Annotated in this window: 48 protein-coding genes and 1 pseudogene (1 of these 49 running past the window's edge); 13 read left to right on the plus strand and 36 right to left on the minus strand. The window is 48.2% G+C overall.

Going from position 1 to position 57671, the window contains the following annotated elements:
* Positions 1-58: 58 nt before the first annotated feature.
* Together GUA98_RS01090 and GUA98_RS01095 are read right to left on the minus strand one after the other, a co-directional pair.
* Complete coding sequence (locus GUA98_RS01090) at positions 59-1996, minus strand: LTA synthase family protein (RefSeq protein WP_193721818.1); 1938 nt, start codon at positions 1994-1996, stop codon at positions 59-61.
* 218 nt (positions 1997-2214) lie between these two features.
* On the minus strand, positions 2215-4329 hold the full coding sequence (locus tag GUA98_RS01095) for a putative PEP-binding protein (RefSeq protein WP_193721819.1): 2115 nt from the start codon (positions 4327-4329) through the stop codon (positions 2215-2217).
* A gap of 251 nt (positions 4330-4580) precedes the next feature.
* Here GUA98_RS01095 and GUA98_RS01100 point away from each other — a divergent pair, with 251 nt between their 5' ends.
* Positions 4581-4958 (plus strand): VOC family protein, encoded by a 378-nt coding sequence (locus GUA98_RS01100; RefSeq protein ID WP_095358466.1) that lies wholly within the window; start codon positions 4581-4583, stop codon positions 4956-4958.
* Between the two features lie 109 nt (positions 4959-5067).
* Here GUA98_RS01100 and GUA98_RS01105 read toward each other — a convergent pair whose 3' ends face one another.
* From GUA98_RS01105 to GUA98_RS01145, 9 genes are all read right to left on the minus strand, one after another.
* The gene (locus GUA98_RS01105; protein WP_193721820.1) at positions 5068-5979 is read right to left on the minus strand and encodes a GNAT family N-acetyltransferase; all 912 of its coding nucleotides are present in this window, start codon (positions 5977-5979) and stop codon (positions 5068-5070) included.
* A gap of 27 nt (positions 5980-6006) precedes the next feature.
* Positions 6007-7662 carry a helix-turn-helix domain-containing protein gene (locus GUA98_RS01110; RefSeq protein WP_227779343.1) on the minus strand — a complete coding sequence of 552 codons (1656 nt, stop codon included), beginning with the start codon at positions 7660-7662 and terminating at the stop codon, positions 6007-6009.
* 118 nt (positions 7663-7780) lie between these two features.
* Positions 7781-8788: an ABC transporter substrate-binding protein gene (locus tag GUA98_RS01115; protein ID WP_193721821.1), complete on the minus strand. Its 1008-nt coding sequence runs from the start codon at positions 8786-8788 to the stop codon at positions 7781-7783.
* Positions 8789-8962: 174 nt separating this feature from the next.
* Positions 8963-9340 carry a hypothetical protein gene (locus tag GUA98_RS01120; RefSeq protein WP_193721822.1) on the minus strand — a complete coding sequence of 126 codons (378 nt, stop codon included), beginning with the start codon at positions 9338-9340 and terminating at the stop codon, positions 8963-8965.
* Between the two features lie 99 nt (positions 9341-9439).
* A complete protein-coding gene (locus tag GUA98_RS01125; RefSeq protein WP_193721823.1) occupies positions 9440-10033 on the minus strand; it encodes a histidine phosphatase family protein in 594 nt (197 codons plus the stop codon).
* Positions 10030-12210 carry a class I SAM-dependent methyltransferase gene (locus tag GUA98_RS01130; RefSeq protein WP_193721824.1) on the minus strand — a complete coding sequence of 727 codons (2181 nt, stop codon included), beginning with the start codon at positions 12208-12210 and terminating at the stop codon, positions 10030-10032. The genes GUA98_RS01125 and GUA98_RS01130 overlap by 4 nt, the downstream gene beginning before the upstream one ends.
* Positions 12211-12241: 31 nt before the next feature.
* Positions 12242-13057: an aminoglycoside phosphotransferase family protein gene (locus GUA98_RS01135; RefSeq protein WP_193721825.1), complete on the minus strand. Its 816-nt coding sequence runs from the start codon at positions 13055-13057 to the stop codon at positions 12242-12244.
* Between the two features lie 17 nt (positions 13058-13074).
* Positions 13075-13665: a GNAT family N-acetyltransferase gene (locus tag GUA98_RS01140; protein ID WP_193721826.1), complete on the minus strand. Its 591-nt coding sequence runs from the start codon at positions 13663-13665 to the stop codon at positions 13075-13077.
* Positions 13666-13671: 6 nt separating this feature from the next.
* Entirely contained in the window at positions 13672-14118 is a 447-nt protein-coding gene (locus GUA98_RS01145; RefSeq protein WP_193721827.1) for a RidA family protein, read from the minus strand.
* 374 nt (positions 14119-14492) lie between these two features.
* On the opposite strand from GUA98_RS01145, the gene GUA98_RS01150 reads away from it, so the two are divergent.
* Entirely contained in the window at positions 14493-15437 is a 945-nt protein-coding gene (locus GUA98_RS01150; RefSeq protein ID WP_193721828.1) for a glycosyl hydrolase, read from the plus strand.
* On the opposite strand, the gene GUA98_RS29295 is transcribed toward GUA98_RS01150, so the two are convergent.
* Together GUA98_RS29295 and GUA98_RS01155 are read right to left on the minus strand one after the other, a co-directional pair.
* A complete protein-coding gene (locus GUA98_RS29295; protein ID WP_227779344.1) occupies positions 15424-15567 on the minus strand; it encodes a hypothetical protein in 144 nt (47 codons plus the stop codon). The genes GUA98_RS01150 and GUA98_RS29295 overlap by 14 nt on opposite strands.
* 3 nt (positions 15568-15570) lie before the next feature.
* Positions 15571-16443, minus strand: a complete 873-nt coding sequence (locus GUA98_RS01155; RefSeq protein ID WP_193721829.1) for an AraC family transcriptional regulator — start codon at positions 16441-16443, stop codon at positions 15571-15573.
* A gap of 125 nt (positions 16444-16568) precedes the next feature.
* Between GUA98_RS01155 and GUA98_RS01160 the strand changes: the two genes are divergently transcribed.
* The 7 genes and pseudogenes from GUA98_RS01160 to GUA98_RS01190 all read left to right on the plus strand — a co-directional run bounded on the left by GUA98_RS01160 (position 16569) and on the right by GUA98_RS01190 (position 26310).
* Positions 16569-17858: a Gfo/Idh/MocA family oxidoreductase gene (locus tag GUA98_RS01160; RefSeq protein ID WP_193721830.1), complete on the plus strand. Its 1290-nt coding sequence runs from the start codon at positions 16569-16571 to the stop codon at positions 17856-17858.
* A 133-nt stretch (positions 17859-17991) separates the two neighbouring features.
* Positions 17992-19809: a sensor histidine kinase gene (locus GUA98_RS01165; protein ID WP_193721831.1), complete on the plus strand. Its 1818-nt coding sequence runs from the start codon at positions 17992-17994 to the stop codon at positions 19807-19809.
* Positions 19787-21388, plus strand: a complete 1602-nt coding sequence (locus tag GUA98_RS01170) for a response regulator transcription factor (RefSeq protein ID WP_193721832.1) — start codon at positions 19787-19789, stop codon at positions 21386-21388. The genes GUA98_RS01165 and GUA98_RS01170 overlap by 23 nt, the downstream gene beginning before the upstream one ends.
* A gap of 125 nt (positions 21389-21513) precedes the next feature.
* Positions 21514-22428 (plus strand): carbohydrate ABC transporter permease, encoded by a 915-nt coding sequence (locus GUA98_RS01175; protein ID WP_193721833.1) that lies wholly within the window; start codon positions 21514-21516, stop codon positions 22426-22428.
* 5 nt (positions 22429-22433) lie between these two features.
* On the plus strand, positions 22434-23273 hold the full coding sequence (locus GUA98_RS01180; RefSeq protein ID WP_193722227.1) for a carbohydrate ABC transporter permease: 840 nt from the start codon (positions 22434-22436) through the stop codon (positions 23271-23273).
* Between the two features lie 41 nt (positions 23274-23314).
* Positions 23315-24631 (plus strand): annotated as a pseudogene (locus tag GUA98_RS30110) (ABC transporter substrate-binding protein).
* Positions 24632-24663: 32 nt separating this feature from the next.
* Entirely contained in the window at positions 24664-26310 is a 1647-nt protein-coding gene (locus tag GUA98_RS01190) for an MGH1-like glycoside hydrolase domain-containing protein (protein ID WP_193721834.1), read from the plus strand.
* A 115-nt stretch (positions 26311-26425) separates the two neighbouring features.
* Here GUA98_RS01190 and GUA98_RS01195 read toward each other — a convergent pair whose 3' ends face one another.
* Positions 26426-26770, minus strand: a complete 345-nt coding sequence (locus GUA98_RS01195; RefSeq protein WP_193721835.1) for a hypothetical protein — start codon at positions 26768-26770, stop codon at positions 26426-26428.
* 121 nt (positions 26771-26891) lie between these two features.
* On the opposite strand from GUA98_RS01195, the gene GUA98_RS01200 reads away from it, so the two are divergent.
* Entirely contained in the window at positions 26892-27299 is a 408-nt protein-coding gene (locus GUA98_RS01200) for a hypothetical protein (RefSeq protein WP_153978128.1), read from the plus strand.
* 186 nt (positions 27300-27485) lie between these two features.
* Here the strand turns inward: GUA98_RS01200 and GUA98_RS01205 are convergent, their stop codons facing one another.
* From GUA98_RS01205 to GUA98_RS01265, 13 genes are all read right to left on the minus strand, one after another.
* Positions 27486-30659: a bifunctional cytochrome P450/NADPH--P450 reductase gene (locus GUA98_RS01205; protein WP_193721836.1), complete on the minus strand. Its 3174-nt coding sequence runs from the start codon at positions 30657-30659 to the stop codon at positions 27486-27488.
* Between the two features lie 363 nt (positions 30660-31022).
* On the minus strand, positions 31023-31580 hold the full coding sequence (locus tag GUA98_RS01210; protein WP_193721837.1) for a glutathione peroxidase: 558 nt from the start codon (positions 31578-31580) through the stop codon (positions 31023-31025).
* A gap of 238 nt (positions 31581-31818) precedes the next feature.
* The gene (locus GUA98_RS01215; RefSeq protein ID WP_193721838.1) at positions 31819-32544 is read right to left on the minus strand and encodes a LutC/YkgG family protein; all 726 of its coding nucleotides are present in this window, start codon (positions 32542-32544) and stop codon (positions 31819-31821) included.
* The gene (locus GUA98_RS01220; protein ID WP_193721839.1) at positions 32534-34051 is read right to left on the minus strand and encodes a LutB/LldF family L-lactate oxidation iron-sulfur protein; all 1518 of its coding nucleotides are present in this window, start codon (positions 34049-34051) and stop codon (positions 32534-32536) included. The genes GUA98_RS01215 and GUA98_RS01220 overlap by 11 nt, the downstream gene beginning before the upstream one ends.
* A complete protein-coding gene (locus tag GUA98_RS01225) occupies positions 34048-34776 on the minus strand; it encodes a (Fe-S)-binding protein (protein ID WP_193721840.1) in 729 nt (242 codons plus the stop codon). Before GUA98_RS01225 ends, GUA98_RS01220 begins: the two co-directional genes overlap by 4 nt.
* A 91-nt stretch (positions 34777-34867) precedes the next feature.
* Positions 34868-35629, minus strand: a complete 762-nt coding sequence (locus GUA98_RS01230; protein ID WP_193721841.1) for a DeoR/GlpR family DNA-binding transcription regulator — start codon at positions 35627-35629, stop codon at positions 34868-34870.
* 2 nt (positions 35630-35631) lie between these two features.
* The gene (locus tag GUA98_RS01235; RefSeq protein ID WP_193721842.1) at positions 35632-37125 is read right to left on the minus strand and encodes a rhamnulokinase; all 1494 of its coding nucleotides are present in this window, start codon (positions 37123-37125) and stop codon (positions 35632-35634) included.
* A 205-nt stretch (positions 37126-37330) separates the two neighbouring features.
* Positions 37331-37840: a DUF2500 domain-containing protein gene (locus tag GUA98_RS01240; protein ID WP_227779347.1), complete on the minus strand. Its 510-nt coding sequence runs from the start codon at positions 37838-37840 to the stop codon at positions 37331-37333.
* A 115-nt stretch (positions 37841-37955) separates the two neighbouring features.
* Positions 37956-39758, minus strand: a complete 1803-nt coding sequence (gene pepF / locus GUA98_RS01245; protein WP_193721843.1) for an oligoendopeptidase F — start codon at positions 39756-39758, stop codon at positions 37956-37958.
* A gap of 180 nt (positions 39759-39938) precedes the next feature.
* A complete protein-coding gene (locus GUA98_RS01250) occupies positions 39939-40298 on the minus strand; it encodes a winged helix-turn-helix transcriptional regulator (RefSeq protein WP_095287596.1) in 360 nt (119 codons plus the stop codon).
* Positions 40299-40502: 204 nt separating this feature from the next.
* A complete protein-coding gene (gene hxlB, locus GUA98_RS01255) occupies positions 40503-41066 on the minus strand; it encodes a 6-phospho-3-hexuloisomerase (RefSeq protein ID WP_193721844.1) in 564 nt (187 codons plus the stop codon).
* Positions 41067-41070: 4 nt separating this feature from the next.
* Entirely contained in the window at positions 41071-41703 is a 633-nt protein-coding gene (hxlA, locus tag GUA98_RS01260; RefSeq protein ID WP_153978119.1) for a 3-hexulose-6-phosphate synthase, read from the minus strand.
* 355 nt (positions 41704-42058) lie between these two features.
* Positions 42059-43141 carry a lactonase family protein gene (locus GUA98_RS01265; RefSeq protein WP_154893499.1) on the minus strand — a complete coding sequence of 361 codons (1083 nt, stop codon included), beginning with the start codon at positions 43139-43141 and terminating at the stop codon, positions 42059-42061.
* Between the two features lie 214 nt (positions 43142-43355).
* On the opposite strand from GUA98_RS01265, the gene GUA98_RS01270 reads away from it, so the two are divergent.
* On the plus strand, positions 43356-44288 hold the full coding sequence (locus tag GUA98_RS01270) for an AEC family transporter (RefSeq protein WP_193721845.1): 933 nt from the start codon (positions 43356-43358) through the stop codon (positions 44286-44288).
* On the opposite strand, the gene GUA98_RS01275 is transcribed toward GUA98_RS01270, so the two are convergent.
* The 5 genes from GUA98_RS01275 to GUA98_RS01295 form a co-directional block, all read right to left on the minus strand.
* Positions 44263-44853, minus strand: a complete 591-nt coding sequence (locus GUA98_RS01275) for a DUF2062 domain-containing protein (protein WP_153978117.1) — start codon at positions 44851-44853, stop codon at positions 44263-44265. The two genes, GUA98_RS01270 and GUA98_RS01275, sit on opposite strands and share 26 nt — an antisense overlap.
* Before the next feature lie 56 nt (positions 44854-44909).
* A complete protein-coding gene (locus GUA98_RS01280) occupies positions 44910-45368 on the minus strand; it encodes an OsmC family protein (protein WP_193721846.1) in 459 nt (152 codons plus the stop codon).
* A 203-nt stretch (positions 45369-45571) separates the two neighbouring features.
* Positions 45572-46339 carry a DeoR/GlpR family DNA-binding transcription regulator gene (locus tag GUA98_RS01285; RefSeq protein WP_095358499.1) on the minus strand — a complete coding sequence of 256 codons (768 nt, stop codon included), beginning with the start codon at positions 46337-46339 and terminating at the stop codon, positions 45572-45574.
* Positions 46340-46484: 145 nt separating this feature from the next.
* Positions 46485-47615 carry an NADH-dependent flavin oxidoreductase gene (locus GUA98_RS01290; protein WP_193721847.1) on the minus strand — a complete coding sequence of 377 codons (1131 nt, stop codon included), beginning with the start codon at positions 47613-47615 and terminating at the stop codon, positions 46485-46487.
* Between the two features lie 240 nt (positions 47616-47855).
* The gene (locus GUA98_RS01295; RefSeq protein ID WP_193721848.1) at positions 47856-48533 is read right to left on the minus strand and encodes an SOS response-associated peptidase; all 678 of its coding nucleotides are present in this window, start codon (positions 48531-48533) and stop codon (positions 47856-47858) included.
* Between the two features lie 307 nt (positions 48534-48840).
* Here GUA98_RS01295 and GUA98_RS01300 point away from each other — a divergent pair, with 307 nt between their 5' ends.
* On the plus strand, positions 48841-50838 hold the full coding sequence (locus GUA98_RS01300) for a beta-galactosidase (RefSeq protein WP_193721849.1): 1998 nt from the start codon (positions 48841-48843) through the stop codon (positions 50836-50838).
* Between the two features lie 332 nt (positions 50839-51170).
* On the opposite strand, the gene GUA98_RS01305 is transcribed toward GUA98_RS01300, so the two are convergent.
* The 4 genes from GUA98_RS01305 to GUA98_RS01320 all read right to left on the minus strand — a co-directional run bounded on the left by GUA98_RS01305 (position 51171) and on the right by GUA98_RS01320 (position 57098).
* Positions 51171-51719, minus strand: a complete 549-nt coding sequence (locus tag GUA98_RS01305; RefSeq protein WP_193721850.1) for a hypothetical protein — start codon at positions 51717-51719, stop codon at positions 51171-51173.
* 461 nt (positions 51720-52180) lie between these two features.
* A complete protein-coding gene (locus tag GUA98_RS01310) occupies positions 52181-54727 on the minus strand; it encodes a beta-mannosidase (protein ID WP_193721851.1) in 2547 nt (848 codons plus the stop codon).
* A 201-nt stretch (positions 54728-54928) separates the two neighbouring features.
* Positions 54929-55969 carry a LacI family DNA-binding transcriptional regulator gene (locus GUA98_RS01315; protein WP_193722228.1) on the minus strand — a complete coding sequence of 347 codons (1041 nt, stop codon included), beginning with the start codon at positions 55967-55969 and terminating at the stop codon, positions 54929-54931.
* 181 nt (positions 55970-56150) lie between these two features.
* The gene (locus GUA98_RS01320) at positions 56151-57098 is read right to left on the minus strand and encodes a DMT family transporter (RefSeq protein WP_321573820.1); all 948 of its coding nucleotides are present in this window, start codon (positions 57096-57098) and stop codon (positions 56151-56153) included.
* Positions 57099-57260: 162 nt separating this feature from the next.
* Between GUA98_RS01320 and GUA98_RS01325 the strand changes: the two genes are divergently transcribed.
* Positions 57261-57671: the 5' end (the start) of a LysR family transcriptional regulator gene (locus tag GUA98_RS01325; RefSeq protein ID WP_193721852.1), read on the plus strand. The gene runs 465 nt beyond the window's last position; only the first 411 of its 876 coding nucleotides appear in the window; it begins with the start codon at positions 57261-57263; its stop codon lies beyond the right edge, outside the window.

Genomic DNA, 57671 nt, shown 5'->3' on the forward strand with positions numbered 1-57671 from the left:
CAGCAGCCGCTGGTGCCACTTCCTATTTGAATCAAAGCTTTATAGCTTTATGGTCTGATTATGGTGCTCGTTTGGGCAGCAGCTTCACATACTCGTCAGATAGCCTCATGAGGCTGAGCACATGCTCGTAATCGGAACGATACGGCTCCAGATCGGTAACCGGTTCATAGGTTTTAAGCGAATATGCTGTTCCGTCATCAAACCCTGCACCTGGTATAAACATAATGTCATTGTTGACAAACGAGCCAGTCGGCAAGTAATACCGTATACCGAATGCATTGTGGTCCATATTCAGCAGGTCATGCCCAAATGCAGTGAACTGTTTTTCTTTTAACGAAACACCCATCAGGTTCATGACTGTAGGCAGAATATCGAGCTGACCACCAGGCTGTTCAATCAATTGACCCTTAACCTGGTTAGGTGTGTGAATCAAGAGTGGGATATTAAAACGGCTCACCTTACCATCATACGGAACATTCAGGTTCGCTTGAATCTGTTCGGCAATCTCGTCATTTGCGGGCAAGCCGAAGTGATCCCCATAGATAACGAGTGTTGTATTCTCCCATAACCCGTTCGATTTCAACTCTTCAATGAGCTGACCAACGGCATAATCGGTGTAATTAATAGCCTGCAAATAATCGTGAAGCAATGTGTTCGTGATCGTTGCAGGAATGGTAATGCGCGCCCGATCCGCTGGAACCGTGAACGGTGAGTGGCTCGATGCAGTAATGAACTGGGCATAGAACGGCTGATTTGCCGCTTGATGCGCAGCCATTTTTTCGACACCTACACGATATAACTCCTCATCTGAAGGACCAAAATCGTTAAAGCGGTCATTCTTAAAGCTCGGCTTATCGAAATATCGATCAAACCCTAGAGCTGGATACATCTTGTTCCGATTCCAGAACGTTACGTCATTGACGTGGAACGTCTCCGACTGGTAGCCTTCGTTGCGAAGCAGCTTCGGAAGACTTGGCAGCTCGCGGTCGCTATATCCGGCTGACATCGGAACAACCCCGGTTGGATAGATGGATGTATTGGACATAAACTCGGCATCCGAAGTATTTCCCTGACCGATCTGTTGGAAAAAATGAGAGAAATAATAGCTTTCTTTGGCTAAATCGTTCAGTACCGGTGTCAATACCTGACCATCCAGAGAAGCGTTAATCGGGAAATTCTGAAACGATTCCAATTGCAGTACGATCAAATTGCTGCCTTTGGCCTCACCAAAATATTTGGCTTTGATTGCTGATCCCTGGTTAGTTTTGTCCTGATATGGATATTGGCTTACCAGTTGATTAATCTTGTCGATGGTTTCATTAATATTGCCATTCGCAATAGCTTCGTTTTCTTTGCTGGTCAATATGGCCGAGGACACCTGATAATTCAGAAATCCGAGATTCTCAGCCCGCACCAATTCGTTATCAATGGTTTCGCCTTTAACAATAAAACTGCCAGACAGCACGATACAGAATGCAGCCGTAAGAGCTACCCCCAGCTTGCCCCAGTATCTTCTGCGCATTTTTCCGAAATGCAGCCCGCTGTCCCGGTAACTTCCGTTTCTGACACCCGACCGTCGACGACGCAACACGAGCCAAACCGGCAGTGCAAGCACGATGTCAACAAAGAACAAAAAATGGGAAGGCCGTATCAGTGGACCAATACTCCCCCGCACCTGTGCAACCTGCCCGATCTCGCTGAGCGCCGTATATGTGGGTACGGAGCTGAAATGTACGTTATACAGCGTTGCCGCAAACAGGACGAGAGAAAAGAGCAGGTTAAACCCGCCGTACATAACCCGCTTCCAGCGTTTCGGCACAATGAGATCCAGGATACAGACGACAGTCAGAGCTCCTAATGCATCCGTCACCAGACCGATCCCGGACAGCCCTTGGAAAAAGAAATACCGCAAAAGCGACAGCTTCAGCAGCATAAGGATAAACAAGACGGCAAATAAAATCCGTGAGGAGGTCCGTTCGTTTTTGGAATTTAACATGGTCGCTTTCAACCCTTATCTGAAATTTTACGTTCGTTTTACAAAACGCATATTTCAGTATAACAGTTTTGCTATTTGTATTCCATGAACGGACCCAATTTCCTGTAACCAGCATGTTGCGGCATCCAGTCCCCGTTGTGATTAGGACAAGAACGCTTCATATAATTTATAATTTACCTATAGGAAGACGTTCATTGACTCGTGTCAATCTCCTTAGGTTAAGCTGTCGTCGATATATCATCATCCTGTACGTTACTGTTCTGCATCCGTGCAATGACTATGGCCTGGGCCGCAGCAATTCTGGCGAAAGCCACCTGTTCAGGTGGACAGCTTACGTAATCCAATCCCATGCGCTGGCTGTAGGTAAAGGTACTCAGGTCAACGTGTTCTTCCGCGCAGAGACCTACTCTCAAATGAGGTTTACGGAGCCGAGCCTGAACGACAGCGCGTTCCAGTAGTTGCTCTCCCCCATCGAGATGTAGAATCTCTGCTCCAAATGACAGGAAATCAGCCTGCCTGGCTGTATGTGCCACGGTCAGTGCCATTTGAGCCCCTTCAATCAGTGAGCCTACCCTGTAATGGCAGTGACGTCTCTCTTCGCCCAGAATCTGTTCAGCCACTTGATCAATCAGTTCTCTGATTACTTGCAGCTCGCTACCAGGTCCTCTTGACGTTACGAGAATCTCGGGGCGAACCCACAATCCCTGGCGGATACATTTGAGTGCTGCACGAAAGACGGCTTCTGCCTGCATTTCATAAATTTCCGGGAAAACGGTTCCAAGATGACATCCATACTGCCTGCTGATTGGATGCTGTTCATGCAGCCGCTCAACAAGCTGGACTATGCGACTCAGATCCTCCTGATTCACATCATGTCCTCCTGCATTCCCTGCCTGTACTCCTTCTTGACGTTCCACCAACTGTTCCACATCCGGGAAAAGTTTATATAATGGAGGATCGAATAGTCTAATCGTTACCGGAAATCCGTTCATCTCCTCAAAAATCTGCTCCACATCAGACTGCAGCATGGGCAGCAGCCGTTCCAGGCCGCGTTTGCGTTCGACGTCCGTTTCTGCCAGCACCATCTTTTGTACATAAGGCATCCGCGTCGAAGACAGTAACATCTGATCGGTTCGGCAGATGCCAATTCCGTCGGCTCCAAGCGTACGGGCCGTGGCAGCATCACGAGGATGACTTGCATTGGCGAGTACCGTTATATTGTTCACATCATCGGCCCATTCAAGCAATTGCTGAAGTTCAGATGTGGGAATTACGTTAGAAGACTCGACACGCAGCAGTGCCTCTTCCCTGGTTATCAGACCTTCATTTGCAAAATCCACTATGGTCCTGATTACAGCTTCAGGAGTTAAACGTGCATCCCGTGCTTGTAAAAGGTAAAGCTTCCCCGACTCAATGACAAATTTAATTTCCTGTACAGCGGTGTTCACTCTCTCCAGCTCACGGCTCGCTTGCAGCAGCTGGCCAATCAGCTCTGGTTCCGCATGCCTGATCTGTTCCAGTTCCTCCAGGTCATACCCTGAGCCTGCAAACGACATGTATTCGCCATAGATCCCTTGGGCCCCAGTCAGTGGATGACGTGAGTAGATTGTACCGCTTCCGCAGCGGTCTCCACACTCTCCATTCACCATCACCTGAATCAAAACAGGCATACCATAGGCGATCGAATTGGAGCTCAAGGTTTGGTTATGCAATCCTGAATCAGAAAGGGAGAATGCCTGGATGATTCTGTGCAGTTGAAGCTGCACATCCTGAGGGAAAGCAGGATGTCCCTGTTCTTCAATGACGCCTTTATATTGCGCTATAGCGTACTCCAATCTCGTTTCATCCAAACTCGTAATATCGCCCAATCGTTCATCGAAAACCTCAAGCGGGATGCCATGAACCAACCAGCCATAATTCTGCAGCAGCACCCGGTAGCAGTTGAGTGCATACGGGCGGTTGTTGATTCGCCGGGCAAGTCCCTCTACTGTAATGTCATTAAGTCCTACGCTTAGCAGCACCAAGGAGTTTGCATCCCGTGGAAGCACGTCACTGGATTGCACAGCTAGCAAAAGCGGGGCCTCCGGATCACCAAAGGCTGTGCCTGTATGCTGTTCCAGCTGACGGACTGCCTTGGCCAGATCTTCGGAACCTTCGGCATTAGTTGTTTCTGAGCAGCTAAGGAACTCGTGAGAGTATTCCGTTGTAATGGTGAATCCTGCCGGAACAGGCCACCCCGCCTGGCATAACTCCGCAAGCGCGGCTCCTTTACTGCCCAATAGTCCTTTCATCTCTGCCGTGCCTTCTTCCAACAGAACTACCCGTGTCGTCATTACAGCGCTCCCATCCGCCATTCCATGGCTATGCTTAGAGGTATTCAGTTGTTGTGAATCACCCTCTAATTAATGGTATGATGCAAACGCGCAGTCAAGGACATCTGTATACGCATTTTGTACTCGGAATGTAAACGTTGATCAAAAGGGTTTTATGGTATTATAAAAATGACTTATACAAATGAACTTAAGAATGGTGAATCCTATCATTTCAAGGTTGGAACAATACAATAACTGGGGAGTGAGTATCATTGTTTAGCAAAGTTGGTCAAATCATGTTGTATGTCAACGATCAGGACAAGGCCCTTCAATTTTGGACAGAAAAAGCAGGCTTTCACGTGGTATCCGAAGTCAACGGCGAGGGTATGCGCTGGATTGAAATTGCTCCTGAAGAAGGTGCTGAGACAACCATTATCCTTCACGACAAGGAATTCGTAGCCAAAATGTCCCCCGAGTTGAATCTGGGCACACCTTCGCTCATGTTTTTCACCAAAGATCTCGACGGGCTCTATGCGGACTTGGCCAGCAAGCAGGTTACGTTAGGTGAACTGGTTACGATTCCGGGCGGAAGAGTATTCAACTTTGCAGATGATGAAAACAACTACTTCGCTGTCATGGAAAGAGCTTAGATTCCTTGGAATCTGGCTCTGTGCTCCACTCTTAGGCGAGCGCTCTGATTTCCCTTCGTATTTACACAAAAAAAGGCGTCTGACAATGAGTCAGCCGCCTTTATATCTGTTATTCATATATATGTTCTAATGGATATAGCTCCAGCACATGCTCCGTTTCGAAGCCGGCTTTACGGTATAACGATAGTGCACCAGAATTCGTTTCATCTACACATAAGCGGATTGCACTCACTTGGCTCTCCTGATTCAGCTCATACAGTGCCTTGTTTAGTAAAAGCGAACCCAGTCCCTGCCTGGAGTAATCCGGATTCACCGCAATATATTCAATACTGCCCTCACCAAATTCAGGATCAGCCTCGGCATAGACATATCCGCGAATCTCCTTTTCGGAGCCAGGAAGAACGTATAAATGATGATGCTCCTTGCCTGAGCGCTGAATGAGTGTTTCACCATCGTAATACGTTCCGGTAAAGGTGGAATCATGTAACTGGATAAAAGATGAATACTGTTCTGGAGTAATAGTCTGAATCCTGTTATGTCCACCCTGGTCCAGGCTTACTTCATTCAATGAGCGATTATGCAAAATAACCTGCCTGCTGCCAAGCTTAGCTCCCTTGTCCTTCATGAACGCGATGCCATTCGCATGATATTCATTATAAAACCCGTACACTTTTCGGATATGTATCCGGTTTTCAGTTAACTTGTTTATTCCCTGCTGCCACAAACGGATTGCAAGTTCTTGCCACTGCTCAGGAGCGCACTGAATAAATGGACCCCACAACTCTACAGTCCCTGTATCCGTATCTGTATCCATCCCAAGCACTCCTGTCAGCTGCCCATCCTCACTCAGGGTACTAATCCACAGGTCCGGTTGATCCCCGAAAGCATCCATCATTGCCTGCTCAATTTCAAGCGCATCCTTACCGCAATACCCAATATGATGCTCCTGGTGCTGATTCAACTCCGCAATAAACTTAGCGACCACTGACTTATCCATATTCTGAGTAATATTACGTTCCATGACTTCTCTCCTTCCACAGGTGGTCGTTTAGGCCAACACACGCAGGATATCATCGATTTTCTTCCCATGGGAGATAACCCCGTAATTCATCCATGTTAGAAAGTCCACTTCGTAAACACATCCGTTTCTCACCGCGGAAAGCTGTTGCCATTCCTTGCTGTCCAGCAGCTTCCGTTCCTCTCCGATTGTTGACGAATCCAGACAGTCAAATGTAATAAATAAATGATCCGCATGCAATAGCTTCAATTGTTCAGCGCTTATGCTGACTCTACGTTCTTTCAATGCCCATTGCTGCACCAGAGGATGTGGCGTTAACCCCAAATCCTGATACATCACAGGTCCCACATAACCCTGCTGTGCACCATACAACACAATTTCTGAGGCAGTGATCCGCAAGAAGGCTACTGTCTTTCCTTGCGCAGATCGTGTTAGTTGAGCGTTGGCCTCACGAGCTTTTTCTTCATATGAACCTACGACATCCCTAACCCGATCTCCTTTTCCCAATACATCCGCTGTTGATCTTAATATGGAGCGCCAGTCCTCACCCTTATGATTCACATAAAACGTAGGCGCCACCTGTTCGAAACGGGCCAAATTCCACCGCTCATAGCCGTCACTCAGCATAATAAAGTCCGGCTTATGGTTCTCTTGAAACATGGCATCCTGATGAGTCACATCGAATTCAGGAACATCATCCATCCCCAAGTAGTGCTGTTTGCCCCACAAATGGTGAGCATATTGAAGCACAGGCTCCACGCCTAGCGCTAATACAAAATCTTCGAGGTACGGTGCAAATACTCGCACATCCTGACGATAATGACGTCTGTATACTCCTGGTGAGATGCCAGCATATTGCTTAAACCGACGACTGAAATAATACTCGTTGCTGAATCCGACACTTTGGGCAATATCGTGCAGGCGATCATCTGTCTGCTGTAATAGTTGTTTGGAACGTTCCAAGCGGATCGAATTTACATAATCCAGAGGAAGCTTGCCGGTCATCTCCTTGAATTGTCGCGTATAGCTGGACCTGGTAAGCTGGGTACCCGCTGCCAGATCATCCACCGTCATGGGCTCGTTATAATGATCACGGATATAGCGAATGGATTGTTGTAAGCGAGTTCGATGATCCATGGAAGCATGGCTCGAATCATTCTGCAAAAGCAGCATCCGGAACCATTCCTGGAAACGAAGCTGCCAGTCCCATTGTTTCAGCCAATCCTCGGTCGCCTGCTGCTGTAACAGTTGATTCAATATATCCAGACAGGAGCTCCAAGGGGTGTAGGACAACTCAATAGGCGATGAGGATTCGGAGATGGCTTGCGACTCCGGAAAAGCAGGACCTGTCTCTTCGAGTGGAGTGTTGGATCCAATCCTGCTTGTCTCACCAGCGATCAGATCTAGCTTATAATAATGCAGCTTGGATTCTGACCCATCTCCAGTTTGCAGGGGTAAGACGGGTATATCAGAAGGGAAAAACAGAATCGTCCCTTTGTTTAACTTGAAGATGACATCTTGCGCCAGCAGTTCTCCCTGTCCTTGGGTGACTACAACGATCGAATGGCCCTTCGACGATGTGCATTCTAAACCATTGTAAGCCGAGACAGAGTTTTGAACGTATTGAATATGCTGAAGTGAACACAGCCAGGGCATGGGGAGTATCTGTTCTATGGTATGAGACATTTGTCATCCGCCTTAATTGAGAATTGTTATCATTAGGAATAGTCTAAACCAAAAAAGAAAGCTCTTCAACCCTGGTTGAGGAGCTTTCTTTTTTCACTTTACTTTCTATGGCTGTTCTTCACGGCGTCATTTGTTCCAGAAGATCATCCATTTTCATCGAGTTTGCTGTAATTGCACCTGATTGCCAGTGAGATCTCTCCATCTTGTATACCTTATTGCTTTTCACGGCCGGCAAAGAATTCCACAGCTTGCTATCCAATACCTTGATAGCTTCCTGATTCTCCGGAGAGGACCAATCTCCATCCGACGGGAATATGATGATCCGATCTGCATCGATTTGCGGGATCGCTTCCTCGGACAGAACCTCCTGGAAAGCTTCCATGCTCCCAGCCAGGGCATGGGGTGTCAGCCCAAGCTCTGAATATATGAACCCGGTATAGCGGTTTTTTACTCCAAACAGCACCAAGCTGTTATCATCCACATTCAAGCGGACAACCGCCACGGTCTCGTCTCCTACGCTTTCTGCCAGCTTGGCTTTGGTATCCTTGATTTTCTCTTCGTAAGCCGCAGCCACTTCCACACCTTTTTCCTGTTCCCCTACAATATCGGCTATCTTAGCCAGAATCTGCTCGGAATCCTGCAGGATGCTTTCAGGTAAACGATATGTCGGTGCCACTTTGGAATACATCTCATATTTTTCCCTGTCTACTCCACCATCCACAATGATGAGATCCGGATCATATTCCAATAGTGCTTCAATGCTGCCCGTAGTGTCGAATTGAGGCACATCCAGACTCAGATAGTCCTGTACGCCCCACATCGGATTATACCACTGCACGACAGGTGTGATATCCAGAGCCTTCAAATAATCCTCCACGTAAATCCCGGCAATACGCTGCGGATGAACCGGAATCGTTACATCTCCGAATTCATCCTGTACCACACGTGTTTCTGCTTCTTGGCTCGACTCGGATGAATTGCCGCTGCCAGCAGTTGCGTTCTCCATTACTGGCGACTGAGCCTGTTCCTCCGTTGCTCCTGAATTCGAACTGCATCCCGCGATGAATACGGCCATGACCAGAACTGTAATTCCCCAACCTTTAATCCCTTTACTCAAATTTGCCATGCTGCTCTCCACCCCTATGTAATTAGCTGTATTAAAGAGAATGTTCATCTACAATGATTATCATTCTCAATTAATGTCTAAGGTGAATTGTAACTTATGCCTTACCGCACTTACAATACACATTTGAATCCATTTTTTTATACAAACGAAAGATACAGGCCACCCTTGCCCCTGCTATTGCAGAGGCAGTTTTCCGTTAAGGTAACTCTCAAGCAATTGACTTACGAAGGTATGCTCACTCTCACCCTGCAGCATTGCAGCCCCAATAAGGCCAATATCATCACTCACATAACCGGCCAATTCGGGATCACCTGTATAGTGCAGCGTCTGTTTGAATGCCTGTTCCCTCGAAGCACGAAGCAGTTCGTCTTCCGCGATAGAATCAGCATCTTGTACCCACCTCTGGTATGCCGACATCCATTCATCTGCAAAAGCCGAATCATCGCGCTTGTCCAGGTAGCTGTCGATATCCAGCCCTTGAAACATCTCATTAGTAATGAATCTGCCTTCATTAAGTTCCTTAAGGAGCTTCTCTGCCTCTCTTCTATTCATTAGGTACTCCCTCCAGATCAAATATGCAGTACAGATGCTCATGCAGCTTAGGGATATGCAGATTGTCGATTACATAATGATCAGGGTTAAATGTGATTTTCATATGTTCTCTCCCCCTTGCCACAGACGAGTGACCTGTACCAATTCATGCTCCATGTTAAACTCCAGCTTATAGATATCCGGCATCGTCGTACTTTTCCAGAACTCATATCCATAGGACGCGTCGTAATGTTGGAAGATCAGGGTCATCACATCTCCATGTGTCCCGATCGCTACTTTTTGTCCTGCGTGGATGTTCAGGATCCGATGAATTACGGCTACGGCCCGAGAAGCTGCCTGTTCACCTGATTCCCCGCCAGCGTATGCAAAGGAAGGGTCAAGGTACAATCTTGATTTGGATTCAAGAAAATCGGCATGCTTAACACGTTCATCGGATAATTGGCGTTCGCGCAAATCTTCCTCCATCAACACAGGGGCGCTCGACCTGTCCGCCAGTTCCTGAATGGTATCAACCGCCCGCCGGTATGGGCTGGAATAATACCATTGAATCTGCTCCTGACTGAGAACTTCTGCAACAATCGCTGCATCTCGGCACCCACGCTCTGTGAGTCCTCGCTCTCGTTCCTGTCCTTCCACATAGACTGATTCTGCATGCCGCACAAAATATAAGATGGTTCTGGACTCTTTACTCATCCGTCAGCCATTCCTTTCTTCTTCTCAATCACAAGCAGGCAAGTACTGTCTGGTAAGGGTGCAGGCAGTCCGTCTTCCTTCATGAACATAATGCGTCCCTCAAGCGCCTCGGTATATCCTTCCTGAAGAAAATGCTCCAGCTTAATCATCTCTGCCTGCACACCAAGCGCTTCACGAATACAGTTCTCGTAAGCCGATGGCGTAAAGATGCCGAACTGTTCCTGAATCTCGTGAACGTATGCCTCTTCACCCCAAGTATATGTATACAGGAATTCCATGGCATCATTAATGTTAAGAACCACCTCATTCTCAGCAACATGTTCAAACGTAATCTTCCGGCCCTGGAAGTCCTGAGCATATCGTTCCAGCCACTGCATACCATCCGGCTCCAAAAACCGAATCCGTCTTTTCTGCTCTTGAGGTTCTGTCATAATGCCATCTCGGATTAATATTCTTCCACCCGGCGACAGAACATGAAAGGAACTTTGAAGTGCTGCGACAACCGTATCCGTGTTAAATCTCCGTCCATCCCGCTCTATATAGGAGTACAATTCATGCAAAATAGACGAGAAGATTACCGTATCCACCGTGCCTGGCTGCACGTATTGATCCAGCCTCAGGGCATCCCCCTTCATGACCTGCCAGCGATGACCTTCTCGCTGTTTCTTGCGCTCCAGCGCTTCGATCACATTGGCAGAAATATCAATGCCTATTGGCTCCACTTCCGGCTTCTCCTGCTCAATAAGATCCAGCAGAACGCCGCCACCTGGACCGATATCGAGTACACGCTTGCCAACGATGTAGTCAAGCAGCACTTTTTTATAATCCCCCGAGCTGTTCATGTCCGCCAAATACGTTTCTTCATTATGGAACCGGTCATACGCATCACGCCGCAGTCCGAACAAATCAAAGAGCAGCAATACGGCCTTCTCATATAGCGGTGATTTCTCGGCTTCAATACAGAATGCAATCAGCTTCTCCGCCGCCGGCGAGAACTCAAAGGTCACAAAAACCGTATCCGGCAGATCCGGTTGACGTACTACGCGATGGGTCAGATGCGGATAAACGACCGACTGTTCCTCTTCAATCTGCTCCCATGACCACTGTTCTAAATACTTTTCAATCATTCGTTTTTTGTAGATGTTCAGCTTTTTGACACCTTTATAGTCGTAATACATCGTATTCATTAACGGTTCAAAACTGATATGACGTACATCGTCCCTGTTGTCTGTCGTTTGAGACATATCTCCATGATGCAGTGAGAGAAGGAACACTTTTACCATTTCCTGCAAGGAAAAATCCTTCAGGGCAGATTCCACATACCACAAGGTACGATGAGACAGAGGAGCCAGCATGTTGTCTACATCAAGCTCTGTTTGCAGCTTAGCGTACGCCTCATCCAGCGCCTCCCCATTGCGAATGGAAGAGCTTCGGAGCCGGGATAAACGTTCCTTCAGAGGCCAGTCTGCATGATCTGGTTCGCTGATAATCCACCCAACCATTCGCTCCACTTCCGCTTCAACCTGCCGCCATAGCTTCGGATCAACGCCAGCAATGATGCATTGGTTGAGCGCCATCAACACCGTGTGCAATTCTTCAGCTGTCAGCCAGCCATGAGTGATAAAAGCATGCAGCGGAGCATTCTCGGCAAAAGGTATCTCCCCGCGTATGTATTGTCCAATCAGTCCATGCGTTCCAATGAGAGCATAGATCATTTCCTGTCTTGGCGTAGCTTCTTTCCTCTGAACTGGATTCTCCTCATTAACCTGAAACACAGCTTTATCGTCACTGCCGATGTTTCCTGTACTGCGATGAATAACATACTCCCTGTATAACTGTGCAGAACCCCTATTGTGTACAAACAGATTCACCCCTGCGCGCTGCCACGCCTTCCTTTGCTGTACTGAGCCGGCCTTGGCTGTCTCCGACCAGACCAGAACTTCCTCCACGACCTCTCGCACCCAAAAGGATACGTTCAGTTGATCCAGGACGTGCAATGTCCGTTCGACGTAATCCAAAACGGGATTGGTTCCCTCAAGGTCAGCCATGGAATGAATGCGTTCTAGATTAATATGGGGCTGCTCGGCCGCAGCCAGCAGCTGCAGCCATAATTGCTGCTTATCCTCTGGGATGTTGCCTTTTCTATAAGAATGTATGGCTTCTAATGAGTGCAGCATGTTGACATTCACCTCGTTATTTTAGTTCAATTCATCTGTCTAGATGGTTCAATCGATCCTTCACAAGTTTCAGCACCTTTTCTGCTTCATTCCCAGGCAAACTCTCTTCCAGGCGAGCAGCTGCAACGGGCAGAATCCATCGTTCGATCTCCTGCCAGGTTACGCCAGATAGATGCATGTAATGGTTGATGTACCCGTCCACTATGGTATCACGAGACCTTTCAAACCCCAATTGTAAAGCAGGATTGGCATCCTCCGGCAGCGATGCGCTCGTTAAGATGACCCAACTGCGTGCCACATCACCTGCAGGATCGCCTGACATGCCTGTCATCCAATCGATAACTTCGTAGGCGTTCTTCATCTCGTTCATCATCACATTATCGGGATGGTAATCACCGTGACAGATCTGGATTTGCTCAGGGAGACGGGTGAGATAATCAAATATTCGGGCTTTGTCTTCTGCAGACAATAGGTGTGTTCTCTGAATGGCCCCTGACAAAACCTGCTTCTGTGAAGGCAGAACTCTCTCATTATCACTTTGGGCATGAAGCACCTGATGACAGGCAGACATCTGATGTACTAATTCTTGAAAGCTTGAAGGCTGATGGAACATCATGGAGAATATCGTCTGACCTTCGATCCGTTCAAATACAATACCTGTACGATCTCCTTCAACCATAATTTTTCGTGCCTGAGGCACGGGTAATTTCTTTTCATTTAACAGCTGTGTAATTCTGAATTCATTCTGGATGGCTTCAAGTGAAAAGTTATGATGATACAGCTTCAAAATTTGATCGGAAGTGTACGCGTAGATGTCCGCAGTTCGACCTTGACCGATAAGCTTCATACTTTAGCCTCCAGCGTTTATTCGAATTCCTTGCCTCTGATTTTGCTAAACACCATGACATCGACCAGGGTACCTGTACTGTCCCGGCGCACACTTCGCAGTATGCCTTCCAGGGTGTAGCCTGCACGCTCAGCGACCTTGGCACTGCGTACATTCCGAGAATCGCAGCGAATCTCCAGACGGTTAGCGTTCAGATATGTTATTGCAAATTGCTCAATCCCCTGTACAGCTTCCGTCATTAATCCTTCACCTGCACGCGACGATCTGATCCAGTAGCCGATCTCGAAGCAGCGTGCATTCCAATCGATACGATGCAGGCCGCTGCTGCCTACAAAACCATCAGTCTGCTTATCTCGCAAATGAAGAACGAGATCTGTCCGCTCCAAAAACTGTAATTTGGCCTTGCGGACATGTGCTTCGGATTCTTCAAGTGATGGTACCTTTTCGGCAAATGGCAGCCATGGCCGCAGCTGCTCAACACTCTCGCGAATAGCCTCGTTGACTTCTGCACCATCTCCCCACTCTGGAGCTCGGATCGTGAGACGGGCTGTGTCGAAGTGCTCAGGAAAGGATAGCATAATTGGATTTATTAATTCCGTGTTAGACATAGCGTCCTACTCCTCTACCTGGAATATCGAATCCACAATAAGGGGGAGGTTATCCCGTACAGAAACAGCTCCAAAAACCGAACGTGCATGCACGCCCTTTTCCTCAAATACATCCATCATTAGATCTGAAAATCCGTTCAACACCTTGTGATGTTCCTGATAAGAAGCCGAGGCGTTAACAAAACCCTGGACTTTGACCACACGTTTCACCAGGTCCAGTGAACCCAGCACATCCTGGACTACAGCGAGCACCTGAATCCCGGCATTTCGGGCAAATTCATATCCCTGTTCGGTCGTGAAGTCCCCTCCCAATTTGCCACGCTCCACCGTATCCGGACCTTTCCCTGATACATACATTAATCCATTTACAATAACTGCATTAGCATACTTCGCAGCTGGAGCGCTTGCCTCAGGCAAAATAATTCCCAGTTCATTCAATCTCGCTGCTATCATCGCTTTCCCTCCCAAGAGACAATGTCTAAGCGCAAACCTATCAATATATTACTATTTTGGATAAACATTAATATACGCTCGATCTTAGGCTTAAGCAATGATCGCTTCAATCATGATGGACGATTACCTTTCGATTTCTATGAATGTCACTTTGATGAAGTAACGTTATGCTCTAATCCCACTACTTATAGTTTATCAGATCATTGGATCATCCAAAAACGCTTCTAAACTGCAATCCTCATTTAAAGATTAACATTTATATTAATTCTATCCTTTTGAAAACGTTATATTGTAATTCCTGTCATTCTCTATTACGATAGTTACAAACAAGTACAGTACAGCAATCATCTGTTTACTTAAAGGAGGACATTATCTTGAATGCACCCTTATTTCGTGACCCCATCTTCGATGGAGCCGCTGATCCGGTCGTGGTATGGAACCGCGCTGAACAGACCTGGTGGATAATCTATACCAACCGCAGAGCTACCGCAGGAGGACCGAAGTTTGCCTGGGTTCATGGCACGGATCTCGGCGTTGCCTCATCCTCCGATGGAGGGCAGACGTGGACCTATCGTGGTACGTTAACTGGTTTGGAGCATGAATGGGGACATAATACGTTCTGGGCGCCGGAAATTTTCTGGCATGATGACACATATCACATGTATGTCAGTTATATTCAAGGCGTGCCCCATGACTGGCCGAATCATGACCGCCACATTTTGCATTACACAAGCCCGGATCTACTGACCTGGACTTATCATGGCAAACTGGAGCTCAGCTCGGACCATGTCATAGATGCCTGTATATATCCACTGCCGGATGGTCGCTTTCGGATGTGGTACAAAGATGAGGCAAATGGATCGCATACCTATGCCGCAGACAGCACGGATCTTTACCAATGGGACGTTATCGGTCCCGTCATTACAGGTCGCGCCCACGAAGGACCCAACGTTTTCCGCTTTCATAACACCTACTGGATGATTGTGGATGAATGGAGAGGACAGGCTGTATACCAATCGGATGATCTGGAGAATTGGGTATGGAACAGCATGATTCTCGATCAGCCGGGGACACGTGAAGACGATGGCGTTATCGGTTTGCATGCAGATGTAGTGGTTCAGGATGATACAGCTTATATTTTCTACTTCACCCATCCTGATCGCATTGAAGGAGTAGATCATGCCAGCGAGCCTGCTCGTCGTTCCTCCATTCAAGCTGCACGCCTGGATGTGGTGAATGGGGTGATGGTCTGTAATCGGAATGAAGAGCTGCAATTGAAGCTCCGTCCGGAGACAGATGCGAGTCCTATTTCGGTTTGAACCCCATGGGATAGATGATTAGCACCTTTATATTGTGAAAAATACGGAAAAGACCTGAACAAGTTCCTGCTGCTGCAGGCTTAATCAGGTCTTTTTGGATAATCTGCGCATGATCCTGTAATCGCTGCATTGATTATGAAGGACGCGACTTCCCATCCCCCTGCCTGTATGTTCGTGGAGACATCTGTACGGTTCGCTTGAACACTTTGCCAAAATGAGAAAAGTTGCTGAAGCCTGCCCGCCAGGCGATCTCCGTAATGGAGTCCTCGCTCTCGCGCAGCAGCCGCTGCGCTTCCTTCACGCGTAGCAAATTCAAATAATCAATGAAAGTAAAACCCGTGGTTTGTTTAAATAACCGACTGAGGTAATGCGGACTAATTCGAAACTCTGCCGCAACTTCTGGCAGCGTTAGAGGGTTCCGATAATTATCATTCAGGTAGCGAACAACGGCTTGCGTCTTCGGATGAAGGACCGGCTCGCTCTCGACAGAATATACCCTCCCCTGCTCCTGATTGCGATATGCGAGAAGCAGCAATTCAATGGAGCGGTGGCGCAGCAGCAGGTTGCTCCCAGCCTTAGGCTGAATCATCTCATCAATCATTTCTTGAATGATCCGTTCTGCCGTTTCGCTAATAGGTGATGGAAGCCTTAACATCGGAACTTCCCATTCAAAGGGCTCCTTTAACCCCTCCATCAACGCAGGGGCAATACTCATCTCTTCAAAAAGCTCCTGCTTCAGATACAGTACAATTCGTTCATGATCAGGCCTTCCGCTTTCCAGGGTTTTATGTACAGCATTCCGGTCAACAAATACAAAATCCCCGGCTTTGACATGGTAGGAACGGTCTTTAATAAAATAGATGCGTTCCCCCTTCAGGAGATAATAGAGCTCATAATGATCGTGGAGATGATCCGCGGTCATGGAATAATAGCCCACCCTGCGATCATATTCAATATCCAGATGTCCGGTGGAATCGTGGTAAACCGCTCGAAACGGCTGTGACATGAAGCAGCCCCCTTTTCAAGGATTATAGCAAAATAAGCGGGGTTTGAAAGCGATTACGCAAAAAATGCGGCGAAAGAAGTATTCCCTTGTTATAGGCTAGAGCTATATTCAAGGAGGCGATAGATATGGGTAGCAAAAAACGCTATGTACTGGTCGGCACCGGTGGCCGTGCAGAATTTTTTTATGGAGCATTAGCAAAAAACTTCCGTGACCAATCTGAGCTTGCAGCTTTTTGTGATATTAATCAAACGCGGATGAATTATGCGAATCAACTGCTGCGAGAACGATATCAATACAGTGAGGTTCCTACCTATACAGCAGACCAGTTTGACCAGATGATTGAGAACGAGAAACCCGATGCCGTCATCGTGACCAGCGTTGACCGTACGCATCACAAGTATATTATTCGGGCGATGGAGCTTGGATGTGACGTCGTGACCGAGAAACCCATGACCATCGATGAGCACAAATGCCAGGATATCCTCGATGCTGCCAAACGGACCGGGCGAAATATCCGCGTTACCTTCAACTACCGATATGCTCCCCATCATACCAAGATCCGTGAGCTGATCATGAACGATACCATCGGTAAAGTAACCTCCGTTCATTTCGAATGGCTGCTCAATACCCGGCACGGTGCAGACTACTTCCGTCGCTGGCACCGCGACAAACGTAACAGCGGAGGTTTACTCGTCCATAAATCCACCCATCATTTTGATCTCGTCAATTTCTGGATCGGCTCCCAGCCCGAAACGGTCTTTGCCTTCGGTGATCTCATGTATTATGGGCGGGAAAATGCCGAAGAACGCGGCGTTACCCAATTTTACAATCGCGCCACCGGCAACCCGCTCGCTAAGGAAGATCCTTTTGCCCTCCACCTGGATTCGGATGCGCACCTCAAAGCGATGTATCTGGATGCAGAGCCCGAGGACGGTTACCAGCGTGATCAGAGCGTATTCGGAGATGGCATTAACATTGAGGATACGATGGGCGTGCTTGTCCAGTATCAGAACAAAGCCATTTTGACGTATTCCCTTGTTGCCTACCAGCCGTGGGAAGGATACCGTATAGCCATTAACGGCACCAAAGGACGAATCGAGATGTCCATCGTTGAACAGTCCTATGTCAATTCACTCGGGGATAAAAGTCTCGAAGGCGCCCTGATCGGCAAAACGCTTCGTGTGCTACCCATGTTCGATGCTCCATATGAGGTGCATGTCGAAGAGCAAAATGGCGGCCATGGCGGAGGCGATCCGGTTCTGCTCAATGATCTGTTTGGCGAGCCTGCGGAAGATCCGTATGCTCGTGCTGCCAACCATATTGATGGAGCAAGATCGATCCTGACCGGTATTGCAGCCAACCGTGCGATTTCAACCGGGTTGCCGGTCCACATCAAGAGCCTGGTTCAGTTTTAATTTGATGGCAAGTTGATCCTCGAACGGTCATGATTCAAGGCTGCGTATTTACGCGGTCTTTTTTCCATTTGCAATCTCTTCTTAAGAGCCAGAAGCGAACATGGAATGATCACCAAGTTGAAGGAGGAAATGGATGTTCTTTTCATTAAAAAGCCGATTAATTGCCTTGATTCTTGTCCTGTTCGTCCTCTCGTTCGGCACGCTCTCCTTCCTGCTGTTTGCGGAATCCAGGGCTGTAATTCGTTCCTATATCGAGTCCTCTGCTCTCGAGAAAATGGAGGAATACGGCTCTTACATCGATATGGTACAAATGCAAATTTATGATGTAGCCTCTCTCGTCTTCAATAGCGATATGGCGAAAAGCTGGGATAACGCCATGAGTGATCCACAACTGTCCGAGGGGGAGAAAATGCTGGCTAATCTCGCCATGAGCCGTTTTCTGACGCAGGCCACGAACAGCTATACCAGCATTTCCGATGTGTCCATCTATCGACTAAACGGGCTCCGGATTGGCGGCGAAAATCAGGTCGTTAACAATCCTTCGTTTTTGCAAGAACCATGGTATACGAACTTCTTCACATCTGGAGACCGGTGGCTGGCTGCACATACCGACGTTCATGAAAGGGTCAGGGACCATGGCAACCCGGTGGTGAGCCTGCTGATGCCGCTGGGTACCTTCCATCATGCTACAGCGCGGAATGTCATGAAGGTCAATGTAAGCGAGTCCTATTTCCTCGAACCTCTCAGCCGGATTCATCTGGCCAAGAACAGCACCATTTTTCTGCTCAATGAACAAGGTCGCCCCCTCCTCTCCCAACAAGCACACGAGCTTGGGGCCGGAACGCTATCCGACATCGAGCATATTCGAAACCGCACACCAAAATCAGGCGTTGAATACCTGACCAATGATGTGGGCGGACGAGACATGATGGTATACAAAAAACTCGGGCGAACAGGCTGGATGCTGGTCGGTCTGGCACCGGAAAAAGAGATGTATTCCTCTCTGCACAAACTCCAAACGACAACATTTGTAGTGACCATTGTCATCATCCTGGTGTCCCTGTGTGCTGCGGCCTGGCTGTCCTACGGCGTAACCAAGCCCTTAACTCGCCTGGTTCTGGCGATGAGACAGGTACAGCGGGGTGCATTTGACCAGGCCGAATCCCTGCTTCCCCCAGACCAGAATGTTAAGAGCGAGATTAGTTATGTGATATCTACGTTTCGTTACATGATCATCCGGCTTAGACAGCATATCCAGAATGAATTTGAGCTGAAGCTGCTTCGACAGCAGGCGGAATATAAGGCCCTCCTCATGCAGATTAATCCGCATTTTATGTTCAACACGCTGGAACTGGTCAGCAGTCTCGCGATGCAGCGCCGAACGGACGACACGGTGCAGGTCATTGAGGATCTCGGGAAAATGATGAGGTACTCCATGCATACGAATGATGATCGTGTGTTACTGGCCGAGGAACTTACTTACGTGCGCCACTACATCTCCATTCTTCAAACCCGCTTCGGACCCAAGCTCGATATTTCCACCCAAGAATCGGGCAGGCTGGAACACCTCGTTATAGTCAAGTTTATTCTGCAGCCGCTGATCGAAAATGCAGTCAAATACAGTTTTCAACATCAAACGACTGCTGAGGTGCATATTCGAATCTGCAGGAACAAGGAACATCTGCACCTCCAGATTAAGGACAATGGTCCGGGGGTGCCTCAGGATATCATCTCCAGGCTGCAGGATTCTGAGAGTGTTACAGCCCAGCTTGAACCCATGCTTCGCCATTCAAGCTGGCATATTGGACTTGGCAACGTAGTTGCCCGGTGCCGGCTGCATTACGGTTCCCTCTTTGCCATTCATATAACGAACGGGGAAACCCAGGGTACTTGTATTGAACTGGTTCTTCCCGTACAGGAGGAAAATCATGTACAACGTATTGATCGCTGATGATGAGATTGAGGTCCGTGAAGGCCTGAAGCTGAAAGCAGACTGGAGTGGAATGGGTTTTGTCATCTCAGGTGAGGCCGCAAACGGAGTGGAAGCCGCTCGGTTGCTCCAATCGGGACACTATGATCTGCTCCTAACCGATATGAATATGCCGGTCATGGATGGCGTGCAGCTGCTCGACATCTGTAGAACCGACAATCCATCTATTGAAATCATTATTATCACGGGATATGAGGACTTCCAATATGCGAGAGCCGGTGTTCGTAATCATGCCATGGACTACTTATTGAAGCCGGTAACCCGGGGAGAATTGAAAGCGGCCTTGATCAAAATCAAGGAGGAGCTGGATAAGAGACGCAAGGCTCAGGATGAATCCGAAAGGATCCAATGGCGCCTGTCCCAATACTATCAACAGATGAAAACACACTTTATTCTGGATCTCGTCAAGGGTAACAAGCTGCCTCCTTCTTCACTGCCTGAACGAATCCGATTATTTCATCTGGAAGAATGGCAGCATTCCGACGTCTGCTTCCTGACTGCAGGTTTACGGGAAACGAGCCATGCACCTGCTTCCGAAATCCGGATTCCGGAGGACATGCATCTCCCATTCCAAATGGTCTGTCATGAGATTGCTGAATCTTATACAGGAACTGCACTTGTATTTCAGGACACAGCACATCCTGGAATCATGCATTTCATGATCTTGGACGGAATGCAGCATGAATTCGCAGAAAGACTCCGCGAACAGATCATGTCCTATCTGACGATGGAAGTGCAGATTGGAATTGGGCTGACGGTGGCTGGACTCGATCGCTGGAAGGAAGGCTACGTCCACTCCCTGCTGGCATGGAACCTGGCTGGACGGCAGTCTGGGTACGCTCAGACAGCAGAGGTAACGGATCACAGTCCCCTGATTCCCGAGGAGATCAACCGCGCCTTGCAACGATGTCTTCTCCGAGGGGACCTGGATTCCTTTCGCAGCATGATTCGAAAAGAGCTGGACGATGCCTTTCACAGATCCACTTCCCGTCTAATCCGCTGTCTATTGCAAATTTCACTGCTGATGGAGTCTGCCGCCATGGACTACATGCGACAAGCTTATGGCACATCATCTCACTGGATCTCTCCTGAATGGGTACTGTGGCTGGAGACTCCCGAACAAGCAGAACGGCTGCTGATGCAGTGGGCACAGGATTTTGTAGACGGACAGCAGTCACCTGAGACCACGGAAGCAACCATGATCGAATCAGCGAAAGGTTATATCGAAGATAACTACATGCAGGAAATTACGCTCACCTCCATCGCAGAGCAATTTAACTATCACCCTTCGTATTTCTCTGAAATGTTCAAGGAAGGTGCAGGCATCTCATTTATTCAATATTTGACGGAAACCCGGATGAAACACGCCACACGCTTACTCAAGGAAACTCAATTGAGTGTATGGGATATCACTGAGCTTACAGGCTTCTCTTCCCCGAGCTATTTCAGCGCTCGTTTCAAAAAGATGCATCACATGAGTCCTTCGGAGTACCGGGTGCTTCAATCTGAAAAAATCACTAGTCAGAATCCGAAGAAATGAGATTCTGGCCGCGTCGGCTCCCAGGTAAGATGAGGTTATCAGAACGTTCACCGTTATCATGTAAGCGGATTCAGTGATTGGAATTGTGAATGTTCAACCACTCTTAGCCTGAAGGGAGGCAAATCATGAAAAAAATGTCCACGCCCTTATACGGCCAGCAAAATAAGACAGCCTACTTGTTCCTGTTACCTTGGCTGATCGGACTGTTCTGTCTAACGCTGGGGCCAATGGCTGCATCGCTGTACTTATCCATGACCAAATTCAATCTGTTATCACCTCCGACGTGGACGGGGCTCAGCAACTATGTACAAATCTTCAGTGAAGACGATACATTTCGCAGATCGCTCGGACTGACCTTCTTTTATGTATTCCTGTCCGTCCCGCTCCGCCTCGCCTTTGCCCTGCTGGTAGCGATGGCGCTAAACAAGGGCATTCGCGGCCTCGGTATATATCGGACCGTGTATTACATCCCTTCCCTTCTGGGAGGAAGTGTTGCCATCGCCATCGTATGGCGCCAAATCTTTGACGGTAACGGACTCGTTAATCAATTCCTGAACTGGTTCGGCATAGCGGGACCTTCCTGGATCGCACATCCCGACTATGTCATTTATACCATCGTGACCTTATCCGTGTGGCAATTCGGTTCGGCGATGGTCATCTTCCTCGCTGGCCTGAAGCAGATTCCAGCCGACCTTTACGAAGCGTCGGATGTGGACGGTGCGAGCAAGCTGCATCAATTTTTCCGAATCACGCTGCCCATGCTGTCACCGGTCATCTTTTTCAACCTGATCATGAGCATGATTAATTCCTTCCAGGCCTTCACTCCGGCATATGTCATCGGAGATGGTCGCGGAGGACCACTCGATGCCACCATGTTCTACACCCTGTATCTGTACCTGAAAGGCTTCTCGTTCTTTGATATGGGTTACGCCTCGGCACTCGCCTGGATCATGCTGGTCATTATCGGTATATTCACTGCAATTGTCTTTCTCACATCCAGGTTCTGGTTATTCTATGGCGACAATCAGGAGGGAAGGTAATGCATATGCCGTTCAAACGAAAGCTGCTTCAGACCGGAAGACATACGGTCATCATCCTCCTCGGTCTGCTGATGCTGTACCCGGTGTTATGGCTGATCTTCAGTTCGTTCAAACCTAACCAGCTAATCTTTACCAACAGCAGTCTGATTCCAACCAGCTTCACACTGGATCATTACGTGAATGGCTGGGAAGGATTACAGGGCGTTTCCTTCGGCCGATTCTTCGGCAATTCAGCACTTATCTCGGTCATGAGCGTACTGGGAAATGTGATCTCCTGTTCGCTCGCTGCCTATGCTTTTTCCAGACTCCGCTTCAAGTTAAAAACGCTGTGGTTCAGCATCATGCTGGTCACGATTATGCTGCCTTACCATGTAACACTTGTACCTCAATATATTCTGTATAACGAGCTGCAGTGGATCAATACGTATTTCCCGCTTATTTTGCCGAAGTGGCTGGCACAGGACTCCTTCTTCATTCTGCTTATGGTGCAATTTATCCGCGGCATTCCGCGGGAACTCGACGAGAGCGCAACGATTGACGGGTGCGGACAATCCCAGATTTTTTTCCGAATTGTGGTGCCTCTCCTTGTTCCTGCATTGATCACAACGGCAATCTTCACCTTTATCTGGAGCTGGGATGATTTCTTCAGCCAGATGATTTACTTAAGCAAAATCGATCTATTCACCGTACAGCTGGGCATACGTTCCCTGTTTGATCCATCAGGACAATCCGATTGGGGAGCATTGCTTGCCATGTCCACGTTATCCCTGCTGCCTGTAACGATCATCTTTCTGATATTTCAGCGCTACTTTCTCGAAGGCATTGCTACTACAGGTCTGAAGTAAGTTCTATTTTCACAATCACCTATTCGTTAGGAGGATGAACGATGTTTAAGCGACTCATGATGGGAATGGCCGCCTCACTCCTGCTATTTGCAACAGCCTGCTCGGGTACGGATCATACGGGTGCTGGCGGTAATACGGATCAAGGTAACGAACCAAACGGCCAGGTCGAACTGCGTATGATGTGGTGGGGTGATCAGAAACGGGCAGATATTACAAACGAAGCTCTTCAAGTCTTTCAGGAAAAACATCCGGACATCAAAATTGTAGGTGAATTCGCCCCTTCCTCCGGATATTTTGACAAATTAAATACACAGCTGGCCTCAGGAACGGCACCCGATGTATTCTTCCTGGGTGGCAACGTGGTCGATTATGCCAAAAAGGATGTCTTGCTCAACCTCGATCCATATGTCGGAAATGAACTGAACCTGGACGGCATGGATCCCACCATGGTGGAATACGGTCGTCTTGACGGGAAGCTTCAGCATATTTCAGCAGGCGCCAACGCACGCGGAATTGTAATCAACAAGGCGTTGTTTGAAAAAGCGGGCATCCCTCTGCCTGAGACGGACTGGACCTGGGAAGATTATGCCGCAATCAGCAAGGAGCTTTCTGACAAGCTCGGCGATGGCATATTGGGAACGTATAACTTTACGGTGGACGGGATGGATATCTACCTGAAGCAGCGTGGCAAACAGCTGTATGACATGACCAACGGTACGTTGGGTTTTGCACAGGAGGACGTTCTCAAATGGTTTCAATACTGGTAAAAGGCTTCCGCCGACGGTGGTGTAGTCACACCTGAATTGCAGGTCTCCAATCCGCATGATGACACGAGCAAATCGCTGCTGATTACAGGCAAAGCTGCCATGACCTTGCTTCCGTCCAACCAGCTCGCTGCATTCCAGAGCCTGACAGAGGATCCGCTCATTCTGCATCCTGTTCCGCGTGGACCCAAGGGTTCAGGTGTGGTATTCGAATCCAGTCAGGGATTGTCAGGCTATGCGAATACCAAACATCCCAAGGAGGTTGCCATGTTGATGGACTTCTGGATCAATGATCCGGATGCGGCCCGAATTCTTGGCAATGACCGCGGCGTTCCGGTTACGGAAACCAATCGGAATCTTCTTCAGGAAGAAGCCGGAGCTGTTGAAGAGCTCGTTTATGACTATACCAATTTTGTATCTGAAGCCACCAAAACGGAGCCTTTTGACGTAAGTTATAACCCTCCTGGTTTTGCAGAATTCTCCAAGCTCGCTCAGACGACAACCCAGGAAATTGGATTTGGACGCAAAAGTGTCGAGGAGGCGGTATCCAGCTTCTACAGCGGTACGCTTCGGATTTTTGAATCCAACCAATAGCAATAACCACCACATCTCCTTAGGAGGCGAACATGGCAGAAGCACTATTGAACCGGCTGCGCCAGATGTCCATTCCAAACCTTATTCAGCCCAGTAAGCCGGAAGACGCAGCTATCTTGCAAGAGTGGCAGGAATCGGGAGTCCGTTTTGCCGCTTCAGGCGGAGGTCTGGAACTGGCTTATTATGCAGCAGTAGAGAAGCTGCTGGCCTGCATCGTTCCCATGAGAAGCGGAGATCCTGTTCTCCAGGAAGGAGGCATCTATCTCGGCTGCTGGCTGGAGAGCACGGGCACAATTAACGCAGAACTGCTCTCCCGCCTGCTTCCTTCCGTTTCCCGAGCAACCTATCTAAGCTTCGCAGCTCATCAGCGGGAGGATGGATTACTTCCTTACAAACTAACAGAGACTGGTCCCTCCTTCCGCCAGATTCAATTGGTTACTCCGCTTGCACGAAGTGTGTGGAATCACTATCAGCTTCATGGCAAGGACCGGAGTTTCCTGAGTACGATGTATATAGCCATGACACGTTATGACGAATGGATTGCGAAACACCGGGATACGCGGGGAACCGGATGTGTAGAGGCTTTCAGTACATTTGACACCGGACATGATCTATCACCCAGGTTCTGGCATGTGCCGGATACGCCTTACCAAAATGATCCTGGTGCATATCACCCGGATTCTCCAATATTGCCGTTCCTGGCACCGGATTTAACCGCCAATATCTATTGCCAGCGGACGTATTTGTCCCGTATGGCAGAGGAGCTTGGCGAATCGGGTCTGGAATGGAAAGCAAAAGCTGAATTCAGTCTGGACCGACTCTTTCGCTGCTGTTATGACGAAGAAGATCTGTTCTTTTATGATCGTGATCGCAATGACAAGTTTGTTCGAGTTCAATCGGATGTGCTGCTGCGCGTGATGGCCTGTGAGGTGGGTGACCAGCATTTGTTCGACCAGCTGCTGCAAAGATATCTGCTCAATACAAGCAAGTTTTTTGCCCGATATCCCTTTACGTCCCTAGCCATGGATGATCCCCGGTTCGACCCTTCATCCACCTATAACAGCTGGGGTGGGCCGTCTAATTTCCTGAGCCTCATTCGGGCTCCCCATGCCTTCGAACATCACCATCGCTATGTGGAATTGACATGGGTGCTGAATCCGATCCTGGCTGCGTTATCCAGAGCGAAGCGTTTTGCACAAACCCTTAGTCCATGGACCGGTGAAGAAGGCTTCACAGACACCTACTCTCCCGCCATCCTGTGTCTGCTTGATTTTGTGGAAAGGTTATGCGGCATTATGCCTGTCGGTTCAGACCAGCTGTGGTTTACCGGACTTCTTCCCCCAGCCATGGACCATGGCGAAGAAGTTGCCGGGAGTACGGCCTACAGCCGAACGGTTGACGGGCAACCGTTTGAACTGGTGAATACCTCAGATCAGATGGTGGTCTATCGAAAAGACAGCATTCATATCCAGGCTCCGCCTGGAATCCGGGTGATCACCGACCGTGATGGAAGGCTGGAAAGTATCATTGGGATGAGTGCGCGAACGATTGAGGGCGAGCTTACCTATCAGGGGAAATCCTTTCCGATTCGAATTAAAGGAAATGAGATGCAGGCCTTTACTGGGGATGGTTTGCAAACCGTCCGGGATATTGGCATGATCTATCCAAGCTATCAATAATAAAAAGGCGCAAGTGCGGAGAAGTCTCCATGCACCTGCGCCTTTGCTTATCCCTAGCCGCGGAGAGGGGTGTCCATTTCTCACGGTTTATGATGCTGTAGCGTAACAGACTCACTTAAGCTTTTCGCTGCCACGACGGGTGGCGATAAAACTCAATTGTATCAATGAAACTTACGTTGTATTCCTGCTCTACTGCAGACAAATCGAGCAGTTTGCGGTCCATTTCTTTTAATCCCATGACCACGTCATGCCGGAGCAGGTCCATTGCAATTTTGCCTAGAAACCCACCTTCGTTCTCCTTGTGTCGATTACGAAACTCTTCATTGTATATGAATTCCGGGGTAAAGGATGACTCCACAAACGCATTGACGAGTGTTAACTCTTTCCCTTCCTTGTGCACCGCAATATAGTAATTTCCGCGGTCATCCTTGACCAGATCTTTACTCAGTTCCACGTTCATTGGAATCACTCCCTATATCTCAAATAATGTGCCAATACGATAAAACATGGGCAGGCAATTGCTCACCACCTGACCTGATCCGTTCATATAGTAGGTATAAACGGAGAACGGAGGATGACTTATGAAGTGGCATCATCTCCATACAGGCAAAACGCTGCAGCAGCGTCTGGCGGAGCTGCAGGGACATCTGGCCGAGCTCAATACACCGCGGTCAGGACTTGAACCAGGCCGGATCAAACGGGTATATCCCCGCAATTTCATCAAAGTGAATCGACAACTGTTTATTCCGCTCAGCCTGTTGTCCATCCGTGTGTTTGATACACCTCAGACACGCCGGGGTGTTCGAGTAGGCATTCGTACCGTGTTCCCATCCAAAAATGCTTTTCGAAATATCCGGCTGGTTGGCGTGGGACTTGATTATCTGGAGCTGCAGGGAACCGGCAAATTCCCTTCCCGCATCCTGTTTCCCCTGAGTCAGATCGAATCCATCCATCGTCCAACATTCAAGAAGAAAAAGCAGACACGTTAATCCGCGCTGTTCCCTCTAATCCATACGGCCCATATCATTATAACGCAACCTGCATCGATTTGCCTGCTTAGCGCTTCACGGCAAAAACGGTGAGCACAGAAATTCTCTGTGTCTCACCGCAAAGTTCATTAATTGAAGTTTATCCATGTCATGAACACTGTATTCGACTCTACTTGAGTTATCTCATTATAGCCCTGTCCATACATCCTTGGCATAACGGCCTTCCTGCTGTAAGCGTTCGAGCCATGCATCTGCCTCATCTACAGTCTTGCCACTAATGTCGGTGTATGCCTGCTTGAGTGTTGCCTCCACATCAGGAGCCATCTTGCTGCCGTCTCCGCAAATATACAAATGTCCGCCCTGCTCGAGCAGAGGAATCAGTTTTTCGGCGTCATCCCTCATCAGATGCTGAACATAACATTTATCCTGTCCATCGACTCTGGAAAAGGCTGTGTGAAGCTGGACAAGTCCTTCTTGCTGTGCCGCTTCAAGCTCATTTTTATACAAATAATCATGCTCCGGATTGCGGCATCCAAAGTACAAATGAGCTTCGCCCACGCTCTGTCCCTGTTCCTTCAGAACCCGTCTTGCTTGCAGGAATCCACGGAATGGTGCCACTCCCGTTCCTGGACCCACCATGATAACCGGCACTTCTGCATCAGATGGCAGTTCAAATCCGGATTCAGGCGTTCGGATAAACATGACCACCTCTTCACCCGGTTTCAGGTTTGCCAGATAATTGGACGCAATGCCTTTATACTCCCCTTGTCCGCTCCAAGCCGGAGCACGAACCACACTGACCGTAATACTTGCCTGCTCTGGCTGTACGCGAGGCGAACTCGAGATGGAATAATATCTCGCTTTGAGTGAAGGCAGCAGTTCGAGGAAGCGTTCGAACGGCATTTCGCACGCCTCATACTTGACGAGATAATCCAGCATCGATACGCGCTTACCCCGCACTTCTTCCATATATACCGATTCGTCCAGAAGTGCTTCAAGCTCCTTCTTGTGCGGCGGGCATACGGTGTAGGCTGCCAGCTCTCTCAGCTGTGCACGTGTTGCTGCCTCCTGCAATTCCACGCTGTGGCTGAGCAAGTCATACAGATTAACCGGCTGATGCAGTGGCAAGTGCGCAGCGCTTCGACCGGATGCATCCAAAACCAGGTGTTCCGTACCCGTAAAGCCATAACGCTTGAGTACACGCTCCACGAGTTCCGGTGGATTTTGCGGGAGAACTCCCAGATGATCGCCTTCTTTGTAATTCATGCCTTCAGGCAGCTGAATCTCCAGATGACGCGTGCTCCGGAGGCTGCCAGCATCATGAAGTTCCCGATTCTCCAATACGTGAGCCACATGGGCATCGTACGTATCTGCAAGCGGCGTCACCGCATGCCCACTAACAAATTGCACGGACAACGAGCTGCGTTCACTGCCGGAGCTGCTGTTCAGCTTCAATCCCATCGCCTGTGCCAGATCCGGCCACAATTGTTCGCTCCAGTCCTCAACCTGCTTCTCGAAATCTCCGCTGGCATCACTTTCGCCAATTGGGGACAACCGGGTTGCCCCCTTGGAAGAGAGCTGTTCATCAATCAAACGCGGAATACGCTGATACGTGCTGGCCCAGTTATGATCCCCGCAACCAAGAACTGCAAAGCGTACGCCTTCAAAAGCATTGGCATCTGCATGCTGAATCCATTCCACAAAATTCTTGGCGTTGCTTGGCGGCTGACCGTTGTAGGATGCACTAACAATAATGACAGCACCTTCCTTCGGCAGGTTGCCTACCCGATTATCCAGTGCCTCTACTTCGCTTCGAAAGCCCTGATATCGCGCTGTATCTGCAATCTCACGTGCAATGCCTTCCGCAGTACCCAGGTTGGAACCATACAGAACCAGCATCGGGGTATGATGGGCATTTGCCGTATCCGGCTCTTTTCGTTTGACAGCAGGAGCTGGCTCTTCCAGCGCTACACCCGGTACAGCCATGACTGGCTGCCCTCCACGGGCACGAACACGTATGGTGAAATTTTCCGGCTTGAGCGTCAAGGTCTCTTTCACCTTCAACTGATAATCCGTATGATCAATGAAGTCAAAATGTTTCAAAACCATGCCCAGCACCAGCGTAGCCTCTTGAAGTGCAAATTGCTGTCCAATGCACGCCCGCTGACCGTTACCAAAGGGCTTATACGCATCGTGCGGTACCTTGCTTGGATCCTCAAATCGCTCCGGACGGAATTCTTCCACATCGTCGCCCCAGGCATCACGGTCACGATGCAGCTTGGGAATGAGCACACTAACGCTGTCCCCTTTTTTCAACGGATACTCTCCGGCGAGGACAGTATCCTCTTTGGCATAGAGGGAGAATGCCGGAGCTGTTGGCCACAGACGAAGTGCTTCGTTCAGTACCATACGGATATATTTTAGGCTCCGAACCTGATTGTACGTCGGAACCGGATCCTTCAGAATCTGGTCAGCCTCCGCTTGTGCCTTCGCCAGTTTATCCGGATTTTTCATCAAATAATAAATGGCAAAGGATAATAGTCCGCTCGTTGTCTCATGTCCTGCAATCAGGAACGTAATGATCTGGTAGCGGATATTTTCGTCATCCAGTGTTTCTCCCGTCTCCGGGTCCTTACCGCTCAGCATATGGGATAACAGATCGTCTGCGCCCTCCTGAGGCTGCTCTTTGCGCTCGGCAATAATATGATCGACCAGCGCGAACATGGAGCGAATATCCTGCTCAAATTGTTTCTTTTTGCTAATCATCAATTTGTCCTGCAAACGGAGACGCTGCAGCGAACTCATGGATTCATCCAGAGCGCGTACCATACTTGTAATAAAGGGGTGAGGTTCTTCCCGATAAAAGCTGTTAAACCGGTAATTGAATCCGCATAACCCGATTGTATCCAGCGTTAGACGTGTCATATCATCAGGTACATTTACCGTTTCATCCGGATTCAGCCGCGACCATTTCTGAACAAGCTGTACGGCCAGATCGATCATTTTATTATGATATCCCTGCATGGCACGCTGACTGAAGCTGGGCAGAAGCACATTATGCGCCTTTTTCCAGTTGGGCTCATCCGTCCAGCTTGTAAATAAGCCATCTCCAGCAAACGCACGAACTTTCGCAAGCGGTGCCCATACACGCTTATCGAATTTGGATTCATCCGTCACCTCGGCAACCAGCTTATGACCCGAAATGTACAGCTCACTCCGTCCCGGGTATTCCATTCGAAAGATCGGTCCGTATTCTTCCGCAAGCTTAACCAGGGATTGCACCGGTTCATCTAAGTTCAATTGTGGCAAGTTACCCAGTGGTCCGTAGGTTTTGGGCTGGGGTACTGACATTGACGACATCTTCTTCACTCCTATTCCAACTCATATGGTCGACCCAATCATAGATAATGACTCTGTTAACTTCAGCAATTGAATAAAAAGGTATACCATCATTTTCTACAAGTACTCACATTTGATTCAAATCATGATAAAACATAATAGAACCAACTGACCAATTTGGTATATCGGTCATTTTTGAGTAAAAAAAATGAGGTGCTTCGTTATCTTACTTTTACCCTAACATTTCCAGTTCCAATCTTCAACAGTCTCAAAGTCATAGGACCATGGGGTCGCCCCTGCTCATTGGCCTAGGTGGTCGCTAGGCCTGAAATCTATTCAGGCCTTTCCCACTCTTGATTTTTTACGGCAGCTTCACCATGTAATCTAGCGTTGCTTCAGCAGTTCCCTGATTTTCGTTTCCATCATCAAAGGTTCGACTGTCGTTTCATAGCGGGCACTCACCTCGCCATCCGCTCGGACTAAAAACTTGGTAAAATTCCACTTGATTCCGTCCCCGTGATACAGTGCAGGGTGGTTTTCCCTTACAAAACGATCCATCCACTGCCCTTCTTCCGTTTCAAGATCATATCCCTGGAATGCAGCTTTTTCGACCAGATGACGAAACAGCGGGTGAATTGTTGTTCCGGTAACCTCGATCTTATCAAACATCGGAAAGGTCACATGAAAATGGCTTTTGCAATATTCGGTGATCTCTGCATTATTACCCGGTTCTTTATGATTGAACTGATTGCAGGGAAACGCCAAAATTTCCAGGCCTTGTTCGCCATACTTGTCATAGAGCTGCTGCAGCTCCGAAAATTGTCTGGAATAGCTGCACTTGCTGGCCGTGTTGACAATGAGCAGAACCTTTCCCTCGTACGTTGATAAATCGGCAATATGTCCATCCTTTGAAGAAATTTGATAAGCATAAATAGGATTCATATATAGCACCTCCCATAAGATGTAGACTAAAATAGGTTCTTTACCTAAATTATATCTGCGCTCCTCTTATAGATGAAATATATAAAATATATTAACTTAATAGTTAACATCTATTATGCATCGTGAAAGTATGCCAAAAAAACAACTGTCCTGAGCAGAGAAAGGATCTACTCCAATGGACAGTTGCTGTGCTGGGTTATTAGAAAATTGATAAATTCAGAAGATTCTGGCGTTCATTTTACCCCATAATCAGGCCGTAGACTACACCCGGACCATGTACGCCAATCGTCAGATCGTTTTCGATATCGGAAGACCGGCTTGGACCGGAAATAAAATGAATCCCCGCCGGAAGGTTCTCTCTTCCTGCTTCATCAAAGCGATTCAGTGTCTCACCCAATCGGGTATGCAGGCGTTCTATCGGAATGATAATGATTAATACGGTTGGCAGAAGGCTCACAGCACGTCCCTTCTCCGGTGAAGAGAGTACCGTAACTGAACCTGTGTAAGCAGTCGCATAATCTGCCATGACCACGCCAATATCAGCCTCTGCGGCCCGGGCTTTCCAGTTTTCATCCTGCTTGCTGTTCCATACGGAAATCTGCACTTCCGGCAGCTCTGCTTCAAGCTGCAATTCATCCAGTGCCTGTTCGTTCTGACGAATCACATACTTTGCTCCCAGTTCATTGGCTTTCGTAGTAATAAAGGTGGAGGCTTCCTCCAGATTTTTCACTCGAACAATGTGGGCACCCACACTCACAAAGTTGTCGGTAAATGCCTGTATCCGTTTCTCTTCATCCCATTCCAGTTCGTTCCAGAATGACGGTGCACCTCGAAAAGGCTGCGTTGGCGCATGATTTTGGCGGGGCCTTCTTAGCTTGGCAGCAATACCGTTCATGAACTTCTCTTGTTTCTCGCGCGACCGCTTCTCCAATTGGTTCAGCCACTGCTGATGCTCAGTGCTCATGTCTGCCGCCTCCTTGCTCCCGTTCTCGCAAAATGTGCTCCATCCGGTTGCGAACGTTGCTATCCATTACTTTTGGATCTTGATCCAGTTCCTGATCCAGCTTGCTCCACCGCTGGCGGAATGAACGTTTGGCCAGGCTCGGTGCAACTCGGTATGTGTTCCAGCCCTTGAGCGGACCAAGCTTGAGAGAGATTCCTTCATTGCGTACAACAGCCTTCTGGCCAAGCTGGCCCAGACGAATAGCTGCACTGAAACGTTTGGAGCTGGACACCACTGCGGCAAATCCCTTCATGCCGGCTCCCTCCAGCTTGTTTCCGTGGCCTTCTTCAACCTTGCGTCTGCGTAAATACACGAGCATATCATGTAAAGGTATTTTGACAGGACAGGCCTCATAACAGGCCCCGCATAAACTCGAAGCACTGGCAATATCGTTCCACTCGTCTATATTTCCATTCAGTGCTGGGGTCAACACCGCGCCAATCGGACCGCTGTAGGTACCACCATAGGCGTGACCGCCTATATGACGGTATACCGGACAAGCATTCAGACAGGCTCCGCAGCGTATGCAATTCAGCAGTTCCTGAAATTCAGGATCGCCAAGCTGCAAGGATCTTCCATTATCCACGATAATAATATGCATTTCATCAGGACCATCCCCGTCTGCGGTTCGGCGCGGCCCGGTGATGCCTGACATATACATGGTCAATTTTTGTCCTGTCGCGGAACGTGGCAGCAGCGTGGCCATCACTTCAAGATCGGTCCAGGAAGGAATGATACGCTCCATTCCCATCAAGGTAATTTGTGTCTTCGGTACAGTGGATACCATACGGGCATTGCCTTCATTTTCAAACAGCACCATGGAGCCTGTCTCCGCAATGGCGAAGTTACAGCCCGTCATGCCGATGTCAGCCTCGAGAAATTTTTCGCGCAGCTTTTTGCGTACAAACCCGGCGAGAACGGTTGTATCCGGTTCAAGGGTTTCCCCGGCTTCTTTTGATAATAAATCCGCAATCTGATAACGATTTTTGTGAATTGCCGGAATAACGATATGTGAGGGGGCTTCCCCAGCCAACTGGATGATATATTCACCCAAATCGGTCTCAATGGCTTCAATGCCGGCAGATTCAAGCGCATGGTTCAGATGTACTTCTTCCGACACCATCGATTTGGATTTGACCACGGAGGCAGCTTCATTGTGAGCCGCTATATCGAGGGCAATTGCGGCTGCCTCGGCCGATGTATCTGCAAAATGGATATGGACACCGTTAGCACGAGCGTTATTGACGAATTCGTTCAGATAATAATCCAGATGTGCGATGGTGTGCAGTCGAATCTGGCGGCCCCGTTCCCGCCATTCATCCCAGTTTCCGTGTTCCTCCGAAGCGGATTTCTTTCCGTTCCGCAGACGTTCTGTTGTGAACTTGACGGCTTTACGCAGAAAATCATCATTAAGCGCGAGTTCCGCACGCTTCTTCACAGACACATCCATTACACCAGGCTGACTCATCCTGTTTGCACCCCCTCATACAGTAATTCCGCCAAATGCATGACACGCACCGGTTCATTCCGGTAACGCAGATTGCCTGCGATATTCATGAGACACGCCATATCCAGTCCAACAAGCACCTCGGCTTCGGTCTCTTTGATATGATCCACTTTCTCGGTAACCATGGCGCCGGATATATCCGACATTTTTACAGCAAACGTTCCCCCGAACCCGCAGCAATCCTCTCCATACGGAAGCGGTACAAATTCCAGCCCTTTCACTTCAGACAACAGCGCCATTGGTTCGTCTTTCACCCCGAGCAGCCTGCTGCCATGGCACGATGGATGGTACGTAACCTTGTGAGGAAAATGTGCGCCCAGATCCGTTATCCCGAGCACCTGCACCAGAAATTGCGTAAATTCATAAGCTTTTGCTTCCAGCCGTTTCGCCTTTTCGAGCCACACCGGATCGTCCGCAAACAGCTCGGGATAATGGTGAATCATATACGTGCAAGAGCCTGAAGGACAGACTACAAAATCACTGTCGTCAAACGCTTCCAGAATCGTTTTGGCTGCCACTCTCGTCTCATCCCAATACCCGCTATTATAAGAAGGCTGACCGCAGCAGGTTTGGACAGGTGGAAATTCCAACCGAACGCCGTGAGCGGCAAGCAGTCTGACCATCGCTTCTCCGACACGCGGGTAGATGGCATCGCTGAGGCAGGTAATGAACAAGGAGACCTTCATAAATACACGCTCCCATAATCAATTAGTAGTGGGTCTATTGAAGTTTACGTTAAGTATCAAGTCAGAACGAGCTGACTACGTGCCCATATGCTTATACAGTCGTAATTTGAATGTCATAATCCTTCAATCGTTTCATGAGATCACCGTCCGGCTGCTCATTGAGTATGACGGCATGAACCGCATTCAATCCGGTTACCCTGGCGAACGCTCGCACACCAAACTTACTGGCATCTGCGAGCAAAATAACCTGGTCGGAGATGCCGACCATTTTCTGTTTCAACCTGGCTTGCAGTTCATTGGATTCGCTAATTCCGCCACCATCCAGATGGACCCCCTTGCAGGACAAGAACAGTTTATCAACGTGATACGTTTCCAGTGAACGTTCGGCGAGCGGCCCGACAAACGATAGCGAACGCTGTGCCAACTGGCCCCCGGTAGAGATCACCTCTATCTTATCCTTGCTGCTAAGTTCGGTCGCTACCTGAATCGAATTGGTCAACACCGTCAGGGGAATATCCGGCATGTTCGCAGCCATATAACCTGCAGTGGTGCTGGCATCCAGGAGTATTCGATCCCCGGGGTGAATCATGGCAAGGGCTGCCTGAGCAATTCGCTTCTTCTCTTCCGCATGGGTCGTTTCCCTCACGCGATACGGGATCTCCGGCTGATCATCCTTGATGCTTACAGCACCCCCATGGGAGCGCCTTAATCGTCCGGCTTGCTCCAGCCGATCCAGATCGCGGCGAATGGTCTCTTCGGTTACCCTACAGCGATCACTTAGCTCGGATACACGCATGCTTCCGCTTTCATTAACCATCTCGACAATCCGATCATACCGCTCAGCAGCCAGCATGGTTACACCTCACTTCCGGCCTGTGATTTCGATGAGTCCGTTACCCTGAGAAATCTGCCGTATGCCTCTTCCCAAATCGATCTGTCCTTCGGTTCATACTCGGTTACCGGGAACGAATCACGAATGACCCTGCGAGCTTCCCAAATGTCCTTGAACGCTCCGCTGGCAATCCATTGGACAGCCATATTACCGATTGCACTTCCTTCTGCCGGCCCTGCCCATACCGGTCTGCCAATAGAGCTTGCCGTACACTGGCACAGCAATTTATTCTGAATGCCTCCGCCGACCATGTGCAATCCATTAAAAGACTGACCCGATAATTGTTCCGTCCATTCCAGTACTCTTCTGTATTTCAGGGCAAGACTTTCCAGGATGGATCTGGCAATAGCTCCTTGGTCCTGTGGTTCCTGCTGTCCCGTATCTCGGCAATACTGGCGAATCCGAATCGTCATGTCACCTGCTGGCATAAACCGATCGTCATCCGGGTCAAACAAACTTGCAAATGGAGGAGCCGCTTCAGCTTGTTTTAATAATTCAGCGTAACTGATCCCTTTCCCCTGACGCTCCCATTCACGCATGCTCTCCTGCAGGATCCAGAGTCCCATTATGTTCTTCAGCAGACGGAATGTTCCGCCAGCTCCGCCTTCGTTCGTAAAATTCAGGGCCAAACTTTCCGGAGTAATGGCAGGATGATCGATCTCCGTTCCCATCAAGGACCAGGTTCCACAGCTCAAGTAAGCAAACGAACGATCCGTTGCCGGGACAGCGACCACAGCTGAACCCGTATCATGTTCGGCTACTGCAATAACAGGAATTGATGATATCCCCAATTCGCCGGATATGCTGCTGCGGAGTTGACCTACTCGTGTACCCGGCATCACCGCATCACCAAACAGCTGATCCGAGACTCCGATGTGAGCAAGTAATTCTCCGTCCCACTGCCCGCTCACCGGGTTGTAGAGCTGTGTTGTCGTTGCATTGGTAAACTCATTCACCGCTTCTCCAGTCAAAAAGTACCGAAGCAGGTCCGGAATCATAAGAAAACGATCTGCTGCATCAAGCAACGGTGAACCGTTCCGCTGCAGGGTTGCGAGCTGGTACAGGGTATTAAAACTTAAAAATTGAATGCCTGTTCGCTCAAAGATCCGCTGGGAGGTTAGCTCATTACGAATCTGTTCCATCATGCCGTTGAACTGCCCATCACGATAATGATAGGGGTTACCAAGCAATTCTCCATTGTGGCCCAGAAGTCCAAAGTCAACTCCCCAGGAGTCGATCCCCAAACTGCCTGGCTGCTCTCCCTGCTGCTTGACCAGATGCAGACCTTGCAGCACTTCATGATGCAAACGCAGAATGTCCCAATACATTCGCTCGCCTGCTCTGACCGGCTCATTCTTGAATCGATGAACTTCGGTGGCCGTTATTCCCCGGTCATCCAGATGACCCAGCAGCGCCCTCCCGCTGCCAGCTCCCAAATCATATGCCAACACGCTCACTGCTCTACACCAACCTTTCTATACAAATGTTGCTTTTTATCTGCACTTAATTGTTTGTTTGTTTTTGTTTTATACTGTTTTGCTTTATTTTACGAGTATATCACTGTTGTAAGCGTTTGAATACCCTGTGTTTTGTTCTTTTCCAACAAAAAAACGACCTGATCCCATGGATAAGTCGTTCTTATGTTTGGCCATTACGTTTCGATTACGTATAAAAGCGGCCATTGCTTACGCCGGACTGGGGCTGCACATCTCTCTCGAAATGCTTGAACCTTGTGCCCTGGTATGTCAGCATGCCTTGGTCATTTTCCACCAGCATGCCGTAGTTGCTTCCGCCGACGTTCAGTTCCACACGTTCTCCGTTATCCAGTTGAAAGGTTGCATAGTACCAGGTGGAAGCACTGCTATCTCCGCTTCCTCCGGTAACTTGGGTTCTCTTCGCCACCACGGTGCAGTGCAGCGTGAGCAGTGCTGCTGCATTATTAGAAGACCATGTTCGAACCCCTGAAATAATGGCGTACACAATCACACAGGCAATGATGAGAAATATAGCACCAATAAATATGGATCCGAATGCACTCATGGCCCCAAACTCACTAAATCCCGAAAAAAAACCTCCCTGATTCCCCTCAAATCCCGGCACACTATTCATGTCGTCAAATACACCGAAGCCGTCTGTGGTTAATCTGCCCATCGATGAGGATATGTTGATCATTGTCATTCATCATCGTTCCTTTCCGGCTCCAAAATAGAAATGCACCGTCCCTTGCCAAGGAGACGGTGCATGTGAACAACCTTACTAGCCTTGTCCGTATACTATATGAACGTAATTAGGAATACAGACGTTCAAGTTCATCAACCAGATTGCCTACATACGCCACGGCTGCACGAATCGGCTCAGGTCCGGACATGTCCACACCCGCAAGTTTCATTAGCTCTTGAGGTGCGAGACTACCTCCTGCTTTTAATGCTTCGAGCCAGCGATCCACGGCAGGCTGTCCTTCCTCGCGAATCAGTCCGGCAGCTGCAGTCGATGCCGTCAAACCAGCTGCATAGGTGTAAGGGTACAGACCCATATAGTAATGAGGCTGTCTCATCCAGGTTAGCTTCGCCCCTTCATCTACAACCAGGTCAGGACCCCAGAACGCGGAAAGAATGTTTCCTTTCAGCTCACTGAGCAGCTTGGCTGTAATCGGTTCATCCTTGGTCGCAAGTGCATATACTTGGCGCTGTAATTCACCTTCAAGCAGATGGGTTACGAAGTTATGGTAATACGTGTTGAGTAATTGCAAGATTACCCACCGACGCATTCTTGGATTGTCAGAGCGTTTTAACAGATGATCAGCCAGCAGCATTTCATTCATGGTCGATGGTGCCTCGATGAAATATAGAGAAGGCCTTGTATTGGTGATCCTTTGATAGCGACCGGCAAGCATGAAATGTCCGGCATGTCCCACTTCATGAGCGAGCGTAAACGCTCCGCGCATATTGTTTGCCCATGAGATAAGGATATACGAATGCGCGCCGTAAATGGATGAACAGAAAGCACCCGTTGACTTGCCTGCATTATCTGCGTAATCCACCCAACGTTCGCTGAATGCCCGCTCCACAATTTCTCCATATTCGGGTCCAAGCACAGCAAGCGCTTCACTAATGAGCGTGCAGGCCTCCTCATATGTAATGGCCGGACTGAATTCAGGGTCCAGTGGAGCCTTGAGATCACAGAACATAAGCTTGTCCAGCCCCAGTTCACGTTTCTTGAGAGCCGCAAGTTTGCGCATATGCGGTGCCAATTCCTGTTGAATGATATCCAGGATATTGTTGTACATCTCTTTGCTAACTTGCTGCGGGCTAAGCAGCATATCGGTGACGTCGTCGTAACCGCGAAGCCTGGATAGAACAACCTGTTTCTTTACTTCGGTTGCATAACCTTCGGCAAAAGTATTTTTGTAATCGTTAAGCTTGGAGCTAAAGGCTGCATAAGCAGAACGGCGCAGCTTGGTATCGTAAGACATTTCGTAGTTATTTTCATAGAACGACCAGGACAGTGGACGGTTGTTGTCTTCTCCATCCAGCGCATCGTCGAAAGTCATGTCTGCCAGTTTACCACGGAGGTAGATTCGGTATGGCGAATCCAATACTTCACCGAGGGAAGCCAGCACCTTCTCCGTCTCCGGTGAGAGACGATGTGCCTTTTCCTGAAGCAAAAGATTCAGGCTGCGAGCATAAGGCTCCAGTCCGGGAAGTTCTTCAATATAACGTTCCACTGTACCCTCGGGAAGATCCGCAATTTCCGAATTGACAAAAGACAAGGAAGACGACAGAGAAGATAGGATATCTCCCGCTTTGGCCGAGTTCTCAATGTTTACCGGATTGGTACTATCCTCTGATTGTTTCAGTCGTGCGTAGGATGCGGTCTTCACAATCCGTTCCTGAAGTGCTTCACGCGCGTCCAGACAAGCCAGCAGCTGTTCTGCACCTTCGCCCAGACGTCCTTTGAACGTTTCAATATCGACAGCTGCTTCTGGAAGTGATCTGAGTTCCTGTTCCCACTCCGCATCAGTCCCAAACAAATCGGTCAGATTCCATGTCGACTCCTGGCTTACCTCGTCGCGTGTACGTATTTTTTCCATCTAAATATGTCCTCCTCCTTGCATTTCCAATATCTCTCATCGTATCATATTACGACCGTTTATACCTGACATCTCCCAAATTGAGACTTTTGGTTCAAGCTGAATCAAAATAAACCGCTAAGGTGTGGAAATATTCCATACCTCGGCGGTTTAGTTGACTTAAGGTTATTTGACTCTAACTTATTCTGATTTCCAGATTACATTTTCACCGTAATTTTTGCCCCAATCGTACATGGCTCGCAGGACTGGCATCAGACTATGTCCATGGTCCGTCAAGCTGTATTCTACCCGAGGAGGGACTTCTGCATAAACCTTGCGCTCAATCAGCCGATCTTCCTCCAGCTCCCGAAGCTGGTTTGTCAGCATTTTTTGGGTGATATGAGGGATCAACCGTTTCAATTCACTGAATCGCTTGGTTCCTTCCAGGCCCAGATGCCACAATATAATAAGTTTCCATTTGCCGCCAATAACAGCAAGGGTCAATTCTTTCTCACAGTTGATTTCTTTCAGATTTATCCGTTCCTTGACTTCGGCTGCCATGGCTCCGAGCCCCCTTAACTTACATTCTTATATCAATAGGTACATTATTCGATATAGCTTCTCTTCATTCTACTACAGCATGGCCCGAATGCATAGGAGACGTGATCTACACCGTCAAAAGCATGACAGAAAGGACCGGCTTCCCTCTTATATATAAGGGACCGGTCCTGCCTATGTTTTGCATTAAGATTTATGATTGATCTTCTATTCCAAATTCGCGTGACGGCCAAACATGTCCGCCCCGGTCATCTCTTTCTTTTCCATCAACGTGAGTACCAAAGCATCCATAGCAAGCAGCAATCCTTGTTCAAAAAGCGAACCCATCGGCTGAATCGTGACTGCTGCGCCTGACGTTGCCGTGTCCTCTTTCGCTGATGCAGGCAGACGAACGACGGTACTGGCCAATTGACCAATGGTGGACTCCGGCTTGATCGTGATCAGACCGACAGGAGCTCCAGCTTTACTGGCCTTTTGAGCCATCGCCGCCAGACTGCCTGTTTCTCCCGAACCCGAGCATAACAAAAGGAAATCCTTCGGACTGATGCCTGGTGTGACAGTCTCCCCGACGACAAATACCCGGAGTCCCATCTGCATCAATCTCATGGCAAACGCTTTTCCCATTAGTCCGGAGCGTCCGGCACCTGCCACAAAAATCTGTTCTGCATCCAGAATATGCTCAGCCATCGCCTGCATCTCCGAATCGTCGATCTGGCTTAGTGTACGTTCCAGCTCCTTCAGAATGTCAGCTGCGTATTGTCTGCTGCTCATTCGGTTACCCTTGTTGAACAAGACGTTGCATTTCAGCCGCAACTTTTGCTTTGTCTTCTTGTCCAGTGATTCCGCCACCTACAATGACCAGATCCGGTTGTGCTTTGATCACTTCAGGCAGTGTTTCCAGCTTGATGCCACCAGCTACAGCGGTTTTTGCGTTTTTCACAGCTGCTTTGATCGTTTGCAGATCTTCGAACGGGCTTTGTCCTTCAGCTTGCAGGTCATAACCTGTGTGCACACAGATGTAATCTACGCCAAGCGAATCCACTTCACGAGCACGTTGTTCAAGGTTAGGCACGTTGATCATGTCCACTAGAACTTGTTTGTTTTGTTTCTTCGCTTCTGCGACTGCACCCTTGATCGTACTGTCATTGGTTGCCCCAAGCACAGTGATCAGATCCGCACCAGCTTCAGCTGCCTTCATGATTTCATATCCACCAGCGTCCATAATTTTGAGATCTGCAAGAACTTGCAAATTAGGGAATGCTTCCTTCATCGCTTTTACGGCGTGCAAGCCTTCATTAATAACGATTGGTGTACCAATCTCGACGATATCGATATATTGTTCCACTTCTTTAACGAGTGCGATACCTTCAGGAATATTTACCAGATCAAGTGCGAGTTGCAATTTCATGATTCATTTCTCCTTTGTTGTTCAAGTATGTGTATTGCTATATAGGATTCTAAATATTATCCTGCACCAATCAGCCTCTTCAGATGCATGCAACGTTTATTTTGGCTACTCATTCATTGTAGAGGCTGACTTTCCATTCAGGAAGTACGCACTTTGAAGTCAGGTAGTTACCTGCACGATACTATTGATTCATTAATGTTGTTATATGAAGCATAATGATCAAAATCAATTCAGGAACACTCTGTAGAGAAGTAGCGAAAACAAACTTTTTCCTCAATATCATTAAAAATACCCTGCCATATGGCAGGGTATTTTTTCATGTATCTAAGCATGTACAACTGGATCTATATTCGGTTTAGAAATAAACGGGTTTTACACATACCGGCTTGGATGCACCTGTACTATGTCCTGTGTATTTCAGACGTCCGCTTTCTTGATCTACAGTGAACGTAACGATGTTGTTGGTATCACGGTTGGCTGCTATGAGCAATTTACCGTTCGGTGTCAATGCAAAGTGACGTGGATGTTCACCTTCTGCAGAAACGTGTTCTACCAGTTTCAAATGTCCTGTTTCAGCGTCTGCTGCAAATACTACGATGCTGTCATGTCCACGGTTTGATCCGTATACAAAACGGCCATCATTCGATACGGTAATTTCAGCAGTTGTATTTTCAGCGCCTTCATAGCCATCCGGCAAGGTCGATACAGTGGATACTTCAGTCAGTGTACCTGCTGCTGCATCATAACGGTAAGACGTAATGGAAGAATCCACTTCGTTAATCACATAAGCGAACTGGCCATTCGGATGGAACGCCAAGTGACGCGGACCTGCTCCTGCATGGGTTTTTGTTTCGCTATGCAGAACAAGCTCATTGTTGTCAGCATCGATTGTGTAGATGGCAATCTTGTCAGCACCCAAATCCTGTACCATCATGTATTTGCCATCCGGGCTGAAGAAAGCAGAGTGAACGTGAGGCTTGTCCTGACGCTCTGGATGTGCACCTTTACCCTCATGTTTTTTCTCGTCCAAAAGCGCTCCGACTTCGCCGTTATCCGTCAGCGATTGCAGACCTACCAGTCCACCGTGATAGCTGGAAAGGATCAGGTAACGTCCTGAAGGATCACGCTGGATATGACATGGTGGAGCTGAGATGGAATCATTACGATTAAGTAAGGATAGTTTCCCTGTGGAAGGATCAATGTTCAGAGCAACCGCTTCGGACATTTTGTTTCCCTCTGGAGATACAGCTTCCCCAATCGCATATACTTTGTTGTTTTCGGCATTAACGTTTACAAACGTTGGGTTTTTCACACCCGAGATGCCGTCCAGCTTGCTTAAGCTGCCTGTATCCTCATTCAATTCATATGCGTAAATGCCCTCATTTTCCGCTTCGGCATAAGAGCCGACCAATACGAGCAAGCGTTTTGATTCACTCATTACAGTTTCCTCCTCTATGTGTATGTAGTCTAGCTGCACCTCTTCTATAATAAATCTGCCATATCAAAATAGCAATCCGTCACCCCTCTCCACGCTCAACCTACAGGGGCTCATGCACGTTATTGGAGAAATATCATGCGGGGATCCATTCACGATCCGGGACAACTTCTGCTATGATTAGATAGGTTTTTCATCATGAAAGGACTGAATTCGGTTGCTGCAATCATTTCTGCTTACGTTGTATCATGTTTTTTTGCCCATATCCCTGCCAGTCATCGGAGGCATTCTGCTAAAACGGTTCAAAAATTGGGATACCCGGTCACTATCAACCTTCTCCCTCTATATTCTGAGCCCTGCGCTTATCTTTGATACGCTGCTGCATGCCGAAATTACCTGGACGGACGTCACAGGCACATTCTGGTTTTCCATTATTAATCTGATCGCGTTATGGGCGCTGGCCGAACTATTAAGCCGGATCTTCCACCTGGGTGCAAGCGAAAAAGCAGGACTCACCCTTGTCTCCACGTTTACAAACTGTGTGAATTACGGGCTCCCGCTCGTTTTGCTTGCTTTTGGACAGCTGGGGTTGGACAAGGCCTCGGTCTATGTGATCGGACAGATGATTATTGTGAATACGGTTGGCATCTTCTTTGCAGCCAGGTCGGAATTTACGGTCAAACATGCCATTTTGTCCGTATTCCGTATGCCGTCCATTTATGCCGCAGTCATTGCAATCGTTCTACGATCCACCAGCATCCGTCTTCCTGAAGCTCTGGATGGTGGTATCTCGATGCTTGCAGCGGGGTATTCTCCAGTCGTGCTTGCCATATTGGGGGCACAGATGTTACGACCACGCGGTTCCGCTGAGCCATGGCAGCCTAATGTTCGGCGTGCATTCTGGACTGGACTTGTCGTGCGTCTCGTGGCTGCGCCGGTACTATCTTACCTGATATTGACCGCACTTCAGGTCGAGGGCACCTTATTTAGTGTACTGCTCATTCTGGCATCCATGCCGACGGCAGTAAACGCAGTGATTTTGGCTGAACAATTCAATGCCTCACCGCAATTTGTATCCCGCTGCATTTTATGGACAACCGCTGCATCCATGGTCATTCTGCCAGTTATGATTGTGATGTCTTCCGGATAAGCACAGGTGCGGGTCCAGGAGACATCGCCGCAAGGCGGCGCTTCTCCAATCTTCGTTCATGGCGACGCCGGAGAGCTCTGACATAGAAGAATTTGACCACAAAATACGAAATGAACCCCAGGATCACGCCAAAGACAGACATGCCTGCGAGGATATCGAGCCCACCCAGCAATAGTTCGCTCAGCGCAGACCAATTGCCTCGAAACAGCTCCATGAAGGCACTCTCGTGCACTGGGCCCTGTCCCATGCTGTGGGCTGGCAATATCCATGACCCGATCTGCTTGGCTAGCGGCATGAGCAAAATCGGCAGAAACGTCAGTTTTCCGATTACATTACCCACGATGGCAGCCGGAAGTGAACCGCCAGACAAACGCACAATGGGATAAAACACGAGATAGATCAGTGATGCCGTGGAGATAACGATCAATTCGAGCCCAAAGCCGATCGCAAATCCGGTGGAAACCTTATGTGCTCCTCCGGGAGCACGTAACAATTTAAGAAAATTCAGCTTCAACGCACGCGTTAAACGCGCGAATCGGTTCGCTTTGCTTTTCTGTGAATTCATACCGAACTTCCCCTTATTTTACACAAATGACGGCTCGCGCCGTCTCTTCATTTCTTTTAGACTGCTTTAACATCAGCTGTGACAATGACAGGCTGCGTTTCGATGGTTACATTCCCTGCGACCGCTCTTGATATCATACAAGACTCTTCTGCTTTATGTGCAAGTCGATCCGCTTTGGTCAGCTCAGCCTCTGTTGCATTAGACTGAAGCACAATGCGTGGTCGATGCACAATTCGTTCATACGTAAAAATATTATTGGTGACATCCACCGTTGCTTCCGACTCCAGTGTCAGCTCATGCGGTGTAATATCCGAGCGTTCCAGCATGGCCGCCAGGGTAATTAGATAACAGGTAGAGGCTGCACCCAGCAGCATTTCATCCGGATTGGTTCCTGTACCTGGCCCCCCCATCTCCTGAGGAATGGATATGACCGATTTTAATCCTCCCGCATCAATTGTTCCTTCACTGTTACGTCCACCGTTCCATACGGCTTTCAGATGAAAAGGATGTTTCATTTCACTCATTCCTTTCTTGAAAAGTAAAAAATTGAATCCACACAAGAGAACTCCAAAGTCAGAAAACTTTCAATCGCTGTTATCCCCAGATTTTTCAATCCCTCGTTATAGGGGAAATCCGGTGATAAATGCGACCGCTCCGCTTTTCCAGTTCTTCTGCCTTCTCCGTTCAGGTGTAGATATTCGATTATACTTTTGTATAACTACACTCGTTTACATGGTATGGATTGTTCGTTCAGTGCGCTCACAAGCTCTTCGTTCAACCCCACATCGGTAATAACCTGTGTCACACTGCTGAGTTCTGCAACTCTTGTAAAAGCCTGTATATCGAACTTGCTCGAATCGGCAAGCAATATAACTTCATCCGCAATACTGATCATCTTCTGTTTCACGAGAGCCTGCAATTCGTTCGATTCACTGATGCCTTTGGTCAAATGCACCCCTTTGCAGGACAGAAACACCTTGTCCACATGGTAGGCATCCAGTGAACGTTCAGCGAGCGGGCCTACAAAAGACAATGACTTGGAAGCAAGCTGCCCTCCCGTGGCAATAACCCTGATCTGTTCCTTGCTGCTTAGTTCAGCGGCCACCTTGATGGAGTTGGTCAATACAGTAAGCTGAATATTCGGCAGCCCTGCAGCCATATACCATGCCGTTGTGCTGGCATCCAGTGCAATCCGGTCGCCTGGCTGTACCATCTTGATGGCTTCTTCGGCTATTCTCCGCTTTTCTTCAGCATGTGTAATCGCCCGTTCAGGATAAGGGATCTCCGCTTGTCCTTCTTCTTTGTATTTTACGCTTACCGCACCGCCGTGGGATCTTCTAAGCCGCCCTGCTTGCTCCAGCTTGTCCAGATCGCGGCGAATCGTCTCCTCCGTCACCCCGCAGCGCTCACTAAGCTCGGTTACACGCATGCTTCCCTGCGCATCCACCCATTCCACAATTTTCTCATAACGTTCAGCCACGAGCATTATTTCTTCACTCCAAACCGTTGATATCCAAGATGAATCCTGTACATCCCATCATACCACAGTGCTACCTGAAGGAGAATTTTATCGGATGAAGAAACGTGCAAAAAGAGGGAGCCTATGCTCCCTCCGTCATTGCTGAGATGTATTATTTATCGTCTGCCAAAGGGAACCAGCCCGGTGTGTTAATGATGGCATTCCACAATCCGTCAGGGATAACCAGACGCTCTTGATCCGCTTTTGTCAGAACGGTCTCGATATCCTCTTCTCGTCCGCTCTCGATTTTCTCTACCCAATCCGGTTCAATAATCAACTCACGTCCGATGGCAAGCAGTGGCACGCCTGTTTGAAGAGCTTCCGCTGCCTCGTCTGCCGTATGGATTGCACCTACACCAATAACCGGCAATTTGCCGCCTACACGGTCCAGGATAAATTCAATTCTGGAACGGGTATCAGCTTCGCCACGGCGTGGTTTGGACCAGAACTCGTTTAGGGATACATGCAAGTAATCCAGATTTTTTTCTTTCAGCGCATCAATGAGTGCGTAAGTCTCTTCCATAGTCAAACCTGGTGTTTCCGGTTCTTCAGGAGAGAAACGGTATCCGACAATAAACGGAAGCTTGGTATGTTTCGCTACAACCTTATTCACTTCATCCACTACGGCCAGCGGGAATGTCAGGCGTTTCTCAATGCTGCCACCCCAGCGGTCTTCGCGACGATTGGAATGCGGAGAGACGAACTGCTGGATCAAGTAACCGTTCGCACCGTGGATCTCTACACCGTCGAATCCGGCTTCAATGGCGCGACGTGTCGCTTCACCAAAATCGTTGATGATGGACGTAATCTCTTCATCAGACAGTTCTCTCGGTTGAGGAGATCCTGGACGTTCACTGGCAACTGCACTTGGTGCTACCACTTGACCAGCAGGTACAGCCTGTTCCGGAGTGAGACGTCCGGCATGGAAGATCTGAAGTACTGCTTTGGAACCTTGCTGCTTGATCGTGTCGGCGAGGCGTTTCAGGCCCGGCACGAAGCTATCGTCGTAGGCTGCAAATTGCGCCGGAAATCCGATACCGTTCGGTGTAACATACGTTACGGCAGTCACGGACATGCCTGCACCGCCAGTGCGACGAGCATAATAAGCGAGTTCAGCATCCGAGACGGTACCGTCGGGATTCGAGGACATATGAGTCATAGGAGCGAGTACGATCCGGTTTTTGAGACTAATGCCGTTTGGTAGTGAAACTTTTTCAAACATTTGGCTATACTTTGGATTCATTCGTGGTTCCCTCCTGATTATAATATCTCTTTAAATAGATATATGAATACGTGTTTCGATTACTGTAACCATTATAGTTACTATTACTCCACATTTCAACTTTTCATTTTTCTAAATCTTTTTCGGACGATTCAATTCCTCCATTTATATAAACACAATCACGCTGCATCAAGCTCACAGCAAAAAGGCGAAGTGAAATCCAACACTCCGCCCTATGGGTCACCATCCAGAGAAATACGTTTAGAAATTGCGTACATACGCGAGCTTCAGATCCATCTCTTCCACACATTCATAACAATCATGTTCATCGTTAGCAACCATAGGTGTCACCGGGTACAGGTTCATATCTGTCGTGTTGTACGATTTGAGAAGAGGCAGCAGCTGTGTCACTCGTGTATTAGCAGGGTCAAGCCATGTGTTGATTTCCTCTTCCGAGAGAATCGCCGGCATTTTGCTCCCAAACTCCCGGGTCACCATGTTGGCACCAGTCATTAGCATCGTACATGTGCGAAGCGGCTGTTTGCGGGTATCTTTCCAAATTTCATATAACCCTGCGATACCAAACAAGCCCCGATCCGGCATTACCACTCGTACCGCATAGCTTTTTTTGCCTTCTTTGCGCCAGTAATACAGTCCATTACATGGGATAACGCATCGTTTCGTTTCCACCAGTTTGTAATAGGATGGGTTCTCATGGACAGTCATCAGGTTGGCATTGACAGCATCACGCCCCCAGAACGGAATAAATCCCCAGCGAAACTCGTCCAATACCCGTTCACCGTCCTGATGCAAAATGATCGGCGTATGCTGCGTCGGACTAATGTTATAGCGGTTCTTGTAGTAATACATCACGCGTTCAATCTTGAAATGGTCCCTCACTTCATCCAGATCAGCTGCCAATGAAAAACGATTGCACATGCTCAACGCTTCCTTCCCTGTGTGAATTTGAATGTATTGTTTGTAATTAAAGGGAAATTATGCATGGCAATATGCAAAGGATTGATGCGCAACCCAAGCGTTCAAGACGTTACATCTCGAGACACTTATGAAAATGACAAGATCCTGCTAATCATCACAACATGATGTTATACTCCGCTGAAAACATCCATTATACAATGAGTTAGAAGCACCTTACGTTCATAGGATGACGTTGCTGATATAACCGTTTCAAGCATATGAACTTCATATGCCGTTTACTATTTCGACAACAAAGGAGCTAATTCATATGGAATTCAACCGTCCCGTTCGAATGGGCGTCGATTATTATCCAGAGCATTGGGACTCTGCGTTATGGGAACAGGATGCCCGTTTGATGGCCGATAGCGGTGTACACATTGTGCGTGTGGGTGAATTTGCATGGAGCCGTATGGAGCCTGCGGATGGGCAGTTCGATTGGAAGTGGCTTGATCAGGCGCTGGATATCCTGCACTGTCATGGATTAGAGATCATCATTGGAACACCCACCATGACACCACCACGCTGGCTCACGGAGAAATGTCCGGATATTCTGCCTATCCTTCCCAACGGTCAACGATACCACGAAGGGGTTCGTGGCCACCGCTGCTATAACAGTCCGAGCATGAGAACGTACAGTGCACGCATTGTGCAGAAACTGTCTGAACGCTATGCCAAGCACCCGGGCGTAGTAGGCTGGCAAACAGACAATGAATTCAGCTTCACGGATTGCCAGTGTCCCGCTTGTGCGGACGCTTTTCGCGAATGGGTTCAAGCACGTTATTCGACGCTGGAACAAGTCAATCAACGCTGGGGTACTGTGGTGTGGAGCGGTGAATACAGTGATTGGGAACAGATCACGCCGCCCTATGGGGGATCCACGTTTCAGAATCCTTCATTTTTGCTGGACTATTCCCGTTTTCAGTCGGATTCCATCGTTGCCTTTCAGCAGATTCAGGTCGACATCATTCGCCGTAATTGTCCAGACCATGTGATTACGCATAATTTCCATAGTTATCCGCAGAAGGCGGATCAATATAAAATTGCAGCAGAGCTCGATTTCGCTTCTTTTGATTATTATCCGAATCCATCACCAAACAAAACCGAAACAGCACCATACAGCGGGGCGCTGTCTCTGGATCTGACACGTGGCATCAAACGCCGCAATTTCTGGATTATGGAACAGTTAAGCGGACCGCCAGGATGCTGGTTCCCGATGTGGCGTGCACCACGTCCGGGATTTCTGCGTGCTTACTCGTGGCAGACCATAGCCCGCGGAGCAGATGCCGTTGTGCATTTCCGCTGGCGGAGTGCTACCGTTGGAGCAGAACAATTCTGGCATGGCCTGATTGATCACAGCAATGTGCCCGGCCGGCGGTTTAAAGAATTCCAGCAGCTGTGCACGGAGGTGAACAGACTCGGCGAGCGTCTGCAAGGTTCAACGCTGGACAATGAGGTTGCCATCCTGCATTCGCATGAGCAATTATACGCCTTGAATATTCAACCTCAAGCTGAAGGATTAGACTACTACGAAAATATCAAAGTATGGCATCGTGCCTTGACCAAATTGGGGATCAGTACAGATGTCATCCACTCTTCCGCATCTCTGGACGGTTACAAAATCATTATTGCTCCTCATCTGTACCTCCTGGACGAGGCAACCGCAGAGCGACTCCAGGCATTTGCAGCTGCAGGAGGAACCCTGATCCTTACACATCGTTCCGGCGTTAAGGATGACCATAATGTATGTGTGATGGCCCCGCTGCCGGGCTTGTTGTCCGCTTGTTCCGGTGTGAGAGTTACCGAATATGACCCGGTAGGCGGCGACACCATCATGATTCGGGATGATCAGGACAATCAATATGCTGCATCTCAGTGGGCAGATGTGCTTGAACTCGATACTGCACAACCAGTCGCTGTATATGCGGATCAATTCTATGCCGAAAGTGCAGCCATTACGCGGAACCAGTGGGGTGAGGGCGAGGTCTATTACATAGCCACCCAGCCGGAAGAGGCCTATTTGCGCAAGTTATTGCGAACGATTGGCGACAAGCGCCAGCTTGCGGGAATTGAAGCTCTACCTGACGGAGTCCAGATCACCACCCGGACGGGTCCGAATGGATCATTTCGTTTTATTCTGAACTTAAGCCCCGAACCTGCTTCCATCCAGTTGAACGCTACCTATACGAGTGCGCTGGATGGCACAGTCAAAGGCCCTCATCTGGAACTCGGTGCTTATGATATTGAAATTATAGAGATTACTGAGTAAGCAGCATCCGTCCCTCGAATAATGTGTTGATAAGAAAAAGCAACTGAGAGTTTAATTGGCCATGTGGAATTAGAAAATCCACTAACCCGTAGATAGCATTGCTTTCTATGAAAAACAGCCGAATCTCTAGATAGAATCGGCTGTTTTTATTTATGGATTGAATGCAACGGGGGCATTGGCACTCAATGTACGAAGCTAGCAAATGTTAATCCCCTCAATTGAATATGTAACAGAAAATAGGGTGAAATGTTTTTTTGTTACTAATGAAATCGTTAGGTTTTAGCGTGGTGCACACGCTTTTTTGAGAATAAGATGCTTCTCCACTTTAGTTTTCATGGTGTGTTAACCTTAACATTATCAACATATGCTTTGAAGTTTTTATATGCATTTTCAATATCGACTACACGAATATCCTGGTTATCTGCGTCGCTTATATCTGGAATTGGCAGTGGTCCATAGTCTTCAATCTCTGTCGAAATTGGGTCAATACTCGAAAAATATTCAAAAGAAACGATGCGAGCCTGAGTAAACGGTATCTCCCCTCGATACATTGCTGCCATTTCAGCCAATAACTCGGTTAAGGATTGCGGCTGGGTTTCAGGGAATTCAATTTCAGCAACCTTACCAGCATCATCTGGTTTAATTGGGCCATGTGGAGCAACATACCATTCATCTGCAGCTGCTAACAGACGTTTATAAGAAAGAGTCTCGGGAAGATCTCCTATTGATTTATAGTCGATAGTATTATTTGTTTCTTCAGAAGAAGATTGAGGCCCCTCTGTTTCGACCATTGAGCTATTTTTTGTTGTTGTCATATATCCAATAGTACCCGCTCCGACAATCAAAACTAAAACGATAACAACAATCCATTTTTTATTCATTCGTTCTCCCCCCCCCCCTTATGAAGTAATGATTTCTCCTGTGTATCCGTATTTCACTGGTCGCATCGCCCTATAAGCTGTACGGACCAATATTTAACAAAATACACTGTGCTTTTATAGGACTCTTTGCTAAAAACAACTCCTATATTATACCAATAAAAGTCCAATAATAGGTTAATTTTCCGCTTAACAAGGGAACATTCACTTGGTGAGGTAGAATATATAGAAAATGATAAAAACTTCAGAATTTACTTGCGGGTAAGACATTGAGCACATTGATGCAGATTCATATACAGTCTGTCATGTCTTTTCATACGACCTAAAAAGATTACAGCTACCAAAGTATTAGTCCCGAACAAGTAAATACGATATACATAACAAGAAAAACCGTTGTCTCCCTCGTAAGAAGGAGAATCAACGGTTTTGAATTAAAGAGATTCTTAGTTAACCAGAATCGAAGATTACAGCTTAATAAAATCAGCCATCGAACGAACCTCAATCGCACCAGTTTCCGAGGCAGCACCAGCATGCTGTAATCCTTCTCTGGACGTGAACTTGACCTTCACCGGAATGCTAGGAATGAGATCGAAGAAGTTATCGGAGAACACGCCTTCAGCTTCTGTAGAGATCCATACCTGTTTAGCCAGGGTGTCACTCTCCAGAACTACATATGAACCATCGGACTCCTGCACTTCAGTCACCTGGATCGCAGCTTGCTTCAAGGCAAGATCCTTCGACGGTGCAAAATAGTGTTCCTGTACAATGTCTGCGTGACCCTTCCGCTTCAGTTCCAATCGCAACAGGGTTGCTGCCGCATCGCGGCCTTGGAGCCAGTCGGTGTTGTTCAGGGTCAGGACCTGTTTGCCGGAATTCGATTCCAGACTCACTGCGTGCTCTTCCTCCCGGTATACCGTACCATCGAACCCTATGAGTCGCACATGCAATTGACCCTCAACCGGATGCAGCTGATCCGAAATCAGGTAAACATCCGTTCTGTCTTCCTTCGTACCATCCACCGAGACCAGTACGTCACTGAAACTGCGTTTGGCATAATACTGCAAGGCCTTCCAGTTACCGAAGTAGTCCATACCTGCCCACGAAGCGACCGGCCAGCAATCATTCATCTGCCAGTAGAGTGTTCCCATACAGTAGGGTTTACGGCGGCGATGTGCTTCAATGGCTGTTTTCATTGCTTCAGCCTGAAGCACCTGACTCATGTACAGGAAGGATGGGAAGTCCTTCGGTTCATGCATGTACATGTCCATATACTGCTTGATCAGACGGTTACCTGCACCGTTCTTCTGGTGTGCCAGCATCACTTCGGATTCCAGTGCCAGATCTTCTTCTTCCGCATATTTGCGAACCGATTTGTATTCCGGGAACGACTGGAAGCCATATTCGCTCATAAAACGGCCAACGTAAACGTTGTAATTCTCAAAAGGTTCAACGCTGTGCCACACGCCCCAGTAGTGAATATCCCCTTCCGACGTCGATGGATTAGCATGCTGCTTCTCATCATTTGTCAATGATACGAGTGGCGAAGAAGGCCAATAGTCCACACCTGGCGCATAGGCTTCAACCACTTCCGGAAGTAGCTCATGGAAAATGGCTTCATAATCTGCCCAGATCTTCTCGCGCTGTTCGGCATTATAATCCTTTTTCCAGCCCCAGCCACCGTCTTCAATGTAATGAGCCCAAGCCGAGTCGATTTCGTTATTTCCGCACCACAGTACGATGCTTGGATGATTGCGCAAACGTTTCACATTATCAATGGCCTCATGTCTCACACTGTTCAGGAACGCTTCGTCACCCGGATACATGCTGCATGCAAACATAAAGTCCTGCCAAACCAGCAAGCCGTACTCATCGCATAATTCATAGAAGACATCTTCTTCATAAATACCGCCGCCCCAGACCCGCAGCATGTTCATGTTTGACTCGGCTGCTGAGACAATCTCATGCCGATAACGCTCTGCCGTAATTTCCGTAATAAAGCTGTCATTTGGAATGTGATTGGCACCTTTTGCAAACACCGCAACACCGTTCAACTCAAAGTAGAAAGAAGCTCCAGCTTCATCCTTATCCCGCACCAGGCGAATAGATCGAAGTCCTGTCTTAACCGTCAAATCGGCCAAAACCTGTTCTCCCTTGAGCACTTCCGTAACAAAGGAGTACATATGCGGATCACCCAGTCCCCTGCTCCACCACAGCTTCGGTTCGTTAATCGAGACCGGAATTTCAATCGTTTGCACGCCCGCCTGCAGTGAAGCAGCCTGTTCCCATGTCTGACCATCCGTAACGATACGAATGATGGTTTCAATCGGGTTGAACGTTTCAACCTCCACGATGGCCGTCAGCGAGGCAGCGGAAGCGGTTACTTCATTTTGCCGGATGAATACATCATTGATTCTCACTTCGGACCAGCCTTCCAGACGCGCTTCACGCCAGATGCCGCTGGTTACGAAGCGGGGACCCCAATCCCAACCGTAGTGATACGGTGCTTTCCGGGCAAAAATACTCACCCGTTTATCACCAAGTTCACCGACATCGGACTGATCATTGGATGCGGGCAATGCATAACCCAGCTTCTCAAGCTTGGGCAGATCCTCCTGGATCGGTGACTGAAAACGAATTCGGAGTACGTTACCACTGGCCTTCACAATGGACTTCACATCCACATTCCACACGCGGAACATGTTGTCAGCAGACAATACGTGCTGGTCATTCACATATACATCCGCATATGTATCGAGACCGTCAAACACAATCTCCAGATGTTCCTGTGACAACAAATCCTCGTTTATATCAAAAACTGTCCGGTATTCCCAATCCTTCTTGTCAATCCACTGAATCTCTTTCTCGTTCGTTCCATAAAACGGGTCTGGAATCTTATCCAGTTTCAGCAAATCCGTATGCACACAGCCTGGCACCTGAGCCGGCAACCATTCTTGATCCTCACAAGCCTTGAACGTCCAATTTTGAAAAATCTGTGATTGTATTTTACTCATAACAGCCTCCGTTTATCGATGAAGTGTCTTAAGCGAAACAATTTGTTAGGTTTTGTTATCAAATTATTGAATAACTTACAAAACAAAATTAACATGATAACACACTTAACGTCAATCCGTTTTTCTCAAATAACAAAATAGGAAAACAAAAAAGACATGAGCCGTTCATTGCTCATGTCTTTTTCTCTATCCACTAAGCATTTATTCACCTTGATCTTGCTCACGCATGGCGTTGTACTCATCCCGGACAACCAAATCGGAATAGATCAACTTGCGCTCATACGGCTCATGGGGATGATCCATACGCCATAATAATTGATCTACTGCCCTAAGGCCGAGGTTCTCCTTATTGATATGAACTGTGGCCAGAATAGGCTCATCTACACTCGTATTATCAAACCCCGTTACCGCACAGCGCTCTGGCACCGCAATGCCTCGACTCTGTAAGGCACGCAGTACGATTACTGCCGTATGATCATTGGTACAGACGATGACTTCCGGAATATCTTCTAACGGCATTTCGGTTATTGCCTTCTGAATGAGCTTGAGATCCGGTCCCAGCAAGTCAGCATGCTGCATTGTTGGTAGCTGCATTTCTTCAAGCACCGTTCGGTATCCTAACCAACGCTCTCTGAAGCTTGCTGCATCAGGAAGCTGGCCGGCAAACTGGAATCGTCTGTACCCCTTGCTTACGAGCATCAGCACCAGTTCTTTCATACATTTGATATTATCCGTAAATACGGTATCCCCGTGAATGGCAGGGTCTTCATGATCCACCATCACGAGTGGAATTTGAAGTCTATAAATTTCAAGCAGTATAGGGGTGGAGATGGAACCCACGGTTATAATGCCGCTAATCGCTTCAGGATTAAGTACCGAGAACATCCGGTCCGAAGATGGTTCGGTTAATGTTAATATGTCCATCCCCTGTTCGTTAAGGCGGGCAGAAATACCGTCAAATACAGGCCCCCAGTACAGTGAGGAGCGATTTTGGGAACGAATATTGGGAAACAAAATGAGAATCGTGCCTGACTGCACGGGCTTGCTTCTGCGTACAGGCTGTGGCTCAACAGGATATCGCTTGGTTTCTGTTTTGAAATACCCCAGTTGACCTGCCGTTCTCACAATCATTTCCCTGGTTTGTTCACTCACCCCTGGTTTTCCCGTCAAAGCACGCGAGACTGCGAATTTCGACACCCCCGCAGCATCGGCGATTTGCTGCATGGTCACTTTTTTGCCCATATGACTCACTCACCCGTTCTCCCTTAATTTACATTTAGTGTAGCATAAAAAACATAATTCAACAAAACAAGTTATAATTTTGTTTGTTTTGTTAGCCAACACAGATTGCAATTTATATCAAAAAAGAGTTCGTCCACTCTTCTGGTAAGAGAGGTTCGAACTCTTTTGTCTTATGCCCATTTTATATTCCGGAAGCTCCCTGCTCCCCTAGGTCTGCAGGCAATGTTCCCCGCTTCCTGCGCCAAAACCTGACGTCCAATGATTTAATTTCTGTGATTAATACACCCAGCAGCATCAATGCGGCCCCCGTATAACCTTGCAGCGTTAATGTCTCTCCCTGGAAGCTAAAAGCAAAGGCTGCTGCAAACAGCGGTTCAAGAGAGAAAATGAGACTGGTCCGGGTAGGCGATGCATGACGCTGAGCCAGTGTCTGGAGGATATATCCAATACCACTGCACAGTACCCCAAGTCCAAGAATAGCTACCCACGATTCCGGTGTATCCGGCAACCGCGGACTCTCGAACAGGAACGTGGCCCCGATTCCCCAGAGTGCTGCAACCCCCAGCTGAATGGTGCCAAGCGTTAAGGGATCATGTTTCGGAATATACCTTCCAGCAATCATGATATAAATAGCATACGTTAGAGCAGCCAAAATACACAGGATATCACCAGTATGCAGGCTAAGCTCATGCTGGAGTGTGAGCAGACCAAGCCCAGCAACAGCCACAATAATGCTAATCATCAGTCTTGTATCTGGCATGCGTCTATGTAAGATGGTGCTTAGGATCGGTACAAAGATTACGGCCAAACTAATCAGAAACCCTGCCTGCGAAGTCGTTGTCCGCTGTACCCCATAAGTAATCAGCACAAAAGCTGCAAACAATGCAGTACCCATGATGGTACCTGCCCCAAGTGTTTTCAGATCCATTCGGAACAGTCGCCGGTGGAAAATAACCGCTGCGGCAATAAAAGCGATACTGAAGCGAAAAGCGACCAAATTGAGTTCTTGCATGGACTCCAGACCTGATTTCATGAATAAATAGGAGGAACCCCAAATAACAGTTGCGAGCAGCATCTGCAGATCTGCTCTTCTTGAAACATTAACTTGTTTTCCAATGACTCTACCCACTCTGCTTCAACCTTCATTCTATGTATTGTTCTATGCTGAGTCCGTACAAATAACTCGCCTTGGCAAGTATAAACGATCTCTTTCCATTATAAAAATGAATATTTATAATAGTATTTATGAAATAAATTCATGTATTACTCACCGGAAGGAACGGATTGAATTATGTCATTGGTTAAGTATGAAATTCTAAATGCCGTCGTAGAATACGGAAGTCTTACCAAGGCTGCGGATGCCCTGAATATTACTCAGTCTGCTATCAGTCATGCCATTGCCAGTCTGGAGGCGGATTGCGGATTTACATTGTTGAATCGAGGCCGAACAGGTGTGAAGGTTACTGCTGAAGGGGAACGGATTCTTGGTTATACGCGTGAAATATTGCGTTGGAACGAGCTCATGAACCAGGAAATATCCCTGATTCGCGGAGCTGAGGTTGGTACAGTGCGCATTGGCACATTTGCCAGCGTCTCAACTCAATGGCTGCCTGGAATACTGAAGCAATTCCGCTTACGGCATCCGGGTATAGAGATCAAACTGTGGGAGGGTGACTATGCTGAAATCGAAGCCTGGCTGGCT

Source organism: Paenibacillus sp. P13VS, assembly GCF_015143645.1.
Lineage (GTDB): Bacteria > Bacillota > Bacilli > Paenibacillales > Paenibacillaceae > Paenibacillus > Paenibacillus xylanilyticus_A.

Bases quoted from the DNA above. Each gene is read 5' to 3' on its own strand.
- GUA98_RS01145 (WP_193721827.1), bottom strand. From the start codon at position 14,118: ATGATAGCAGCGAGATTGAATGAACTGGGAATTATTTTGCCTGAGGCA.
- GUA98_RS01205 (WP_193721836.1), bottom strand. From the start codon at position 30,659: ATGTCGTCAATGTCAGTACCCCAGCCCAAAACCTACGGACCACTGGGT.
- GUA98_RS01315 (WP_193722228.1), bottom strand. From the start codon at position 55,969: ATGGGCAAAAAAGTGACCATGCAGCAAATCGCCGATGCTGCGGGGGTG.
- GUA98_RS01095 (WP_193721819.1), bottom strand. From the start codon at position 4,329: ATGACGACACGGGTAGTTCTGTTGGAAGAAGGCACGGCAGAGATGAAA.
- GUA98_RS01280 (WP_193721846.1), bottom strand. From the start codon at position 45,368: ATGAAACATCCTTTTCATCTGAAAGCCGTATGGAACGGTGGACGTAAC.
- GUA98_RS01285 (WP_095358499.1), bottom strand. From the start codon at position 46,339: ATGCTCGTGGCTGAACGTTATGAGAAAATTGTGGAATGGGTGGATGCG.
- GUA98_RS01225 (WP_193721840.1), bottom strand. From the start codon at position 34,776: ATGAAGGTCTCCTTGTTCATTACCTGCCTCAGCGATGCCATCTACCCG.
- GUA98_RS01265 (WP_154893499.1), bottom strand. From the start codon at position 43,141: ATGAGTGAATCAAAACGCTTGCTCGTATTGGTCGGCTCTTATGCCGAA.
- GUA98_RS01295 (WP_193721848.1), bottom strand. From the start codon at position 48,533: ATGTGCAATCGTTTTTCATTGGCAGCTGATCTGGATGAAGTGAGGGAC.
- GUA98_RS01115 (WP_193721821.1), bottom strand. From the start codon at position 8,788: ATGGCAAATTTGAGTAAAGGGATTAAAGGTTGGGGAATTACAGTTCTG.
- GUA98_RS01090 (WP_193721818.1), bottom strand. From the start codon at position 1,996: ATGTTAAATTCCAAAAACGAACGGACCTCCTCACGGATTTTATTTGCC.
- GUA98_RS01290 (WP_193721847.1), bottom strand. From the start codon at position 47,615: ATGAATCCAAAGTATAGCCAAATGTTTGAAAAAGTTTCACTACCAAAC.
- GUA98_RS01275 (WP_153978117.1), bottom strand. From the start codon at position 44,853: ATGAATTCACAGAAAAGCAAAGCGAACCGATTCGCGCGTTTAACGCGT.
- GUA98_RS01300 (WP_193721849.1), top strand. From the start codon at position 48,841: ATGGAATTCAACCGTCCCGTTCGAATGGGCGTCGATTATTATCCAGAG.
- GUA98_RS01215 (WP_193721838.1), bottom strand. From the start codon at position 32,544: ATGAGCACTGAGCATCAGCAGTGGCTGAACCAATTGGAGAAGCGGTCG.
- GUA98_RS01220 (WP_193721839.1), bottom strand. From the start codon at position 34,051: ATGAGTCAGCCTGGTGTAATGGATGTGTCTGTGAAGAAGCGTGCGGAA.
- GUA98_RS01120 (WP_193721822.1), bottom strand. From the start codon at position 9,340: ATGAATAGAAGAGAGGCAGAGAAGCTCCTTAAGGAACTTAATGAAGGC.
- hxlB (WP_193721844.1), bottom strand. From the start codon at position 41,066: ATGAGCAGCAGACAATACGCAGCTGACATTCTGAAGGAGCTGGAACGT.
- GUA98_RS01210 (WP_193721837.1), bottom strand. From the start codon at position 31,580: ATGAATCCTATTTATGCTTATCAAATTTCTTCAAAGGATGGACATATT.
- GUA98_RS01305 (WP_193721850.1), bottom strand. From the start codon at position 51,719: ATGAATAAAAAATGGATTGTTGTTATCGTTTTAGTTTTGATTGTCGGA.
- GUA98_RS01110 (WP_227779343.1), bottom strand. From the start codon at position 7,662: ATGTCTCATACCATAGAACAGATACTCCCCATGCCCTGGCTGTGTTCA.
- GUA98_RS01195 (WP_193721835.1), bottom strand. From the start codon at position 26,770: ATGAACGTGGAACTGAGTAAAGATCTGGTCAAGGATGACCGCGGAAAT.
- GUA98_RS01130 (WP_193721824.1), bottom strand. From the start codon at position 12,210: ATGCTGCACTCATTAGAAGCCATACATTCTTATAGAAAAGGCAACATC.
- GUA98_RS01230 (WP_193721841.1), bottom strand. From the start codon at position 35,629: ATGCTGGCTGCTGAGCGGTATGATCGGATTGTCGAGATGGTTAATGAA.
- GUA98_RS01160 (WP_193721830.1), top strand. From the start codon at position 16,569: ATGGGTAGCAAAAAACGCTATGTACTGGTCGGCACCGGTGGCCGTGCA.
- GUA98_RS01135 (WP_193721825.1), bottom strand. From the start codon at position 13,057: ATGAAGCTTATCGGTCAAGGTCGAACTGCGGACATCTACGCGTACACT.
- GUA98_RS29295 (WP_227779344.1), bottom strand. From the start codon at position 15,567: ATGCAGCGATTACAGGATCATGCGCAGATTATCCAAAAAGACCTGATT.
- pepF (WP_193721843.1), bottom strand. From the start codon at position 39,758: ATGGAAAAAATACGTACACGCGACGAGGTAAGCCAGGAGTCGACATGG.
- GUA98_RS01190 (WP_193721834.1), top strand. From the start codon at position 24,664: ATGGCAGAAGCACTATTGAACCGGCTGCGCCAGATGTCCATTCCAAAC.
- GUA98_RS01155 (WP_193721829.1), bottom strand. From the start codon at position 16,443: ATGTCACAGCCGTTTCGAGCGGTTTACCACGATTCCACCGGACATCTG.
- GUA98_RS01175 (WP_193721833.1), top strand. From the start codon at position 21,514: ATGAAAAAAATGTCCACGCCCTTATACGGCCAGCAAAATAAGACAGCC.
- GUA98_RS01180 (WP_193722227.1), top strand. From the start codon at position 22,434: ATGCCGTTCAAACGAAAGCTGCTTCAGACCGGAAGACATACGGTCATC.
- GUA98_RS01240 (WP_227779347.1), bottom strand. From the start codon at position 37,840: ATGATCAACATATCCTCATCGATGGGCAGATTAACCACAGACGGCTTC.
- GUA98_RS01250 (WP_095287596.1), bottom strand. From the start codon at position 40,298: ATGGCAGCCGAAGTCAAGGAACGGATAAATCTGAAAGAAATCAACTGT.
- GUA98_RS01140 (WP_193721826.1), bottom strand. From the start codon at position 13,665: ATGTCTAACACGGAATTAATAAATCCAATTATGCTATCCTTTCCTGAG.
- GUA98_RS01200 (WP_153978128.1), top strand. From the start codon at position 26,892: ATGAAGTGGCATCATCTCCATACAGGCAAAACGCTGCAGCAGCGTCTG.
- GUA98_RS01125 (WP_193721823.1), bottom strand. From the start codon at position 10,033: ATGAGTAAAGAGTCCAGAACCATCTTATATTTTGTGCGGCATGCAGAA.
- GUA98_RS01105 (WP_193721820.1), bottom strand. From the start codon at position 5,979: ATGGAACGTAATATTACTCAGAATATGGATAAGTCAGTGGTCGCTAAG.
- GUA98_RS01310 (WP_193721851.1), bottom strand. From the start codon at position 54,727: ATGAGTAAAATACAATCACAGATTTTTCAAAATTGGACGTTCAAGGCT.
- GUA98_RS01170 (WP_193721832.1), top strand. From the start codon at position 19,787: ATGTACAACGTATTGATCGCTGATGATGAGATTGAGGTCCGTGAAGGC.
- GUA98_RS01165 (WP_193721831.1), top strand. From the start codon at position 17,992: ATGTTCTTTTCATTAAAAAGCCGATTAATTGCCTTGATTCTTGTCCTG.
- hxlA (WP_153978119.1), bottom strand. From the start codon at position 41,703: ATGAAATTGCAACTCGCACTTGATCTGGTAAATATTCCTGAAGGTATC.